The 56,487-nt window shown below is 74.9% G+C and carries 50 protein-coding genes and 1 riboswitch (1 of these 51 only partly in view); of the genes, 27 read left to right on the top strand and 23 right to left on the bottom strand.

Going from position 1 to position 56,487, the window contains the following annotated elements; translation table 11 throughout:
• The 3 genes from ACFVVU_RS25255 to ACFVVU_RS25245 form a co-directional block, all read left to right on the top strand.
• Positions 1–216: the final stretch of a dipeptide ABC transporter ATP-binding protein gene (locus tag ACFVVU_RS25255; RefSeq protein ID WP_387792356.1), read on the top strand. Its footprint begins 1,554 nt before the window's first position; 216 of the gene's 1,770 nt are visible here — the last part of the coding sequence; its start codon lies beyond the left edge, outside the window; the stop codon is at positions 214–216.
• A gap of 117 nt (positions 217–333) precedes the next feature.
• Positions 334–870: a hypothetical protein gene (locus ACFVVU_RS25250; protein WP_387792354.1), complete on the top strand. Its 537-nt coding sequence runs from the start codon at positions 334–336 to the stop codon at positions 868–870.
• Positions 871–1,062: 192 nt separating this feature from the next.
• On the top strand, positions 1,063–1,626 hold the full coding sequence (locus ACFVVU_RS25245) for an EF-hand domain-containing protein (protein WP_380688508.1): 564 nt from the start codon (positions 1,063–1,065) through the stop codon (positions 1,624–1,626).
• A 7-nt stretch (positions 1,627–1,633) separates the two neighbouring features.
• On the opposite strand, the gene ACFVVU_RS25240 is transcribed toward ACFVVU_RS25245, so the two are convergent.
• Positions 1,634–2,968: an MFS transporter gene (locus ACFVVU_RS25240; RefSeq protein ID WP_387792352.1), complete on the bottom strand. Its 1,335-nt coding sequence runs from the start codon at positions 2,966–2,968 to the stop codon at positions 1,634–1,636.
• 328 nt (positions 2,969–3,296) lie between these two features.
• Between ACFVVU_RS25240 and ACFVVU_RS25235 the strand changes: the two genes are divergently transcribed.
• Together ACFVVU_RS25235 and ACFVVU_RS25230 are read left to right on the top strand one after the other, a co-directional pair.
• Positions 3,297–3,929, top strand: coding sequence for an AAA family ATPase (locus ACFVVU_RS25235; protein ID WP_387792435.1), 633 nt, complete (start codon positions 3,297–3,299; stop codon positions 3,927–3,929).
• 17 nt (positions 3,930–3,946) lie between these two features.
• A complete protein-coding gene (locus ACFVVU_RS25230; protein ID WP_380688504.1) occupies positions 3,947–4,504 on the top strand; it encodes an AAA family ATPase in 558 nt (185 codons plus the stop codon).
• A gap of 10 nt (positions 4,505–4,514) precedes the next feature.
• Here the strand turns inward: ACFVVU_RS25230 and ACFVVU_RS25225 are convergent, their stop codons facing one another.
• Positions 4,515–5,090 carry a TetR/AcrR family transcriptional regulator gene (locus ACFVVU_RS25225; protein WP_380689765.1) on the bottom strand — a complete coding sequence of 192 codons (576 nt, stop codon included), beginning with the start codon at positions 5,088–5,090 and terminating at the stop codon, positions 4,515–4,517.
• Between the two features lie 119 nt (positions 5,091–5,209).
• On the opposite strand from ACFVVU_RS25225, the gene ACFVVU_RS25220 reads away from it, so the two are divergent.
• The gene (locus ACFVVU_RS25220) at positions 5,210–5,806 is read left to right on the top strand and encodes a dihydrofolate reductase family protein (protein ID WP_387792351.1); all 597 of its coding nucleotides are present in this window, start codon (positions 5,210–5,212) and stop codon (positions 5,804–5,806) included.
• Here the strand turns inward: ACFVVU_RS25220 and ACFVVU_RS25215 are convergent.
• Positions 5,760–6,749 (bottom strand): EamA family transporter, encoded by a 990-nt coding sequence (locus ACFVVU_RS25215; RefSeq protein WP_380689761.1) that lies wholly within the window; start codon positions 6,747–6,749, stop codon positions 5,760–5,762. The genes ACFVVU_RS25220 and ACFVVU_RS25215 overlap by 47 nt on opposite strands.
• A 131-nt stretch (positions 6,750–6,880) precedes the next feature.
• Between ACFVVU_RS25215 and ACFVVU_RS25210 the strand changes: the two genes are divergently transcribed.
• The gene (locus tag ACFVVU_RS25210; RefSeq protein WP_380689759.1) at positions 6,881–7,306 is read left to right on the top strand and encodes a gamma-glutamylcyclotransferase family protein; all 426 of its coding nucleotides are present in this window, start codon (positions 6,881–6,883) and stop codon (positions 7,304–7,306) included.
• An 83-nt stretch (positions 7,307–7,389) separates the two neighbouring features.
• Here the strand turns inward: ACFVVU_RS25210 and ACFVVU_RS25205 are convergent, their stop codons facing one another.
• A complete protein-coding gene (locus ACFVVU_RS25205) occupies positions 7,390–8,850 on the bottom strand; it encodes a catalase (protein WP_387792348.1) in 1,461 nt (486 codons plus the stop codon).
• Between the two features lie 192 nt (positions 8,851–9,042).
• Between ACFVVU_RS25205 and cbiE the strand changes: the two genes are divergently transcribed.
• Genes cbiE through ACFVVU_RS25185 form a run of 4 tightly spaced genes read left to right on the top strand, consistent with a single transcriptional unit; the run spans position 9,043 to position 12,404 of the window.
• A complete protein-coding gene (cbiE, locus tag ACFVVU_RS25200) occupies positions 9,043–10,302 on the top strand; it encodes a precorrin-6y C5,15-methyltransferase (decarboxylating) subunit CbiE (RefSeq protein WP_380688422.1) in 1,260 nt (419 codons plus the stop codon).
• Complete coding sequence (cobM, locus tag ACFVVU_RS25195; protein ID WP_380688420.1) at positions 10,299–11,060, top strand: precorrin-4 C(11)-methyltransferase; 762 nt, start codon at positions 10,299–10,301, stop codon at positions 11,058–11,060. Before cbiE ends, cobM begins: the two co-directional genes overlap by 4 nt.
• Before the next feature lie 17 nt (positions 11,061–11,077).
• A complete protein-coding gene (locus ACFVVU_RS25190; RefSeq protein ID WP_380688417.1) occupies positions 11,078–11,818 on the top strand; it encodes a cobalt-precorrin-6A reductase in 741 nt (246 codons plus the stop codon).
• Positions 11,819–11,858: 40 nt separating this feature from the next.
• Positions 11,859–12,404: a DinB family protein gene (locus tag ACFVVU_RS25185; RefSeq protein ID WP_387792346.1), complete on the top strand. Its 546-nt coding sequence runs from the start codon at positions 11,859–11,861 to the stop codon at positions 12,402–12,404.
• Positions 12,405–12,629: 225 nt separating this feature from the next.
• Here ACFVVU_RS25185 and ACFVVU_RS25180 read toward each other — a convergent pair whose 3' ends face one another.
• A complete protein-coding gene (locus tag ACFVVU_RS25180; RefSeq protein WP_387792343.1) occupies positions 12,630–14,159 on the bottom strand; it encodes a UDP-N-acetylglucosamine 1-carboxyvinyltransferase in 1,530 nt (509 codons plus the stop codon).
• Between the two features lie 149 nt (positions 14,160–14,308).
• A complete protein-coding gene (locus ACFVVU_RS25175; RefSeq protein WP_387792341.1) occupies positions 14,309–15,475 on the bottom strand; it encodes a cobalt-precorrin-5B (C(1))-methyltransferase in 1,167 nt (388 codons plus the stop codon).
• Positions 15,476–15,618: 143 nt separating this feature from the next.
• Between ACFVVU_RS25175 and ACFVVU_RS25170 the strand changes: the two genes are divergently transcribed.
• Both ACFVVU_RS25170 and ACFVVU_RS25165 read left to right on the top strand, forming a co-directional pair.
• Entirely contained in the window at positions 15,619–16,035 is a 417-nt protein-coding gene (locus ACFVVU_RS25170; RefSeq protein WP_387792339.1) for a prevent-host-death protein, read from the top strand.
• Positions 16,032–16,457, top strand: a complete 426-nt coding sequence (locus ACFVVU_RS25165; protein ID WP_380683222.1) for a cytotoxic translational repressor of toxin-antitoxin stability system — start codon at positions 16,032–16,034, stop codon at positions 16,455–16,457. The genes ACFVVU_RS25170 and ACFVVU_RS25165 overlap by 4 nt, the downstream gene beginning before the upstream one ends.
• A gap of 45 nt (positions 16,458–16,502) precedes the next feature.
• On the opposite strand, the gene ACFVVU_RS25160 is transcribed toward ACFVVU_RS25165, so the two are convergent.
• Genes ACFVVU_RS25160 through ACFVVU_RS25150 form a run of 3 tightly spaced genes read right to left on the bottom strand, consistent with a single transcriptional unit; the run spans position 16,503 to position 19,863 of the window.
• Positions 16,503–18,020, bottom strand: a complete 1,518-nt coding sequence (locus tag ACFVVU_RS25160) for a precorrin-2 C(20)-methyltransferase (RefSeq protein WP_387792338.1) — start codon at positions 18,018–18,020, stop codon at positions 16,503–16,505.
• A complete protein-coding gene (locus ACFVVU_RS25155) occupies positions 18,017–18,643 on the bottom strand; it encodes a precorrin-8X methylmutase (protein ID WP_380683224.1) in 627 nt (208 codons plus the stop codon). Before ACFVVU_RS25155 ends, ACFVVU_RS25160 begins: the two co-directional genes overlap by 4 nt.
• Complete coding sequence (locus ACFVVU_RS25150) at positions 18,640–19,863, bottom strand: cobalamin biosynthesis protein CobG (protein WP_387792336.1); 1,224 nt, start codon at positions 19,861–19,863, stop codon at positions 18,640–18,642. Before ACFVVU_RS25150 ends, ACFVVU_RS25155 begins: the two co-directional genes overlap by 4 nt.
• Positions 19,864–20,029: 166 nt before the next feature.
• Positions 20,030–20,115: riboswitch (cobalamin riboswitch) on the top strand.
• A 161-nt stretch (positions 20,116–20,276) separates the two neighbouring features.
• On the opposite strand from ACFVVU_RS25150, the gene cobN reads away from it, so the two are divergent.
• Positions 20,277–23,891 carry a cobaltochelatase subunit CobN gene (cobN, locus tag ACFVVU_RS25145; protein WP_387792334.1) on the top strand — a complete coding sequence of 1,205 codons (3,615 nt, stop codon included), beginning with the start codon at positions 20,277–20,279 and terminating at the stop codon, positions 23,889–23,891.
• A 76-nt stretch (positions 23,892–23,967) separates the two neighbouring features.
• Complete coding sequence (gene lnt / locus ACFVVU_RS25140) at positions 23,968–25,593, top strand: apolipoprotein N-acyltransferase (protein ID WP_387792332.1); 1,626 nt, start codon at positions 23,968–23,970, stop codon at positions 25,591–25,593.
• On the opposite strand, the gene ACFVVU_RS25135 is transcribed toward lnt, so the two are convergent.
• From ACFVVU_RS25135 to gdhA, 4 genes are all read right to left on the bottom strand, one after another.
• Complete coding sequence (locus ACFVVU_RS25135; RefSeq protein WP_387792330.1) at positions 25,557–26,339, bottom strand: VOC family protein; 783 nt, start codon at positions 26,337–26,339, stop codon at positions 25,557–25,559. The two genes, lnt and ACFVVU_RS25135, sit on opposite strands and share 37 nt — an antisense overlap.
• 11 nt (positions 26,340–26,350) lie before the next feature.
• Positions 26,351–27,259, bottom strand: coding sequence for an NADP-dependent oxidoreductase (locus tag ACFVVU_RS25130; protein WP_387792328.1), 909 nt, complete (start codon positions 27,257–27,259; stop codon positions 26,351–26,353).
• A gap of 68 nt (positions 27,260–27,327) precedes the next feature.
• On the bottom strand, positions 27,328–28,194 hold the full coding sequence (locus tag ACFVVU_RS25125; RefSeq protein ID WP_380683230.1) for a GyrI-like domain-containing protein: 867 nt from the start codon (positions 28,192–28,194) through the stop codon (positions 27,328–27,330).
• A 220-nt stretch (positions 28,195–28,414) separates the two neighbouring features.
• On the bottom strand, positions 28,415–29,794 hold the full coding sequence (gene gdhA / locus ACFVVU_RS25120) for an NADP-specific glutamate dehydrogenase (protein WP_387792326.1): 1,380 nt from the start codon (positions 29,792–29,794) through the stop codon (positions 28,415–28,417).
• 329 nt (positions 29,795–30,123) lie between these two features.
• On the opposite strand from gdhA, the gene ribA reads away from it, so the two are divergent.
• Positions 30,124–30,780, top strand: a complete 657-nt coding sequence (gene ribA / locus ACFVVU_RS25115; RefSeq protein WP_355374748.1) for a GTP cyclohydrolase II — start codon at positions 30,124–30,126, stop codon at positions 30,778–30,780.
• Positions 30,781–30,847: 67 nt separating this feature from the next.
• Here ribA and ACFVVU_RS25110 read toward each other — a convergent pair whose 3' ends face one another.
• Together ACFVVU_RS25110 and ACFVVU_RS25105 are read right to left on the bottom strand one after the other, a co-directional pair.
• Positions 30,848–32,965 (bottom strand): putative bifunctional diguanylate cyclase/phosphodiesterase, encoded by a 2,118-nt coding sequence (locus ACFVVU_RS25110; protein ID WP_380686271.1) that lies wholly within the window; start codon positions 32,963–32,965, stop codon positions 30,848–30,850.
• Complete coding sequence (locus ACFVVU_RS25105; RefSeq protein WP_380686269.1) at positions 32,962–33,768, bottom strand: SAM-dependent methyltransferase; 807 nt, start codon at positions 33,766–33,768, stop codon at positions 32,962–32,964. The genes ACFVVU_RS25110 and ACFVVU_RS25105 overlap by 4 nt, the downstream gene beginning before the upstream one ends.
• A gap of 227 nt (positions 33,769–33,995) precedes the next feature.
• Here ACFVVU_RS25105 and ACFVVU_RS25100 point away from each other — a divergent pair, with 227 nt between their 5' ends.
• The 7 genes from ACFVVU_RS25100 to ACFVVU_RS25070 all read left to right on the top strand — a co-directional run bounded on the left by ACFVVU_RS25100 (position 33,996) and on the right by ACFVVU_RS25070 (position 42,259).
• Positions 33,996–34,460: an SRPBCC family protein gene (locus ACFVVU_RS25100; RefSeq protein WP_387792324.1), complete on the top strand. Its 465-nt coding sequence runs from the start codon at positions 33,996–33,998 to the stop codon at positions 34,458–34,460.
• Between the two features lie 207 nt (positions 34,461–34,667).
• A complete protein-coding gene (gene egtA / locus ACFVVU_RS25095) occupies positions 34,668–36,029 on the top strand; it encodes an ergothioneine biosynthesis glutamate--cysteine ligase EgtA (protein WP_387792322.1) in 1,362 nt (453 codons plus the stop codon).
• Positions 36,026–37,513, top strand: a complete 1,488-nt coding sequence (gene egtB, locus ACFVVU_RS25090; protein WP_387792320.1) for an ergothioneine biosynthesis protein EgtB — start codon at positions 36,026–36,028, stop codon at positions 37,511–37,513. Before egtA ends, egtB begins: the two co-directional genes overlap by 4 nt.
• Complete coding sequence (gene egtC / locus ACFVVU_RS25085; RefSeq protein WP_380686261.1) at positions 37,513–38,250, top strand: ergothioneine biosynthesis protein EgtC; 738 nt, start codon at positions 37,513–37,515, stop codon at positions 38,248–38,250. The genes egtB and egtC overlap by 1 nt, the downstream gene beginning before the upstream one ends.
• 98 nt (positions 38,251–38,348) lie before the next feature.
• On the top strand, positions 38,349–39,323 hold the full coding sequence (gene egtD / locus ACFVVU_RS25080) for an L-histidine N(alpha)-methyltransferase (RefSeq protein ID WP_387792318.1): 975 nt from the start codon (positions 38,349–38,351) through the stop codon (positions 39,321–39,323).
• A 120-nt stretch (positions 39,324–39,443) separates the two neighbouring features.
• Entirely contained in the window at positions 39,444–40,898 is a 1,455-nt protein-coding gene (locus tag ACFVVU_RS25075; protein ID WP_387792317.1) for a sugar porter family MFS transporter, read from the top strand.
• Between the two features lie 116 nt (positions 40,899–41,014).
• Positions 41,015–42,259 carry a nitric oxide synthase oxygenase gene (locus ACFVVU_RS25070; protein ID WP_387792316.1) on the top strand — a complete coding sequence of 415 codons (1,245 nt, stop codon included), beginning with the start codon at positions 41,015–41,017 and terminating at the stop codon, positions 42,257–42,259.
• On the opposite strand, the gene ACFVVU_RS25065 is transcribed toward ACFVVU_RS25070, so the two are convergent.
• Positions 42,202–42,906 (bottom strand): TetR/AcrR family transcriptional regulator C-terminal domain-containing protein, encoded by a 705-nt coding sequence (locus ACFVVU_RS25065; protein ID WP_380683480.1) that lies wholly within the window; start codon positions 42,904–42,906, stop codon positions 42,202–42,204. The two genes, ACFVVU_RS25070 and ACFVVU_RS25065, sit on opposite strands and share 58 nt — an antisense overlap.
• A gap of 125 nt (positions 42,907–43,031) precedes the next feature.
• On the opposite strand from ACFVVU_RS25065, the gene ACFVVU_RS25060 reads away from it, so the two are divergent.
• The 4 genes from ACFVVU_RS25060 (at position 43,032) to ACFVVU_RS25045 (ending at position 47,897) form a co-directional block, all read left to right on the top strand.
• The gene (locus ACFVVU_RS25060) at positions 43,032–44,180 is read left to right on the top strand and encodes an acyl-CoA dehydrogenase family protein (RefSeq protein ID WP_387792314.1); all 1,149 of its coding nucleotides are present in this window, start codon (positions 43,032–43,034) and stop codon (positions 44,178–44,180) included.
• Between the two features lie 36 nt (positions 44,181–44,216).
• Complete coding sequence (locus ACFVVU_RS25055; protein ID WP_380683482.1) at positions 44,217–45,404, top strand: thiolase family protein; 1,188 nt, start codon at positions 44,217–44,219, stop codon at positions 45,402–45,404.
• A gap of 142 nt (positions 45,405–45,546) precedes the next feature.
• Complete coding sequence (gene fabG, locus ACFVVU_RS25050; protein ID WP_387792312.1) at positions 45,547–46,305, top strand: 3-oxoacyl-ACP reductase FabG; 759 nt, start codon at positions 45,547–45,549, stop codon at positions 46,303–46,305.
• A 215-nt stretch (positions 46,306–46,520) separates the two neighbouring features.
• Positions 46,521–47,897: a S8 family serine peptidase gene (locus ACFVVU_RS25045; RefSeq protein WP_380683484.1), complete on the top strand. Its 1,377-nt coding sequence runs from the start codon at positions 46,521–46,523 to the stop codon at positions 47,895–47,897.
• 51 nt (positions 47,898–47,948) lie between these two features.
• Here ACFVVU_RS25045 and ACFVVU_RS25040 read toward each other — a convergent pair whose 3' ends face one another.
• The 7 genes from ACFVVU_RS25040 to ACFVVU_RS25010 form a co-directional block, all read right to left on the bottom strand.
• Positions 47,949–48,131 carry a DUF397 domain-containing protein gene (locus tag ACFVVU_RS25040; protein ID WP_387792310.1) on the bottom strand — a complete coding sequence of 61 codons (183 nt, stop codon included), beginning with the start codon at positions 48,129–48,131 and terminating at the stop codon, positions 47,949–47,951.
• Positions 48,128–49,012: a Scr1 family TA system antitoxin-like transcriptional regulator gene (locus tag ACFVVU_RS25035; RefSeq protein ID WP_387792309.1), complete on the bottom strand. Its 885-nt coding sequence runs from the start codon at positions 49,010–49,012 to the stop codon at positions 48,128–48,130. Before ACFVVU_RS25035 ends, ACFVVU_RS25040 begins: the two co-directional genes overlap by 4 nt.
• Before the next feature lie 418 nt (positions 49,013–49,430).
• Positions 49,431–49,973 (bottom strand): DUF6183 family protein, encoded by a 543-nt coding sequence (locus ACFVVU_RS25030; protein ID WP_387792307.1) that lies wholly within the window; start codon positions 49,971–49,973, stop codon positions 49,431–49,433.
• 27 nt (positions 49,974–50,000) lie between these two features.
• Positions 50,001–50,276 (bottom strand): DUF6183 family protein, encoded by a 276-nt coding sequence (locus ACFVVU_RS25025; protein WP_387792306.1) that lies wholly within the window; start codon positions 50,274–50,276, stop codon positions 50,001–50,003.
• A gap of 53 nt (positions 50,277–50,329) precedes the next feature.
• Positions 50,330–50,818, bottom strand: coding sequence for a hypothetical protein (locus tag ACFVVU_RS25020; RefSeq protein ID WP_387792305.1), 489 nt, complete (start codon positions 50,816–50,818; stop codon positions 50,330–50,332).
• Positions 50,819–50,824: 6 nt separating this feature from the next.
• A complete protein-coding gene (locus ACFVVU_RS25015; RefSeq protein ID WP_387792303.1) occupies positions 50,825–52,807 on the bottom strand; it encodes a hypothetical protein in 1,983 nt (660 codons plus the stop codon).
• Between the two features lie 843 nt (positions 52,808–53,650).
• Positions 53,651–56,487 (bottom strand): BTAD domain-containing putative transcriptional regulator (locus tag ACFVVU_RS25010; RefSeq protein WP_387792302.1); only part of this gene is annotated, 2,837 nt, incomplete at its 5' end.

The raw sequence follows: 56,487 nt of genomic DNA, 5'->3' as shown, positions 1-56,487 counted from the left end.
GTCCAGGCGCAGGTGCTCAACCTGCTGATGGAGCTGCGCGAACGCCTCGGCGTCGCCTTCCTCTTCGTCTCCCACGACCTCGCGGTGGTGCGCCACTTCTGCGACCGCGTCGCCGTGATGCACCGCGGCCGCCTGGTCGAGTCCACCGACCGCGACCGGCTGTTCGCCGCGCCGCACACCGAGTACACCCGGGAGCTGCTCGCCGCCGCCCACTAGGGTCTGCCCGGCGGCCGGTGGTGTCGGTCCCCCTTCCGGGCAGGCGCTCCGCCTACGATCAGTCACCGACCGTGAGCACACGGCCACTCGCCCCCTCCCTGGAAAAGGGGTCCCCCGATGACCACGCTCGTCAGCAGATCCGTCACCCTGGTCGCCCTCGTGGGCCGCCTCAACCCCGCGGCCTGGGACGGACTGATCCCCCACACCTTCGCCCTCGGCGTCGCCGCCGGCGCTCGCCCCGCCGCCCGCGCCGAGGAGAACGGCGGCGATCCGGCCGAGCTGAACCCGCAGCCGCTGCCGCCCGTCGCCACCGCGCTGCGGCTCGCCGTCGCCGGCACGGTCGGCGCCGTGGCCAATGCCGCCATCACCGCCCGCGTCTCCGGCGGCGACGCCCGGCAGATCCTCGCCGAGGTGGGCGACGACTGGTGCGGCACCCCGACCGGCCGGATCCCGTGGCCCCGGCACTGGCCGCTGCCCTGGCCGCCGGCCGGCCCCCTCCCGATCGACCCCGGCTACGCCACCCCAGCCGTCCAGGCCCAGGCCGCGCTCGCCTTCCAGGGCTATGCCGACGGTGTCGCCGAGGAGCAACTGCGGTCCTCCTTCGGCGAGTTGGCCGAGCGACTGGCGGACGCGGCGCTGCGGACCGCGGGCTGACCGGCCGACCGGGGAGCCGGCGGGCCCCGGCGCCGCCGGCCTTCCGCGGCCTTCCGCGGGCCTCCACGGACCCCGCGCCGGCCACTTCGCGGCTTCGGCTGCGCGCCCGGCGCCCGGCGGGTTAGCGTGCTGCGTCCGACCGTTACGCCTGAACTCCGTTGTGATTGCCGGGACCGACCAGCCGGGGGAGACGTGTCCGAGGAACTGCTGCTCGCGAGGATCAACCACGGCTTCGACCACCTCGACGCCGACGGGGACGGCCTGCTGACCGAGCACGACCACGTGCTGATGGGCCATGCGGTGGCCCGGTCGCTGGGCCACGCGGAGGGGTCGCGCGCCGAGCAGCGGATCGTCGCCGCCTACCTCGCCATCTGGCGGGACCTGCACGTCTCCCACCTGCCGATCGGGACCACCGCGATCAGCCGCCGGCAGTTCGTCGCCTCCACCCGCGCGCTCGCCGACGACCCGGTGGCCGCGCGGACGGTCTTCGGGGCACTCGCCGAGGCCTTCCTGGCCATCGCCGACGTGGACGGCAGCGGGACGGTCGACGCGGGCGAGTTCTTCGTCTTCCAGCGCGGCCACTTCTCCGCGCTCTCCCGCGACGACGCGGACGAGGCCTTCCGCCGGCTCGACCTGGACGGCGACGGCACGCTCTCCGCCGAGGAGTTCATCTCCGGCCTGATCGAGTTCTGGACCAGCCGCGCCCCGCAGGCCCCCGGCCACTGGTGGGCCGGCCGCCCGCCCTACCTCGACTGACCGGCCGTCACTCCTCCACGTCGTCCGGGAAGTCGCGCAGCGCGCGCACCTCGCGGGTCAGCAGCAGCGGCAACAGGGAGAGCAGCGCCACCCCGGCGACCACCCAGAGCGCCGGACGCGTACCGACCGCCGACCCGAGCAGACCCCCGGCGGCGGCGCCCAGCGGCAGGGTGCCCCAGATGACGAAGCGCACCGAGGCGTTCATCCGGGCCTGCAGCGCCGCCGGGGTCACCGCCTGCCGCAGGCTCACCTGGGCGATGTTGTAGGCGGTGATGCCGCAGGCCATCAGCCCGGCCGCGGCCGCCAGGGTGGGGACGGCCCGGCCCGGCCCGGCCGTGGCGAGCAGCAGCACGCCGAGGCCGGGCAGGAGGCGGGAGGCCAGCAGCAGCCGGCCCAGGCCCAGCACCCGGACCAGCCGGGCGGTGAACAGCGCGCCGAGCAGGGCGCAGGCGTTGCCGAGCATCAGCGCGAGGCCGAGCCGGCCGGGCGAGAGCCCGAGGTCCCGCAGGGCGAAGGCGGGCAGCAGGGCGCTGAGCGCGCCGCCGAGCCCGGCCAGGTTGGCGACGGCGGTGGCCAGGGCGAGCGAGCGCAGGACGCGGTGGCGCAGCACGAACCGCAGGCCCTCGGCGATCCGGGCGCGCATCCGCTCCGGCGCCGCGGGCGGTCGCGGGTCCGCCCCGGTGCCCGCGCCGGCGGCCGGGGCGGCGCCCGACGCCGGGGGGCGGATCACGCCGAGGAGCAGCGCCGAGACGAGGTAGCTGACCGCGTCGGCGAGCAGGACCAGCGGGGCCGTCACCCACTGGAGCAGCAGGCCGGACAGGCCCGGTCCGGCGAGTTCGGCCGCCGAACGGGAGAACTCCAGGCGGCCGTTGGCGGCCGCGACCTGGCGGCGGCCGACGACCTCGGGCAGGAAGGCCTGGTCGGCGATGTCGAAGAAGACGGTGAACAGGCCGGTGACAAAGGCGACCGCGCAGAGCAGCGGCACGCTCAGCACGCCCAGCGCGTGGCCGAGCGGGACGACGCCGAGCGCGACCGCCCGGCCCGCGTCCGCGGCCACCATCACCCGCCGCCGGTCCCAGCGGTCGAGCAGCGCGCCGGCGGGCAGGCCGACCAGCAGGAAGGGCAGGGTCTCGGCGGCCGAGACCAGGCCGAGCTGGCCGGGGGTCGCGCCGACGGTGGCGAGCGCGAGGACGGGCAGCACGAAGAGGCTCAGCTGGGTGCCGAACTGGCTGACGGTGTGGGCGGACCAGAGGGCGGCGAAGTTCCGCTGCCGCCACAGGGCCGGTGGCGGGGCGGCCGAGGGGCCCGCCCCGGTGGCCGTCGCCGTCCGCGTGCTCGTCATACCGCCGCTCCCCCAGCCCCCGCCCCGGCTCCCCCTCCGGGCCGGGCACCCGACGGATGGTAGTCGAATGATCCGCCCCGGCGTGGGCACCCGGCGGATCCCGGGCCGGGGCCGGCGCGGGAGCGGCGGGTGGCTCGCCGAGGCGGGCGACCCGGGTGGCGCGACGGTCTTCTCCGTCCTCGCCCGCACCCACCGCACCCACCGCACACCGCCGCCGGCGGGCGCCCGGGGCCTGGTGCCGGGCCTGGGCCCGGGCGTCACCCTGAGCACCCTGCTCGCCACCCGGTCCGGCCCCGCGGACCGACGCCGCGCGCGTAGGCTGGCGGTCATGCTCCTGTGGATCAACGGCCCGTTCGGCGGCGGCAAGACGCAGGTCGCGCACGAGCTGCTGCGCCGGCTGCCCGGCAGTGTCGTCTGCGACCCGGAGGAGGTCGGCTTCGGCCTGCACCGGATGACCCCGAAGCCGCTGCGCGGCGACTTCCGGGACCTGCCGGCCTGGCGCCAGGGCGTGTTCGAGGTACTGGAGCGCACGCTCGCCGGCCACCCGGGCACGGTGATCGTCCCGATGACGGTCACCGAGCCCGCCCACTTCGCCGAGACGGTCGGCCGACTACGCGAACGCGGCCACGACGTACGGCACTTCGCGCTGCTCGCGGAGCGCGCGGAGGTGCTGCGGCGGCTGCGCGAGCGCGCCGGTGGCCGGGCCCTGCAGCTGATCGCCGGCAAGGAGGCTCCGCTGCGCCGGGAGTCCTTCGCGGTCACCCGGCTGGACCACTGCCTGGAGCGGCTGAGCGGCCCCGCGTTCGGCGAGCACGTGCGGACCGACGCGCTGACCGTCCCCGAGGTCGCCGAGCGCCTCGCCGCCTCGGCCGGTCTGACGCTCGCCCCCGACACCGACGGCCCGCTGCGCGCCCGGCTGCGGCGCGCCGCCGTCGGCGTGCGCCACATCCGCTTCGTCTGAGAGGACGGCACCCCACCGTGCGACGGTTCATCCTCACCGGCACCCCGGGGTCCGGGAAGACCACGCTCCTGGAGGAGCTGGCGCGGCGCGGCCACGACGTCGTGCCGGAGGCCGCGACCGATGTGATCGCCCGGCGGCAGGCCGCCGGGGAGGCGGCGCCCTGGGAGCGGGTCGGCTTCGTCGACGAGGTGGCGGACGTGCAGCGGGCGCGCGCCGCGGCGGGCCCGCCGGCCGCGCCCGGGGCGGTCCGCTTCCACGACCGCTCCCCGGTCTGCACCGAGGCGCTCAGGATCTTCCTCGGCCGCCCCGCCTCGCCCTCGCTCACCGCGGAGCTGGACCGGATCGAGGCCGAGGCCACCTACCGGCGCGAGGTGTTCTTCGTCCGCGGGCTCGGCTTCGTCGAGCGGACCGCCGCCCGCCGGATCTCGCTCGCGGACGCGCTCGCCTTCGAGCGGCTGCACGAGGAGGTCTACCGGGCGCGCGGCTACCGGCTGATCGAGGTTCCGGCGGCCGCGGTGTCCGCGCGGGCGGACCTGGTCGAGGCGGCGGTGCGGGAGATCGTCCCGGAGGCCTGATCGGGCCTGATCAGGCCTCCGGGACAGTGCGGGCGACCAGGGTGTCGACCAGGGCCGGGAGGGCGTCGGGGCCGAGCACGCCGGGCAGGGTGAGGTGCTCGACGAGCAGGCCGGTCATCGCGAGGTAGAGGACGACGACGGTCTCGCGGTCGCCGGGCAGGCCCTCGTCCAGGTGGTAGGCGATGTTGGCGTCCAGCTGCTCGCGGACGGTGGCGGTGAGCCGGGCGCGCACGTCCGGGCGGCGGGTGGCCTCCAGACGCAGTTCCAGCAGCGCGAGGTAGCCGGAGCGGTCGGCGTCGATGCGCCGCACCAGGTCGTGCATCAGAGCGGTGACCAGGGCCCGGTCGCGGGGCGCGCGCAGCAGCTCGCCGATGATCGCCGGGTCGGGGGTGAGCCGGTGGTGGACGTGCCGGGCGGTCTGGTCGAGCAGGTCGTCGCGGCCGGTGAAGTAGTTGGACGCGGTACCGGCCGGCACGCCCGCCCGCAGGTCCACGGCGCGGAAGGTGAGTCCGCGCGCCCCCTGCTCGGCGAGGACGTCGACGGCCGCGTCGGTGAGCGCGGCACGGCGGGCGGGGTTCTGGGCCATCGCTGAAGCTCCCTCAGGACATCTCTTGCAACCACTACAGACGAAGTACTATAACTGTCGTGGTTGATCGATCCGAGCAGGGTCGGTCCGACCGAAGTCGATCCGAACAAAGGACCTGGATGCGAAAGCTCACGTACTACGTCGGCACCACCGTCGACGGCTTCATCGCCGCCCCGGACGGCGACTACCAATTCCTCATGCCGTACGTCGGCGGGGAATTCCTGTCCCACCTGTGCGCCGAGTACCCGGAGACGGTGCCGACCCCCGGCCGGGCCGCGCTGGGGATCGCCGAGGCGCCCAACCGGCGCTTCGACACCGTGGTCATGGGCCGCGGCACCTACCAGCCGGGGCTGGCCGTGGGCCTCACCAGCCCCTACGCCCACCTGCGGCAGATCGTCTTCTCGCGCGGCCTGGGCGAGAGCCCCGACCCCGCCGTGGAGATCACCGCGGCCGACCCGCTGGACGTGGTGCGGGAGCTCAAGCGGCAGGACGGCCTCGGCATCTGGCTCTGCGGCGGCGGCGAGCTGGCCGGCCGGCTGCTGCCGGAGATCGACGAGCTGATCGTCAAGCAGTCCCCGGTGGCGATCGGCGCCGGGGTGCCGCTGTTCCGCGCGGGCTTCGCCCCGCACACCTTCACCCTCACGGACTCCCGGGTCTTCCCCAACGGGGTCACCGTGCGGACCTTCGGGCGGACGACCGCGCCGACAGCCGGCTGACGCTCACCACCAGGCAGACGCCCGCGACCACGATCGCCCCACCCAGCAGGGTGGGGCCGGTCAGCGGCTCGGCCAGCACCAGCCGGCCCAGCAGCACGGCCACCACCGGGTTCACATAGGCGTAGGTGGCGACCAGGGTCAGCGGGGCGGAGCGCAGCAGCCAGGCGTACGCGGTGAAGGCGACCAGCGAGCCGAACACCACCAGGAAGCCCAGGGCCAGCCAGGAGCGGGTGGAGATGTCACCGGGGTGCAGGCCGTGCTGCTCCCCGCGGGCCAGTCCGATCAGCGCGTTGCCGAGCCCGCCGGCCAGCATCTGGTAGGCGCTGGCGGCGAACACGTTGGCGGGCATCCGGATGTGCTTGGACGCGAAGGAGCCGAACGCCCAGGTGAGGGTGCCGCAGAGGACGGCGATCACCCCGGCGGGCGCGATGTCGCCGCCGAGCGCGGGGGCGGACAGCACGGCCAGACCGACCAGTCCGAGCAGCACCCCGGCCAGCTCGGCCGGCTTCGGCCGGTCCCCGCCCGCCGCCGTCAGCAGCACCATCCACAGCGGCACGGCGGCGACCAGCAGCGCGGCCAGGCCCGAGGGGACCCAGGTCTCGCCGAGCACCACCAGACCGTTGCCGCCGGTCAGCAGCAGGCCGCCGACCAGGGCCGAGGAGCCCAGCCGGCGCAGGTCCACCCGCAGGGCGGACCGGCCGTAGCGGACGGCGACGAACCCGGCGAGCAGCAGTCCGGCGGTCAGGAAGCGCGCGGCGGCGGAGAGGAAGGACGGCATCGTCTCGACCGTGATCCGGATCGCCAGGTACGTCGAACCCCACACCACGTAGACGATGGCCAGCGCCACCCACACGCCCGCCCCGAGCCGCGCCGCGGCGGGAGCGGGGCCTGTGGGCAGGGCGTCCGCGGCCGGGGCCGGTCTGCGCTCGGCGGGAGCTGTCACGGGTGTCCCCCTTGGACGGTGCTGGCAGATGTACCCGCCATGACACCGCACCGGGCCCCCGCGCGCCAGTGGGTATCACCGAACGGGCACCATCGACTTTCCACCGCCCCCCTGTTCGAGGAGAAACCCCCGTGCCCGCCGCACCCGCCGCCCTGCCCTTCTTCGTCTACGGCACCCTGCTCACCGGGGAGCGCAACCACGCCGCCTTCCTCGCCGGCCGGTGCGCCGAGGTGCGGGCGGCGGTGCTGGAGGGCGCGGCGCTGCACGAGGGGCCCGGGTTCCCCTACGCCGTACCGGACCCCGCGCCGGGGCGGCGGATCAGCGGCGAACTGGTCACCGTCCACCCGGCCGCCTACCCTCGGGCGCTCGCGGCGCTGGACCGGCTGGAGGACTGCCGGCCGGACGGCCTCGGCGCGTACGTGCGCGAGCGGCTCGCCGTCCGGACGGCGGACGGCGCGACGGCGGACGCCTGGGTGTACCTGGCCGGACCGGCCGCCGCCGCCCGGCTGCGCGCCCACCCGGCGCTGATCGCCTCCGGCGACTGGCGTCGGCGCTGAGAGAACGCGGCCGGGGGCGCGGGCCCGGTGGACCCACGCCCCCGGCGGTGAAGCGGCAGCGGACGGCTCGGCCCGGCGCCCCGTCAGGCCTTGCCGACGCCCTTGGCGATCCGGTCGCCCAGCGCCTTGTCGACATTGCGCCAGTACTGCACCGCCCGCTCCAGCACCGGCTCGCTCACCCCGCCCTGGAGGTGCCCGACGATGTTGGAGACCAGCCGGTCGCGCTGCGCGTCGTCCAGCACCTTGCGCACCATGGTGCCCGCCTGCCCCCAGTCGTCGTCCTCGGCGTGCAGCGAGTAGGCCTCGCGCACCATGTCGCCCGAGCTGTGCCAGCCGGCCGACGGGTCGTCGAACCGCTTGAGGTTCGCCGCCGGGCCGCCCTTGGAGTTCGGCGCGTACGGCGCCGCCGTCCGGGCCGGGTCGAAGCGCATCGGCCCGTCCTTGGCGTAGGAGTGCACCGGCACGTGCGGACGGTTCGGCGGCAGCTGCGCGTAGTTGGGCCCGATCCGGTACCGGTGGGTGTCGGAGTAGGAGAAGATCCGGCCGAGCAGCATCTTGTCCGGCGAGACGCTGATGCCCGGCACCAGGTTGGCCGGCTCGAAGGCGGCCTGCTCGATGTGGACGAAGTAGTCCTCCGGGTTGCGGTTCAGCGTCATCGTCCCGACCCGGATCAGCGGGTAGTCGCCGTGCGGCCACACCTTGGTCAGGTCGAAGGGGTTGAACCGGTAGCCGGGCGCCTCGTCGAACGGCATGATCTGCACGTACAGCGTCCAGGACGGCGGGTTGCCGCCCTCGATCGCCTCCCAGAGGTCCTGCCGGTGCAGGTCCGGGTCCGAGCCGGCCAGCCGGTCGGCGTCCGCCTGGGTGAGGAAGTCGATGCCCTGGTCGGTCTTGAAGTGGTACTTCACCCAGAACCGCTCGCCGCCCGCGTTGATCCACAGATAGGTGTGCGAGCTGTAGCCGTTCATGTGCCGGTACGACTTCGGGATGCCGCGGTCGCCCATCAGCCAGGTGACCTGGTGGGCGGACTCCGGCGAGAGCGTCCAGAAGTCCCACTGCATGTCGTTGTCGCGCAGGCCGTTGTCCGGGCGGCGCTTCTGCGAGCGGATGAAGTCCTGGAACTTGATGGTGTCGCGGACGAAGAAGACCGGCGTGTTGTTGCCGACCAGGTCGTAGTTGCCGTCCTCGGTGTAGAACTTCAGCGCGAAGCCGCGCGGGTCGCGCCAGGTGTCCGGGCTGCCCTGCTCGCCCGCCACGGTCGAGAAGCGGGCCAGCATCTCGGTCCGCCGGCCCGGCTGGAACAGGGTCGCCTTGGTGAACCGGCTGACGTCCTCCGTCGTCTCGAAGACGCCGTACGCCCCGGCCCCCTTGGCGTGCACCACCCGCTCCGGCACCCGCTCCCGGTTGAACTGGGCCATCTTCTCGATCAGGTAGTGGTCGTGGAGCAGGATCGGGCCGTCCCTGCCCACCGTGAGCGAGTTGTCGTCGCTCGGCACCGGGACGCCGGCGTTGTTGGTGGTGTACGGGACCGCTGACTCGGACATGCTGTCCTCCGTTGCGTGCTGAGGTCCCCCCGGAGGTGTTCCCGGCACGACGCTAACCCGCTGCGACCGGGCCCGCACCCTGGCTCACCGGCCGCCGGATACCGCCAGGTAGGCTGCCCACACCCCGATCGACCAGCCGGCGACGACCCACACCCGCCGACCCACCGCCGACCCGCCCCGAGGAGCCCACCGGTGCCCGAGCAGCCACCCCCGATCACCGTCGTCGGGATCGGGGCCGACGGCTGGCCCGGGCTCGCCGGCACCGCCCGCGCCGCGCTGCGGGCGGCCGGCGCCGTGATCGGCGGCCCCCGGCAGCTCGACCTGCTGCCCGCGGACGAGGTGACCGCCGAACGGGTGCCGTGGCCGTCCCCGCTGCGCCCGGCCGTGGCCGGGCTGCTCGACCGGTACGCCGGACGCCCGCTCGCCGTACTGGCCAGCGGCGACCCGATGTTCTACGGCATCGGCCGCACCCTCGCCGAGACCGCCGGCCCCGAACGGCTGCGCGTGCTGCCGCACCCCTCCTCCGTCGCGTACGCCTGCGCCCGGCTCGGCTGGCCGCTGGAGGCCACCGAGGTGGTCAGCCTGGTCGGCCGCCCGCTCGACACCCTGCGGCTCGCCCTCAACCCCGGGCGCCGGCTGCTCGTGCTCAGCGCCGGCGCCGCCACCCCGGCCGCCGTCGCCGGACTGCTCGCCACCAGCGGCCACGGCGCCGCCCGGCTGCACGTCCTCGAACAGCTCGGCGGCCCCGGCGAACGGCACCTCGACGGCCCCGCCGACGGCTGGCCGCACCCGCCCGGCGACCCGCTCAACGTGATCGCCGTCGAGCTCCCCGCCGACGGCCCGCGCACCCCCGTCGTCCCCGGTCTGCCCGACGACGCCTATCGGAGCGACGGCCAGCTGACCAAGCGGCACGTGCGCGCCGCCACCCTGGCCACCCTGGCGCCCGTCCCCGGCGAACTGCTCTGGGACGTCGGCGGCGGCTCCGGCTCGATCGCGATCGAGTGGCTGCGCGCCCACCGCGACAACCGGGCCGTCACCGTGGAACGCGACCCGGTGCGGGCCGAGCGCATCGCCCGCAACGCCGCCGCGCTCGGGGTGCCCCGGCTGCGGGTGGTCACCGGCGCCGCCCCGCGGGCGCTGGCCGGGCTGGCCGCGCCCGACGCGGTGTTCATCGGTGGCGGACTCACCGCGCCCGGCCTGCTGGACGCCTGCTGGACCGCGCTGGCGCCCGGCGGCCGGCTGGTCGCCAACACGGTGACCCTGGAGTCGGAGGCGCTGCTCACCGACCGGTACCGGCGGCACGGCGGGGAGCTGCTGCGGCTCACCGTGGCGCACGCCGTCCCGGTCGGCGGCTTCACCGGCTGGCGCCAGGCGATGCCGGTCACCCAGTGGTCCGTCGTCAAGCCCGCCACCCCGCCCGCGCCCCCCACCTCCGAGGAGAACGCCCCGTGACCGTCCACTTCATCGGGGCCGGCCCCGGCGCCGCCGACCTCATCACCCTGCGCGGCCAGCGGATCCTCGCCCGCGCCGAGGTCTGCCTGTACGCCGGCAGCCTGGTGCCGCGCGAACTGCTCGCCGAGTGCCCGCCCGGCGCCCGGCTGGTCGACACCGCCAACCTCACCCTCGACGCGATCACCGACGAGCTGGTCCGCGCGCACGCCGCCGGACAGGACGTCGCCCGGCTGCACTCCGGCGACCCGTCGGTGTTCAGCGCCGTCGCCGAGCAGATGCGCCGGCTCGACGCGGCCGGGGTGCCGTACGAGGTGGTGCCCGGCGTGCCGGCCTTCGCCGCCGCGGCGGCCGCGCTCAAGCGGGAACTGACCGTGCCGACGGTGGGCCAGACCGTCATCCTCACCCGGATCGCCAAGCGCGCCACCCCGATGCCGCCGGGCGAGGACCTCGCCACGCTGGGCCGCAGCGGCGCCCTGCTGGTGCTGCACCTGGCCGCCGGGTACGTGGACGACGTGGTCGAGCAGCTGCTGCCGCACTACGGGGCCGACTGCCCGGCCGCCGTGGTCGCGATGGCCAGCCGGCCGGACGAGCTGGTGCTGCGCGGCACCGTCGGCGACATCGCCGGACAGGTGAAGGCGGCGGGCGTGGTCCGCACCGCGGTGATCCTGGTCGGGCGCACGCTCGGCGCCGAGCAGTTCCGCGACAGCCACCTCTACTCCGTGGACCGCGAGCGCCCGCACGAGCCCTGCGGCGCGTGAGCGGGGGGAATCGCCCGATGACGCACGTCCTCCTCCTGGGCGGCACCACCGAGGCCCGCGCCCTCGCCGCCGCGCTGGCGGCCGGGCGGCCCGCCCTGCGGGTCACCAGCTCGCTCGCCGGGCGGGTCGCCGAGCCCCGGCTGCCCGCCGGAGAGGTGCGGATCGGCGGCTTCGGCGGCCCCGACGGCCTCGCCGCCTGGCTGCGCGCCGAACGGGTGGACGCGCTGGTGGACGCCACCCACCCGTTCGCCGCCGCGATGTCCCGCAACGCCGCCGAGGCCGCCGCGGCGACCGGCGTACCGCTGCTCGCCCTGCGCCGCCCCGGCTGGGCGCCGGTGCCGGGCGACCGCTGGTTCCGCGTCCCCTCGCTCGCCGCGGCGGCGCGCCTGCTGCCGTCCCTCGGCCGGCGGGTGCTGCTCACCAGCGGCCGGCAGGGCATCGGCGCCTTCGCCCACCTGGACGGCCTGCACTTCGTCGCCCGCTCGGTCGACCCGCCCGAGCCGCCGCTGCCCGCCTCGCTGGAGGTCCTGCTCGACCGCGGCCCGTTCACCCTGGACGGCGAGCGGGCGGTGCTGCGCGAAAACCGGATCGACGTCGTGGTCACCAAGGACAGCGGCGGCGCGGCCACCGCGCCCAAGCTCACCGCGGCCCGCGAACTCGGCCTGCCCGTGGTGGTCGTGGACCGCCCGGCGGCACCGGCCGGCGTCCCGGTCGCGGAGAGCGTCGAGGCCGCGCTGGACTGGCTGGCGGACCGTTAATTCCGTGCCGGGCCGGCGTCCGCCCTGCCACCATGGCCCGATGACGGATGCCTACGACCCGGATGCCTACGACCTCGCCGACGCCGCCCGCACCGAGACCCCGTCGGCCGGCGACGAACGTGCCACCCTGACCGCCTTCCTGGACTTCCAGCGCGACACCTTCGCGATGAAGTGCGCCGGGCTGACCACCGAACAGCTCCGCGCCCGCCCGCTGTCCTCCTCGACGCTCTCCCTGCTCGGCCTGACCCGCCACCTCGCCGAGGTCGAGCGCAGCTGGTTCCGCAACACCCTCAACGACGAGGCCCGCCCCGGCTTCTGGAAGCACCCGGACGGAAGCTTCGCCGAGTTCGACGCCGACGAGGCCGACCCCGACGAGGCCTTCGGCATCTGGCGCCGCGAGTGCGCCCACGCCCGGGAACTCGTCGCCGCCGCCCCGTCGTTGGACGTCCTCGGGTACCTGCGCCCCGGCGGCGGGCAGAGCTGGTCCCTGCGCTGGATCCTCACCCACATGATCGAGGAGTACGCCCGCCACAACGGCCACGCCGACCTCCTTCGCGAACACCTCGACGACCGCACCGGCGAATAGCCCCCACGGAGGAGAAGACGTCGAGCTGGGCCACGAGGCCGGGCGCGCCGTCGGCCTGGTCCGGGCCGGCCGCTCCCCCCGGGCGCTCAACAACCCGCTGTTCGTCGACTACCTGACCACCGGACTGGACACCGCGTACCTGCTGGCGGGCCTGCACGGCTGAGGCCGCGGCCTCGCGGGTGCGCGGCCGCGGCCTCGGTGCCGTCCGGCGGGGCCGGTCCGGGCTCAGATGTCGCGGAACGTCTCGATCTGGGCGCCGATGGAGTTGAGGCGCTCGGCGAGGTCCTCGTAGCCGCGGTTGATGACGTAGACGTTGCGCAGGACCGAGGTGCCCTTGGCGGCGAGCATCGCGAGGAGGATGACCACGGCGGGGCGCAGGGCCGGCGGGCAGACCATCTCGGCGGCGCGCCAGCGGGTCGGACCCTGGACCAGGACGCGGTGCGGGTCGAGGAGCTTGATGTCCGCGCCGAGCCGGGTGAGTTCGGTGAGGTAGATGGCGCGGTTGTCGTAGACCCAGTCGTGGATCATCGTGGTGCCGTGGGCGGCCGCGGCGATGGCGGCGAAGAACGGCACGTTGTCGATGTTGATGCCGGGGAAGGGCATCGGGTGGATGGTGTCGACCGGCGCGGTGAGCTTGGAGGGGCGCACGGTGAGGTCGACCAGCCGGGTGCGGCCGTTGTGGGCGGCGTACTCCGGGGTGCGGTCGTAGTCCAGGCCCATGCCCTCCAGCACCGCGAGCTCGATCTCCAGGAACTCGATCGGCACCCGGCGGATGGTCAGCTCGGAGGAGGTGACCACGGCGGCGGCGAGCAGGCTCATCGCCTCGACCGGGTCCTCGGCCGGCGTGTAGTCGACGTCGCAGGTGATCTGCGGGACGCCGTGCACGGTGAGGGTGGTGGTGCCGATGCCCTCGATCCGCACGCCCAGCTTCTCCAGGAAGAAGCAGAGGTCCTGGACCATGTAGTTGGGCGAGGCGTTGCGGATGACGCTGACGCCGTCGTGGCGGGCGGCGGCGAGCAGGGCGTTCTCGGTGACGGTGTCCCCGCGCTCGGTCAGCACGATCGGGCGGTCCAGCGGGGTGCCGGGCTGGACGGAGGCGTGGTAGGCGCCGCCGGTGGTGGCGACCTCCAGGCCGAACCGGCGCAGAGCGGTGAGGTGCGGCTGGACGGTGCGGGTGCCGAGGTCGCAGCCGCCGGCGTAGGGGATGGCGAAGCTGTCGGCACGGTGCATCAGCGGGCCGAGGAACATCAGCACGCTGCGGGTGCGGCGGGCGGCCTCGACGTCCATGCCGGCGAGGTCGAGCTCGGCGGGCGGGGTGAGTTCGAGGTCGCGGCCGTCGTTGATCCAGCGGCTCCTGACGCCGATGCTGGTGAGCACCTCCAGGATCCGGTAGACCTCCTCGATGCGGGCCACGCTGCGCAGGGTGGTGCGGCCGGTGGTCAGCAGCGAGGCGCAGAGGATGGCCACGCAGGCGTTCTTGCTGCTGCGGACGTCGATCGCGCCGGAGAGGGTGGTGCCGCCGGCGACCCGCAGGTGCATCGGGCCGGCGTAGCCGAGGGAGACGATCTCGCTGTCGAGCGCTTCGCCGATGCGAGCGATCATCTCAAGGCTGACGTTCTGCTTGCCCTGCTCGATGCGGTTGACCGCGCTCTGGCTGGTGCCGAGGGCCTCGCCGAGCTGGGCCTGGGACCAGCCGCGGTGCTGACGCGCGGTACGGATGAGGGTGCCGATACGGGTGAGGTAGTCGCCTGTCACTCGCCAGACCATATCTCATGGCTGAGATAGCGACAGAACCGACCCCTGGCGTGGCGCGACTTTTGTCCGTTTCTCACCCCGTATGACCGTCAGATCTTCACATCACAGCGAAGTTCCTGGGACGGACCTGAGACAGAAGTACGAAGCGCTCACGGCCCGAGCGGCCCCAGCGGCTCCGCCCGGCCGACGATCGTCCCGGCCCGGTCGATGCAGATGACGTCCACCGCGACCGGCGAACCCACCAGCACCCCGAGCGCGGTGGCCCGCGCCGCCTCCGCCACCAGGTCGCCCAGCGGCACCCCGGCCGCCCGGCAGAGCCGGATCGCCTCCAGCCCGGTGTTGGCCGCCGCGACCGCCGCCGCCAGCTCCTCGTCCGCGCCGCCCGTGCGGGCGAGCGCGGCCAGGTAGCCCTTGTCCACCTGGGAGCGCGCCGAGTGCAGGTCGAGGTGGCCGGCGGCGAGCTTGGAGAGCTTGGCGAAGCCCCCGGCGATGGTCAGCCGCGGCACCGGGTGGCGCTTGAGGTACTTGAGCACCGCGCCGGCGAAGTCGCCCATGTCGAGCAGCGCGTCCTCGGGCAGACCGTGCACGGCGACGGCCGTCCGCTCCGAGGTCGAGCCGGTGCACCCGGCCACATGGGTGCGCCCGGCGGCGCGCGCCACGTCCACCCCGCGCCGGATCGAGTCGATCCACGCGGAGCAGGAGTAGGGGACGACGATCCCGGTGGTGCCGAGGATGGAGAGCCCGCCGAGGATGCCCAGCCGGGGGTTCCAGGTGGAGCGGGCGATCTCCTCGCCGTGGTCGACGGAGATCTCCACCACCACGTCCCCGGTGCCCCCGCACTCGGCCGCCACCTCGGCGACCGCCTCCCGGATCAGCTGCCGGGGCACCGGGTTGACGGCCGGCTCGCCGACCGGCAGCGGCAGCCCGGGCTTGGTGACGGTGCCCACGCCCGGCCCGGCCCGGAACACCACGCCCGCGCCCGGCTCCCCGGCCCACACCGTGGACCGCACCAGCGCGCCGTGCGTCACATCGGGGTCGTCCCCGGCGTCCTTCACCACCCCGGCCATCGCCCGCCGGCCGCCCGCTTCCTCGGTCAGCCCCTCCGCCGCCAGCGCGAACGCCGGCCGCTGCCCCTTCGGCAGGACGATCTCCACCGGGTCCGGGAACTCCCCGGTGAGCAGCGCCCGGTACGCCGCCTTGGTCGCCGCCGTGGCACACGCCCCGGTCGTCCAGCCGTGCCGCAGCCCACTGCTCCTCAGCTGCCCGGCCCGCCCACCGGCCTCGCTCACGACGGTCTCCTCGCATCCCGATCGCATCCGCAAACGTGCTCCATCCTCCCCTGCCGCCCGACCTGCGGCGCGGCCGGGTGCGCGGCCCGCCCCGGCCCGGCGTACCTCAAGTACTTGACGTACGCCCCGTGCATGTGCACGCTGGCCGGAGGACCACCGAGGAGGCAGCCATGTCCGCAGTCCACTTCGACAGCTACACCGAGGCCCGTACGCACCTCAAGGACCTCCTCGACGCCGCGGCCGAGGGCCGGGTGGCGACAGTACGGCGGGAGTCCGGCCGAGCGGCAGTGGTGGACGTCGAACGGCTGCGTCACTACCTCGCGATGGTCTGCCCGTCGAAGGCCGAGGTCGTGGCGGAGGCCGACGGCTGGTCCGTGTTCATCCCCGGCCTGCCGGTGGCAGCCGACGGGGCGAGTTTCGACGAGGCCATAGCGGAAATGGTGCAGGCGTTGCGCGAGTACGCCGAAGACTGGCAGGACCGGCTGCGGACCGCCCCCAACCACCTGGACCACTGGGGGCTGGTGCAGTTGGTCTCGCTGAGCGACGACGAGCAACTCGCCGCCTGGCTGGTGGGGGTCGAGCGGTGACGCACCCGCAGCCCGACCGGGAACGCCACGACCGGTTCTGCCGGACCGAAGGCTGGGACCGGGTCCGCGACGCGCGCGGACGGACCGGCACCCATGACGTCACGTACGAGCTGTCGCTCCGCGACGGCCGGATCCTGCGAACCCGGATCTCCCACCCGGTGGACCGGACGGCCTACGGCCCGTCCATGTGGAGCCACATCCTCCGCGACCAACTCGATGTCACGGAGGACGAGTTCTGGGACTGTGTGCAGCTCGGCCGGATCCCCGGCCGGAGTGCGCCCGAGCCGCCCAAGGAGTCCCTGCCGGCCGACCTCGTCTACCTGCTGCTCCATCGGGTCGGGCTCACCGAGGCGACCGTGGCCGGGCTCTCCCGAGAGGAGGCCCTGGCCAGGTTGCAGCAGTACTGGACCGACGGCAGCTGAGTACGGCCGGCCCGGGCCCGCGTGGAGGCCCGGGCCCGCGCCGGGTCAGGCCTCCGGGTAGCGGCGGGGGGTCCAGGTGACGTCGGGGTGCGGGGGGCGGGGGACGTGCCGGGTCTGGGAGGAGCCGATGAGCAGGATGGTGCGCATGTCCACCTCGGCGGGGTCGAGGTCGGCGAGGCGGACGGTGCGCACCCGCTCGGTGGGGCCGCCGACGTCGCGGGCCAGCACCACCGGGGTCCCGGGCTCCCGGTACTCCAGGAGGAGGTCGCGGGCGAGGCCGACCTGGGTGGTGCGGGACTTCGAGCCGGGGTTGTACAGGGCGAGCACGAGGTCCGCCGCGGCGGCGGCGCGCAGCCGGGCGGCGACGACGTCCCAGGGCTTGAGGCGGTCGGAGAGCGAGACCACCGCGTAGTCGTGGCCGAGCGGGGCGCCGGCCCGGGAGGCGGCCGCGTGGGCGGCCGTCATGCCGGGGACGATCCGCACCGGGACGTCCCGGTAGGCCTCCTCGCAGGCGACCTCCAGGACGGCGGTGGCCATCGCGAACACGCCCGGGTCGCCGGAGGAGACCACCACCACCCGGTGGCCGCGGCGGGCCAGGTCGAGGGCGAACTCGGCGCGCTCGGACTCCACCTTGTTGTCGGAGCCGTGCCGGGCCTGGCCGGGGCGCACCGGCACCCGGTCCAGGTAGGTGGTGTAGCCGACCAGGTCGGTGGCGGCGGACAGCGCGCCGCGCGCCTCGGGGGTGAGCCAGAGCGGGCCGGCCGGGCCGGTGCCGACGACGGTGACGCTGCCGGGTCCGCTCAGGTCGGGCGCCGGGGGCTCCAGCGGGGCGACCCTGCTGGGCAGCACGGCCACCGAGAAGTAGGGCACGCCCTCGGGGTCGACCGAGGCCAGCGGCGCCGTCCGCTCGCCCGCCATGAACGCCCGCTCGACGTACTGGGCGTCGGCCAGCCGGCCGGCCCGCTCCAGGGCGCGGCGCACGGTCGGGAAGGTGCGGCCGAGCTTCATCACGACGGCGGAGTCCGCGGCGGCCAGCCGCGCGGTCAGCTCCTCCTCCGGCAGGGTGCCGGGGATGACGGTGAGCGTCTCCTCGGCCTCGGTGAGCGGCTGGCCGAGCCGGGCGGCGGCGGCGCTGACCGAGGTCACGCCGGGCACCACCTCGGTCGGGTAGCGGTGGGCCAGGCGCTTGTGCATGTGCTGGTAGGAGCCGTAGAAGAACGGGTCCCCCTCGGCGAGCACCACGACGTCGCGGCCGGCGTCCAGGTGGGCGGCCAGCCGGGCGGCGGCCTCCTCGTAGAAGTCGTCCAGCGCGCCCCGGTAGCCGCCGGGGTGGTCGGTGGTCTCGACGGTGATCGGGTAGACCAGCGGCTCCTCTATCTGACCGCCCGTCAGATAGCGTTCGGCGATGGACCGGGCGATGGACCGGCCGTGCCGGGCGCTGTGGTACGCCACCACGTCGGCCCCGCCGATGAGTTCGGCGGCGCGGACGGTGACCAGCGAGGGGTCGCCGGGGCCGAGGCCCACGCCGTAGAGCCGGCCGGTGCTGTGCTGCTGCTGCGTCACTCTTCCTCGCTCGCAATCGCGTTGATCGCGGCGGCGGCCATCGCGCTGCCGCCGCGCCGGCCGCGGACCACCAGGTGCTCCAGGCCGGCCGGGTGGGCGGCCAGCGCCTCCTTGGACTCGGCCGCGCCGATGAAGCCGACCGGTACGCCGATCACCGCGGCCGGGCGCGGGGCGCCGGCCTCGATCAGCTCCAGCAGGCGGAAGAGCGAGGTCGGCGCGTTGCCGACGGCGACCACGGCACCCTCCAGCCGGGGCAGCCACAGCTCCATCGCGGCGGCGCTGCGGGTGTTGCCCATCGCCCGGGCCAGCTCGGGCACCGACGGGTCGGCGAGGGTGCAGATCACCTCGTTGCCGGCCGGCAGCCGCTTGCGGGTGACGCCGCTGGCGACCATGTTGACGTCGCACAGGATCGGCGCACCGGCGCGCAGGGCGGCGCGCGCCGAGGCGACCACGCCCGGCGAGTACACCAGGTCCTCGACCAGGTCGACCATGCCGCAGGCGTGGATCATCCGCACCGCGACCTGGGAGACGTCCGCCGGCAGCGCGGCGAGGTCGGCCTCGGCCCGGATGGTGGCAAAGGACTGGCGGTAGATGGCCGCGCCGTCCTTCTCGTACTCGATCACGTGGTGGTCCTCCGGGCCGCGGCGACCGCCGCGGCCATCTCCTCGTTCGTCACTTCCACGGCGGTGTCCCGCCCCTGCGGCGCGCCGTCCACCGCCACCCGGTACCCGCGCCCGGTCGCCAGCACGTCCACCCGGCGGCCGGCCGGGTGGCCGCAGCGGCGCTCGCAGCCCGACCAGTGCACCGGCAGGCCGCCGACGTCCGCCGGGGCGCCGTCCAGCGCCCGGGCCGCGTCGGCCCGGACGTCGGCCCGCGACTTCGCGCAGCCCGGCAGCCCGGTGCAGGCGCTCGCGCCGTCCCAGGCCGTCCCGGACCGGGTCCGCAGCCCGGCCGCGGCCAGGGCGGCGAGCCGCTCCGCGGGGGCGCCGGGCAGCACCGCGCCGCGCCACGGGGTGAGCCGGATCTCGCCCTCGGCGGCGTGCGCCAGGCTGCGCCACTGCCCGGTGGAGGCCCGGCCGAAACGCAGGCCGACGTGCAGTCCGCCCCCGGGCAGGGCCCCCAGCGGCGGGCGGGTGCCGGGCAGTACGGGCATCGGCAGCGGGCCGGGGGGCAGCAGCTCGGGCACCTCGCGCAGGTGCCAGGCCCGCACGCCGGCGGCGCGCTGGGCGTCCAGGAACCCGCGGGCCGCCTCCAGCGCCGCGCCGACCGCCCGCCCGGCGGGCACCGGCCGCACGGTGGCGGCCCGGCCCAGGCGCAGCAGGGCGGCGCCGTCCGGGCCTGCGATCAATGTCACATCGGCGTCCAGTGCGGCGACGTCGCCGCTGCCGTCGTCCAGGGCGAACAGGAACTTGCCGGACAGGCCGGTCGCCCAGGGGGCCGCGCACAGGGCCAGGTCGAGTTCGCGGGCCCAGGCCCGCACATCGGCCGGGCCGGCGGCGGGGCCGGGCGAGGCGACGATGTTGCGCACCCGCTCGTGGGTGTCGGAGGGCAGCAGTCCGGCGGCGCGCAGCCGCCCGCCGAGTTCGCCGCCGCAGTCCGAAGCCAGGCCTCGCAGCTGGACGTTGCCGCGCGAGGTGACCTCCAACCGGCCGTCGCCGAGCTCCCGCGCCGCGTCGGCCAGCACCAGCGCCTGACCGACCGTCAGCAGGCCGCCGGGCAGCCGGACCCGGGCCAGGGCGCCGTCGTCGGCCGGGTGCAGTCGAAGCGCCCCGGGGCAGGCGTCCGGACGCGCCCGGTCGGGCACGGCGGCGCCCGGCGCGGCGGCGTCGGGTTCGGGAGGCATGGCGGCGAGCATACAGATGCTCCGCCGGGTTGACGCCGTACCGTCGGTCACACGTACGACCCCGCCCGGCGGGCCCGTGACCTGCACTCCCCCGGGCCCGCCGCAACCCCGTACGATGCTCGCGGGCGGTCCCGCGGACCGTCCGCACGCCAGCGACGGCGCAGGGGAGGAAACCGGTGCGAACCCGGTGCGGTCCCGCCACTGTGACCGCGGTTCACCGGGAGTCCGGGGAGTCGCGGGAGCCAGGAACTCCTGCCGTCCTCCACCGGCCCGGGGCGCGGACCCCGAGGAAGGCTTGATGCCATGCGCCGCCGCATGCCCGCGATCCCGCGGTCGCCCATGCCCATGCCTGTCCCCGCACCCGCCCCCGTGCCGGCCCCCATGTCCGCCGGAGAGGCCGGGAGGGCCTTCGCATGATCCTGCTGCTGTCGACGTCCGACACCGACCTGCTGAGCGCCCGCGCCTGCGAGGGGCCGGTGCGCTACCGGCTCGGCAACCCGGCCCGGCTGACGCCCGAGGACCTGCCCGCCCTGCTGGAGGGCACCGACCTGGTCGTGGTCCGGCTGCTCGGCGGCCGCCGCGCCTGGCAGGAGGGCCTGGACGCGCTGCTCGCCGGCCCCCGCCCGGTGGTCGTGCTGACCGGCGAACAGGCCCCCGACGCCCAGCTGATGGAGCTGTCCACCGTCCCGGCCGGCATCGCCGCCGAGGCGCACGCCTACCTGGCGCACGGCGGCGCGGCCAACCTCGCCGAGCTGGCCGCCTTCCTCTCCGACACCGTGCTGCTCACCGGCCACGGCTTCGCCCCGCCGGCCTCCGCCCCGGCCTGGGGCCCGCTGGAGCGCGAGGCCCGCACCACCGAGGGCCCGACCGTCGCGGTGCTCTACTACCGCGCCCACCACATGAGCGGCAACACCGCCTTCGTGGAGACCCTCTGCCGGGCGATCGAGGACCGGGGCGCGCAGGCCCGGGCGTACTACTGCGCCTCGCTGCGCGGCGCCGAGCCGGAGCTGCTGGCCGCCCTCGGCGAGGCCGACGCCCTGGTCACCACCGTGCTCGCGGCCGGCGGCACCCGCCCCGCCGACGCGCAGGCCGGCGGCGACGAGGAGGCCTGGGACGCCGGCGCGCTGGCCGCGCTGGACCGGCCGATCCTCCAGGCGCTCTGCCTGACCTGGTCGCGCGCCCAGTGGGAGGCCAGCGACGACGGCCTGTCCCCGCTGGACACCGCCACCCAGATCGCGGTGCCGGAGTTCGACGGCCGGCTGATCACCGTCCCGTTCTCCTTCAAGGAGCTGGACGAGGACGGCCTGACCGTCTACGCCGCCGACGAGGAGCGCGCCGCCCGGGTCGCCGGGGTCGCCGTCGCGCACGCCCGGCTGCGGCACGTGCCGGCCGCCGAGCGCCGCCTCGCGCTGGTGCTGTCCGCGTACCCGACCAAGCACGCCCGGGTCGGCAACGCCGTCGGCCTGGACACCCCGGCCAGCGCGATCCGGCTGCTGACCGCGCTGCGCGCCGAGGGCATGGACCTCGGCGACGAGCTGCCCGGCCTGGACACGGACACCGACGACGGCCATGAGGGGGACGCCCTCATCCACGCGCTGATCGCGGCCGGCGGCTACGACCAGGACTGGCTCACCGAGGAGCAGCTGGCCCGCAACCCGGTGCGCATCCCGGCCGCCGACTACCGCCGCTGGTACGCCGGTCTGCCCGAGGGCCTGCGCACCCGGGTCGAGGAGCACTGGGGCCCGGCCCCCGGCGAGCTGTACGTCGACCGCTCGCAGAACCCGGACGGCGACATCGTGCTCGCCGCGATCCGCTCCGGGAACCTGCTGGTGCTCATCCAGCCGCCGCGCGGCTTCGGCGAGAACCCGGTCGCGATCTACCACGACCCGGACCTCCCGCCGTCCCACCACTACCTGGCCGCCTACCGCTGGATCGCCGCCGCGCAGGCCGACGGCGGCTTCGGGGCGCACGCCGTGGTGCACCTCGGCAAGCACGGCAACCTGGAGTGGCTGCCCGGCAAGACGGCCGCGCTGTCCGCCGAGTGCGGCCCGGACGCGGTGCTCGGCGACCTGCCGCTGGTCTACCCGTTCCTGGTCAACGACCCCGGCGAGGGCACCCAGGCCAAGCGCCGCGCCCACGCCACCCTGGTCGACCACCTGGTGCCGCCGATGGCCCGCGCCGACTCCTACGGCGACATCGCCCGCCTGGAGCAGCTGCTCGACGAGCACTCCAACATCGCCGCGATGGACCCGTCGAAGCTGCCCGCGATCCGCGCCCAGATCTGGACGCTGATCCAGGCCGCCAGGCTCGACCACGACCTCGGCCTGGACGAGCGCCCCGAGGACGACGGCTTCGACGACTTCCTGCTGCACGTCGACGGCTGGCTCTGCGAGGTCAAGGACGCCCAGATCCGCGACGGGCTGCACGTCCTCGGCCAGGCCCCGGTGGGCACCGACCGGGTCAACATCGTGCTCGCCATCCTGCGCGCCCGGCAGATCTGGGGCGGCGTCAGCGCGCTGCCCGGCCTGCGCGAGGCGCTCGGACTGGACGAGGCCGCGCTCACCCTCGGCGCCACCGACGCGGCCGAGGCCAAGGCCCGCGAGCTGGTCGAGGCGATGGAGGCCGCCGACTGGGCGCCGGAGGCGGTCGGGAAGGTCGCCGCCGGACTCCCGGAGGCCGTCCGCGAGGTGCTGGACTTCGCCGCCGGCCAGGTCGTGCCGAGGCTCGCCGCGACCACCGGCGAGCTGGACTCCGTGCTGCACGCGCTGCGCGGCGGCTTCGTCCCCGCCGGCCCGTCCGGCTCGCCGCTGCGCGGGCTGGTCAACGTGCTGCCGACCGGCCGCAACTTCTACTCCGTCGACCCCAAGGCGGTCCCCAGCAAGCTCGCCTGGGAGACCGGGCAGGCGCTCGCCGCCTCGCTGGTCGAGCGCTACCGGGCCGACAACGACGGCGCCTACCCGCCCTCGGTCGGCCTGTCGCTGTGGGGCACCAGCGCGATGCGCACCGCCGGCGACGACATCGCCGAGGCGTTCGCGCTGCTCGGCGTCCGCCCGGTCTGGGACGACGCCTCACGCCGGGTCACCGGCCTGGAGGCGATCGGGCTCGACGAGCTGGGCCGCCCGCGGATCGACGTCACGCTGCGCATCTCCGGCTTCTTCCGGGACGCCTTCCCGCACGTGGTCGCGCTGCTGGACGACGCCGTCCGGTTGGCGGCCGCCCAGGAGGAGCCCGAGGCGGACAACCACGTGCGCGCCCACGTCCAGGCCGACCTCGCCGTGCACGGCGACGAGCGCAAGGCCACCGTGCGCGTCTTCGGCTCCCGCCCCGGCACCTACGGCGCGGGCCTGCTGCAGCTGATCGACAGCCGCGACTGGCGCACCGACGCCGACCTCGCCGAGGTGTACACGGTCTGGGGCGGCTACGCGTACGGACGCGGGCTGGACGGGCGCCCGGCCCGCGAGGAGATGGAGACCGCGTACAAGCGGATCACCGTCGCCGCGAAGAACACCGACACCCGCGAGCACGACATCGCCGACTCGGACGACTACTTCCAGTACCACGGCGGCATGGTGGCCACCGTGCGCGCGCTCACCGGCAAGGCGCCGACCGCGTACATCGGCGACTCCACCCGCCCGGAGACGGTCCGCACCCGCACCCTGACCGAGGAGGCGGCCCGGGTCTTCCGCGCCCGGGTGGTCAACCCGCGCTGGATCGAGGCGATGCGGCGGCACGGCTACAAGGGCGCGTTCGAGATGGCCGCGACCGTCGACTACCTCTTCGGGTACGACGCCACCACCGGCGTGGTCGCGGACTGGATGTACGAGAAGCTCACCCAGGAGTACGTGCTGGACCCGGTGAACCGGGAGTTCCTGGCGGGCGCCAACCCGTGGGCGCTGCACGGGATCAGCGAGCGGCTGCTGGAGGCGGCGAGCCGGGGGCTGTGGGAGCGGCCGGACCCGGAGCTGATCGAGCAGCTGCAGGCCGCGTTCCTGGAGACCGAGGGCGACCTGGAGGGCGACGGCGAGTAGCCCGTGCCGAAGACGTAGGCCGTTCGAGTGATCACGGGGCTGGTGACGGGGCCGCGCCAAGCGGACAATACGGATCATGCCGCGCCCTCCCCTGCTCACCGGCCCCGACGGCCCCTCCGGTCCGCTCACCCCGACGGCGGCCGGCGCCCGGCGCGCCGCCCGCCCCGGCCGGGCCGCCGCCGCCCGCTACCGGCCCCGGCTGGCGGCGCTCGCCGCCGGGGCGGTGCCGGTGCTCGCCTTCCCCGCACCCGGGGTGGCGGCACTCGCCTGGGTCGCGCTGGTCCCCGGCCTGTTGCTGATGCAGCGGGCCCCGGGGCCGCGCGAGGCGGCGGTGCGCGGCTGGTGGTTCGGCGCCGGGTTCATCCTGACCGGGATGTCCTGGCTGCTGTCCTCGGTCGGGCCGGCCCTGCCGCTGATCGCCGTGGTGTTCGGGTCGCTGCAGGCCGGGGTGGGCCTCGCGGTGTGGCGGCTGCTGCACCCGCCGCTGACGGTGCGCCGGGCGCTGCTCGCGCCGCCGGTGGTCGCCGCGGTCTGGCTGACCACCGAGTACGCGCGCTCCCTGCCGGCGCTGGGCGGGCCGTGGGCGCTGCTCGGCGCCACCCAGTGGCAGCACCCGGCCGTCCTGGCGCTGGCCTCGGCCGGCGGGATCTGGCTGGTCAGCGCCGCCGTGGTGGCGGTCAACACCGCCGTGCTGGTGGTGCTCACCGCCGTCGACCCGCGCCCGCGGGCCGCCGCGGCGCTGCTCGCCGTCGGAACGCTGGTGGCCGGGCCGCTGCTGTTCGCGCTGCGCCCGGCGCCACCGGCCGCCCCGGAAGGGGCCGAGGAGGTGCGGATCGCCCTGGTCCAGCCCGGGATCGTCGGGGAGCCGCAGGCCCGTTTCGAGGCCAGTGCCCGCGCCACCGCCGCCCTGGTCGGGCAGCACCCGGTGGACCTGGTGGTGTGGGGCGAGTCCAGCACCACCGCCGACCTCGACCGCGATCCGGCGGCGCTCGGGCGGCTGCGCGCGCTGTCCGCCGCGACCGGGGCCGAGCTGCTGGCGGGCGAGGACGCGCGCAAGGCGGACGGGCGGATCTCCAAGGACGCGGTGCTGGTGTCACCGCAGGGCGTGGTCGACCGGTACCGCAAGATCCGGCTGGTGCCGTTCGGCGAGTACATCCCGCTGCGACCGGTGCTCGGCTGGGTCGCCGGGGTCAGCCGGGCAGCGGGCGAGAACCGGGCGCCCGGCAGTGACCAGCACCTGCTGCCGACGGTGGACCGGGAGGGGCGGGCGCTGCCGGTCGGGGCGCTGGTCTGCTTCGAGTCGGCGTTCCCCGACATGGCGCGGACGGCGGCGCGCGAGGGCGCCCGGGTGCTGGTCTACCAGTCGTCGACCTCGACGTTCCAGCGGAGCTGGGCGCCCGAGCAGCACGTCTCGCTGGCCGCGATCCGGGCCGCCGAGACCGGCCGGCCGGCCGTGCAGGCCTCGCTCACCGGGGTGTCGGCGGCCTTCGACGCGCAGGGGCGGGAGCTGGCGCGGCTGAGTACGGACGACACCGGCGCCCTGGTCGTGCGGGTGCCGCTGACCGCTCCGGCCACGTCCACCTGGTACCTGCGGGTGGGGGACGTGGTGCCGCTGACGGCCGTCCTGGTGACGGCCGGCGCGGCGGCGGTCGCGCTGCGCCGGCGTCAGCCCCCGGACGCACCCCTGGTCTCCGAGCGGTAGTAGAGGCCGAACGCCGCGCCCAGCGGGTCGCGCAGCACGGCGATCCGCAGGCCGCCGCCCGGTACGTCGACCGGCGCCATCAGCACGCTCGCGCCGAGGCTGCCGGCCCGGGCGGCCGAGACGTCCACGTCGGCGACCGAGAAGTACGGCAGCCAGTGCGGCGGCACCTGCGGCGGGAAGTCCTCGCCCATGGTCAGCATGCCGCCGAAGTCCCCGTCGGCCAGGCCCCACTGGGTGTACTGCGCGGACGGGCCCGCCTTCCAGCCGAACACCGCCGGGTAGAAGGCGCGGGCGGCCTCGGGATCCCGGGTGAGCAGTTCCACCCAGCCGAGCGCGCCGGGCACGTTGAGCACCTCGGCGCCGCGCAGCCGGCCCGCCTGCCAGAGCCCGAACACCGCGCCGGACGGGTCGGCCACGATCGCGAACCGGCCGTAGTCCAGCGCGTCCATCGGCTCGACGACCACGCTGCCGCCCGCCGCGACCACGCTGCGGGCGGTGGCGTCGGCCTCCTCGACCAGGAAGGAGACGCTCCAGGCGGTCGGCTGGCCCTCGCCGTAGAGCGGGGCCACCGACGCGGCCACCGCGCCGTCCAGCCGCATGAACGTGTAGCCACCGGCCTCGGGGCGCTCGTCGGCCTCCGGCCGCCAGCCGAACAGCTCGCCGTAGAACCGCTGGGCGGCCACCGGATCGGCACTGCCGTGCTCGACCCAGCACGGCCCGCCGGTCGTCACCGTCTGCTGCTTCATCGCGGGCCTCCTCAGCCGATGTCCAGGACGACCTTGCCGCGCGCGTGCCCCGACTCGACGAGCGCCACCGCCTCGGCGGCGCGGGACAGCGGGTAGCGGCTGACGATGTGCGGGTCCAGTTCGCCCGCGGCCACGAGTTCGGCCAGCGCGGCCAGCGTCTCCGGGCTGGTGGACCGGGTGATGTAGCGGCCGCCGAGCTCCTGGGCGGTGGTCGGGTCGGAGGTGGAGACCAGCCGGGAGCGGTCGTCCAGGGTGACGGCGGCCGCCCGGGCGTCGTCCCCGCCGACCAGGTCGAGGATGCCGTCCACGCCGTCCGGCGCGGCCGCCCGGATCCGGTCGGCGACGCCGTCGCCGTAGCGCAGCTGCACCGCGCCCAGTGAGGTCACGTACTCCCGGTTGGCGTCGCCCGCGGTGCCGATGACGCGCACGCCGCGGCTGCGGGCGATCTGGGCGGCCATGCTGCCGACGCCGCCGGCGATGCCGAGGATCAGCAGGGTCTGCCGGGCGCCCACGCCGACGTCGCGGACCCCGTCGTCGGCGGTCGCCGCCGCCACCGGCAGGGTGGCGGCCTGGTCGAAGCCGACCTTCGACGGCTTCACCGCGCTCGACGCGGCGGCGAGCAGCGTCTGTTCGGCGAACGCGCCGGCCGCCGCGATCCCGAACACCTCGTCGCCCGGGGTGAACCCGGTGACGCCGGGGCCGACGCGCTCGACCACGCCGGCCGCCTCGGAGCCCATCACGGCGGGCAGTTCGCGCACCTGGCCGAGCCAGCCCCGGCGGACCTTCAAGTCGACCGGGTTCACCCCGGCCGCCCGGACGGTGATCGCCAGCTGCCCCAGCCCGGGCTCCAGCACCGGCCGGTCCAGGAACTCCTGATTCTCCGGCCCGCCGTAGTCGACGAACCCGAACGCCTTGGCCATCCCCGCTCCCACTCTCCGCTCGACGGCCCCCGCCCCAGCATGCGGGCGGGGGCCGCCCGGAGGTGGTTCTACTGGGCCACTCGGACGACCGGGATCCAGAGCTCGGCCTCGGCCCGGTCGCCGTCCGGCCGCACCCGCAGGATCTCGGGGCCGTGCCGGAACTCGTAGGGGTTGGAGGGGAACCACTGGGTGAAGACGTCCCGCCACAGCTCCTGCAGCGCGCGCGGGTACGGCCCGCTGTTCGCGAACACCGCCCAGGTGCCGGCCGGGAGCTCGCGCACGTCGAGGTCCGCCGGCGCCTCGCTCCCTGCCCCGGTCACCACCGCGTGGTAGTAGTCCAGCGGTACGCCCTCCTCCCGGCTGTCCGAGAAGAACTCGGTGACCGCGACGATGCCCTCCGGCTCCTGCTCCGACAGGGCCGCGATCCGGTCGATCTCCGCCCGCCCGAGGCCCTGGACGAACGCGGCGATCGCCGGGTTCACCCCCTCGTGGACCAGGGGGACCCGGGCCCGCCGGCCCACGATCCGCAGGGCCGGCCGCTCGATGACCCGGTACTCCATACTGCTGCTCCCTTCGACGACGAGCCGGAAGGACATCCGGGGCTGGGAGACCAGCACCGCGCCGGAGCGCCGGGCCTCGCCGGGGCCGACCCCGTGCATCGCCCGGAACGCCCGGGCGAAGGCCTCGCCCGAGCCGTAGCCGTGGCGGACCGCGACGTCGAGCAGTGTGCGCTCGCCGGCCAGCACCTCGGCACCGGCCAGGGTGAGCCGGCGCCGGCGCAGGTACTCGGAGAGCGGCATCCCGGCGAGCGCCGAGAACAGCCGCCGGAAGTGGTACTCCGATGTCACCGCGATCCGGGCGAGTTCGGCCGCGTCGACCTCCTGGCCGAGATGCGCCTCGATGTACTCCATGGCCTCGTTGAGCCGGTCCAGCACCGTTCCCCGCCCCCGTCCTTCCCTCTGACGCTCCTCACCGTAGGCGGCGGCCGCCCGCCCGGACCCGACATCCGGTGCCCGCTGCGGTCGGGTGGCACGGCCCGTTCACCGGGATCACCGGGATCACCGGGAAACGCGCCGCCTCCCCGGCCGGCGCCGCGGGGGCCGGTCGGGGAGGCGGGGTGGTCGTGCGGTGGTGCGGCGGCCTCGCGGCCGGGGGTCAGATCAGGCCCTGCGCCAGCATGGCGTCCGCCACCAGCTCGAAGCCGGCGATGTTGGCACCCAGCACGTAGTCACCGGGGCGGCCGTACTTCTCCGCCGTGGTGTGACAGGCGGTGTGGATGTTCCGCATGATCTCGGCCAGCCGCTCCTCGGTCCGCTCGAAGGACCACTCGTCGCGCGAGGCGTTCTGCTGCATCTCCAGCGCGCTGGTGGCGACGCCGCCCGCGTTGGCCGCCTTGCCCGGCCCGAAGGCCACGCCGGCCTCCAGGAACACCCGGACCGCCTCCGGCGTGGTCGGCATGTTGGCGCCCTCGGCGACGGCGCGCACGCCGCCGCGGACCAGCGCCAGCGCGTCCGCCTCGTCCAGCTCGTTCTGGGTCGCGCAGGGCAGCGCCACGTCCACCGGGACGCTCCAGACGCCGGTGCCCTCCTGGTAGCGGACGTGGCCGCCGCGCAGCTGGGCGTACTCGGTGAGCCGGCCGCGCCGGACCTCCTTGATCTCCTTCAGCAGATCGAGGTCGATGCCCTTCTCGTCCACCACGAAGCCGGTGGAGTCGGAGGCCGTCACCACGGTCGCGCCGAGCTGCTGGGCCTTCTCGATCGCGTACAGGGCGACGTTGCCGGAGCCGGAGACGGAGACCCGCAGGCCGTCCAGCTCCTCGCCGCGGGCGCGCAGCATCTCCTGGGTGAAGATCACACAGCCGTAGCCGGTGGCCTCGGTGCGGGCCTGCGAGCCGCCCCAGCCGATGCCCTTGCCGGTCAGCACGCCCGACTCGTAGCGGTTGGTGATCCGCTTGTACTGGCCGAACAGGTAGCCGATCTCCCGGCCGCCGACGCCGATGTCCCCGGCCGGGACGTCGGTGTGCTCGCCCAGGTGGCGGTACAGCTCGGTCATGAAGGACTGGCAGAAGCGCATGACCTCGGCGTCCGAGCGGCCCTTGGGGTCGAAGTCGGAGCCGCCCTTGCCGCCGCCGATGGCGAGGCCGGTCAGGGCGTTCTTGAAGATCTGCTCGAAGCCCAGGAACTTCACGATCCCGAGGTTCACCGAGGGGTGGAAGCGCAGGCCGCCCTTGTAGGGGCCGAGCGCGCTGTTGAACTCCACCCGGAAGCCGCGGTTGACGTGGATCCGGCCCTGGTCATCGGTCCACGGCACGCGGAAGATCACCTGGCGCTCGGGCTCGACGATCCGCTCGACGATCCGGGCGTCCGCCAGCTCGGGGCGGCGCGCCAGGACGGGGCCGAGGGTCTCCACGACCTCGTGCACCGCCTGGTGGAACTCGGGCTCGCCGGGGTTGCGGCGGAGCACCTCGGCGTACAGCGACTCAATGGCGGGGTTCCCGGCGTCGTGGGACGCAGCGGGCACGGGGGTAGCCGACATCTCTGAGGACCTTCCATGGTCTGAATCGACAGACAGGGCGCCTCCCCCGTCGTCCCGGGGGCAAAGGCACCGGCGGTCCCCTCGCCATTGAGGGCGTCACGGCGCAAAAAACACCAGCGCGGCAACTCCTGGACCGCTCGCGCGGGCACAGTCTCTCATTGCAACCCCCTGTTTGTCCGCCCCTGTCCGAGCGGACCTCTCCCCGCAACCCGCTCGTGAGCTGCGCCGACCCCCGATGGACCCCCTTCCGGATGTTGTTCAAATTGGAACTACCTAGTACCGTCGACACCCGAGCCCCACCCGAACCGCCCGTCACGAAAGGCCCGGCCATGCCGCAGCTGCAGCAGAACGATTCCTCCCAGGCCGCCGGCGCCGTGCGGGTGCGGGCCCGGGTGCGGATACCGCTCGCCTTCCCGGACGGGTACCGCACGGAGGCGGAGGTGTTCACCTTCCACGGGCTGGCCGACGGCGCCGAGCACCTGGCGCTGGCGCTCGGCACGGTGCCCGAGGGCGCGACGCCGCTGGTGCGGCTGCACTCGGAATGCCTGACCGGCGACGTCTTCGGCTCCGCCCGGTGCGACTGCGGCCCGCAGCTGCGCGAGGCCGTCGAGCGGATCGCCACCGCCGGCGGGTACCTGCTGTACCTGCGTCAGGAGGGGCGCGGCATCGGCCTGTACAACAAGCTGGACGCCTACGCCCTGCAGGACTCCGGCCTCGACACCTACGACGCCAACACCGCGCTCGGCCTGCCGGAGGACGGGCGCGACTACACCGCCGCCGCCCAGATGCTCGGCGCGCTCGGCGTCGGCGGGGTCGAGCTGCTGAGCAACAACCCCGACAAGGCCGCCCAGCTGGCCGCCCTCGGCGTCACCGTCGAACTCCGGGTGCCGACCGGCGTGCACGTCTCGGAGAGCAACGTCCACTACCTGCGCGCCAAGGCGGAGCGGACCGGGCACTCGATCGAGCTGTCCCGGCTGGTGGGCTGAGCAGCCCCGCGGCCCTGCTGCCCCGCGGCCTTCCTGCCCCGCGGCCGGCGGGCGCCCGTGCGGGCGCTCAGCCGGCGACCGGGCGCCCGCGCGGCTCCTCGGTGATCCGGCGGGCGATCTCGGCCGGGCGCACCGGGCGGCCGAAGTGCCAGCCCTGCGCCCAGTCGCAGCCGATGACGCGCAGCCGCTCGGCGTCCCGGCCGGTCTCCACGCCCTCCGCGGTGACGGTCAGTCCGAGGGCGTGCGCCATCGACACCAGGCCGCTGACGATCCGCCAGCCGGTCTCCTCGTCCTTGGCCGGGTCGTGCAGGTCGCCGACGAAGGAGCCGGCGATCTTCAGGCCGGAGACCGGCAGGTCGCGCAGGTAGGCGAGGTTGGACCAGCCGGTGCCGAAGTCGTCCACCGCGAGCGAGACGCCGAGGCCGACCAGGCCGTGCAGGGTGCGCAGCGCCTCGTCCTCCGGGCCGACCACGGTGGACTCGGTGATCTCCAGCTGGAGCCGGGCCGGGTCGAGGCCGGTGGTGTCCAGGATCCGGCCCAGGTCGCCGACCAGGGCGGCGCTGCGGGCCTGCCGGACCGCCAGGTTGACGTTGAGCTGGGGCGCCGCGTCGCCGAACCGCTTGATCCACTCGGCGGCCTGGCCGCAGGCCTGCTCCAGCACCCAGCGGCCGAGCGGCATGATCAGCCCGGTCTCCTCGGCGGTGGTGACGAACTCGTCCGGGCCGAGCACGCCGAGCTGCGGGTGGCGCCAGCGCACCAGCGCCTCGACGGCGGTGAGCCGGCCGTCGGCGAGCGCGTAGAGCGGCTGGTAGTCGATGAAGAACTCGCCGCGGTCGAGGGCGGCGGGCATCCGCACCGAGACCGCGTAGCGGGAGACCGCGCGGGCGTTCTCCTTGGGGTCGAAGAGGATCCAGCGGCCCCGGCCGGCCTCCTTGGCGCGGTAGAGCGTCAGGTCGGCGGCGCGGACGGCGGCGCCGGGGGTGGTGGTGGAGACCCGGCGCTCCAGGACGCCGACGCTGGCGCCGACGGCCAGCTTGTGGTCGCCGATCAGCACCGGGCCGGAGAGCGCCTTCAGCACGGTCTTGGCGGCGGCGACCGCCTCCTGCTCGCCGCGGCTGTTCTCCAGCAGGACGACGAACTCGTCGCCGCCGAGCCGGGCGACCAGGTGCCCGAGCGGGCCGAGCGCGGCCTTCAGCCGGGCGGCGACGGCGCACAGCAGCTCGTCGCCGGTGTCGTGGCCGAGGCTGTCGTTGACCACCTTGAAGCCGTCGAGGTCGACGTAGCAGAGGCCGAACCGGGCGCCCGGGTCCGGGTCCTCGAAGAGCTTCTCCAGCCGTTCGAAGAACGCCGCCCGGTTGGGCAGACCGGTCAGCGGGTCGTGGGTGGCCTGGTGACGCAGCCGGTCCTGGAGCCGGTAGCGGTCGGTGACGTCCTCCAGCATGGCCACCTGGTACTGCGGCACGCCGTCGTCGTCGCGGATCAGCGAGACCGTCAGATGGGTCCAGATGATCTCGCCGTCCTGGCGGTAGTACGGCTTGTCGAACTGGAAGTAGTCACGCTTGCCGCTGATCAGCTCCTCGTAGGCCTCCCAGACGCCGTCGGTGTCCTCGGGGTGGACGAGGTCGCCGACCCGGCGGCCGATCATGTCCTCGGGGCCGGCCCCGAAGAGGTCCTGGAGGGCCTTGTTGGCGGCCAGGATGTTGCCGTCGGTGTCGCCGATGCCGATGCCGATGGCGGCACTCTCGAACAGCGCGCGGAAGCGGGCCTCGGAGGCGCGCAGCGCCCGCTCGGCCTCCTTGCGGGCGACATCGGCGGCGGTGCGGATGGCCTCCTGCTCGCGCAGGGTGCGCTCGCGCAGCGCGGCCGCCCAGCCGGCCGCGAAGGCGCCGCTCAGCGCGGGGCCGCGGCCGTCGGCGGCGGGGTGGCGCTGGAGCAGCTCGACCGCCCGGGCGAGCACCACCGGGTCGGTGAAGTGGGCGTCGACCAGTTCGGCCCCGGCCGTGGAGGCCAGGTGGGGTTCGAAGGGGTGGTCGAGCTGGGCGCGGTGGAGCAGGCCCGCGGTCCGGGAGACGAGCCGGCCGAGCAGGCCGGGGTGGACCGCCGTCCCGTGGTCACCGGAGAGCAGCCGCGCCCAGTCCTCGTGGAACCGTTCGGCGCTGCTGCTCGGTTCCGGTGCCTCCGTCACGGACGGAGCCCCACGCCCGCCACGCCGGCGATCCGCTCGGGGTGCTCGCCGACCGTCCCGGGCTGCTCCGGGCGCCACTGCGGCAGGTGGACGATGCCGGGCTCGACCAGCTCGAAGCCCTCGAACATCGCGGCGATCTGCTCGTGGGTGCGCATGGTCAGCGGGGTGGGCGTCATCCGGTACAGCCGCTGGTGGTCCTCGGCCTGGTCGGGGCGGCTCTCCAGGGAGGCGTGGGAGAGCACGAGGGCGCTGCCCGGCGGGAGGGCGTCGCGGATCACCGCGATCAGCTTCCACGGGTCCTCGGCGTCCTCGACGAAGTGCATGACGGCGACCAGCAGGACGGCCACCGGCTCGCCGGCGGCGAGCAGGGCGGTCACCTCGGGGCGGGACATCAGGTCCTCGACGTCCCGCAGGTCGGCCTGGACGACGGAGCTGCCCGGGTCGTCCTCCAGCAGCAGGCGGCTGTGCGCGACGGCGACCGGGTCGCGGTCCACGTAGACGACCTGCGCCTCGGGGCGGATGGCGCGGGCGATCTCGTGCACGGAGTTGAAGGTGGGGATCCCGGAGCCGATGTCCAGGAAGCGGCCGATGCCGCGCTCGGCGGCGAACTGGACGGCGCGGCGCAGGAAGGCCCGGTTGGAGCGCATGATCTGCGGCAGTTCCGGCCACAGCGCGATGGCCTTGCGGGCCATCTCCCGGTCGACCTCGAAGTTGTGCGAGCCACCGAGGTAGTAGTCGTAGACGCGTGCGGCGTTCGGTTTGTCCAGGTCCGTGCCCTCCGGTACCCAGTTCGGTCGCCGCATCCTCGGGACTCCTTCGCTCCGGATCCGGTGGATCTGGTGGATCTGGTGGACCAGCCGCCGAATGTGGCAGCTGTGACTGATGAGACTACAAGCACAAAAGATCCTCCTCTGCACGCCGAACGCATGCAAGCGGAGTGACCCACTCCACCCCGGGCCGCGCCGCCGGCTCCCCGGCTCCTCCCGGCGCCGTGCCCAGCGCCCCGGCCCGCGCCGCTACAGTGCGTCCCGTGGACCCCAACCACTACCGGTTCCACGGGGTGTGGCGGCTGGCCGCGCCGCCGCGGGACGTGTTCGAGGCGCTCGCCGACGTCGCCGGGTACCCGGGCTGGTGGCCGGAGATCCGGGCCGTCCGGGAGACCGGGCCGGAGCGCGGCGAGGTGCTGGTGCGCGCGCTGCTCCCCTACCGGCTGGTCATCGGGCTCACCGTCGTCCGGCGGGACCCCGGCGCCAGGGTGCTGGAGGCGGCCATGCACGGCGACCTCACCGGCTGGTCGCGCTGGACGGTCACCGAGGACGGCGCGGGCGGCACCCTGGCCCTGTTCCAGGAGGACACCCGCCCGGCCAAGCCGCTGCTGCGCCGGCTCGCGCTTCCCGCCCGGCCGCTCTTCCGCGCCAACCACGCGGTGATGATGCGACGGGGCCGGCGCGGTCTGGCGGCGCACCTGGCCGCCCGCCGCGCGCCAGGCGACTGAGGCGCGCGCCCGCGTGCACCTGCGCACGCCCGCAGGCCTTCGTGCACCCCGGCGCACCCGGGTTCACCGACTGTTCACCCTTTCGCATCGCCCCGGCCTGCGGCGATGCGCCTTCGCCCGATGTTTGCGCGGCGCCCCCGCATGGTCCGGGGCAGACTGGGCAGGGTAGACCGGGCCGCACCCGTGTCCAGAAGGATGGTGAGTCCGGTGATACCCCTTCGACCGCCCAACCCCACCGACCGGCAGAGCACCGCACCGCGCGCCGACGCGGTGACCCCGCTCACCGAGTCGGCCGCCCGCAGCCACATGTCGGGCGTCTGCTTCAAGATCGGCCCGCCCCGGCTGGTCGGCGTCGAGGCCGAGTGGTTCGTCCACGACGACCGATGTCCCGACCGACCGGTCCCCCCGGAACGGCTGCACGCCGCACTGGAAGCACTGCCCTTAGGCGGCCCCGACGGGACCTCGCTCCCCTCCGGATCCCGCCTCACCCTCGAACCCGGCGGTCAGGTCGAGCTCAGCTCCCCGCCCGCCGACAGCCTCACCACCTGCGTCGCCGACACCCGGCGCGATCTCGGAGCCCTGCGGGCCGCCTTCGCCGCCCAGGGCCTTCGCCTCACCGGCACCGGCACCGACCCGCTCGACCGCCCCCGCACCATGGTGCTGGACCATCCGCGCTACCTCGCGATGGAGCGCCACTTCGACGCGGCGGGCCCTTGGGGCCGGATCATGATGACGGGCACCGCCTCCCTCCAGGTCTGTCTGGACTCCGGGACGGAGGACGGCCCGCAGGCCTACCGGCGCCGCTGGCTGCTCGCCCACCGGCTCGGCCCGGTCCTGGTCGCCGCCTTCGCCAACTCGCCGCTGCTGGACGGCCGCCCCACCGGGCACCGCTCCACCCGGCAGACCGTCTGGTCCCGGATGGACCCCACCCGCACCCTCGCCCCGGCGCCCGACCACGGCGACCCGCGCGAGTCCTGGGCCGGGTACGTGCTGGACGCCGAGGTGCTCTGCGTACGCCGCCAGGACGACCGGCCGTGGACCGCGCCCGCCGGAATGACCTTCCGCGACTGGCTGCGCGGCGCCGGCGAGCACCCGCCCACCCTGGACGACCTCGACTACCACCGCACCACGCTCTTCCCGCCGGTGCGCCCCCGCGGCCACCTGGAACTGCGGATGATCGACGCCCAGCCCGGCGACGGCTGGATCGTGCCGACCGCCCTGGTCACCGCGCTGCTGGACGACCCGCTCGCCGCGGACGCCGCGCTCGCCGCCCTGGAACCGCTGCAGCCGCCGAACGGCGCGGACGACCCGCGCCCGCCGCGCAGCGACCTGTGGTGCCGGGCCGCCGTGCTGGCCACCGCCGACCCCGCGCTGCGCCGGGCCGCCCTCGCCTGCTTCGCCGCCGCCGACACCGCGCTGGGCCGGCTGCCCGGCGCCGAACGGCTGCGCGCCACCGTCGCCGCCTTCGCCGAGCGCTACCCCGCGCGCGGCCGCTGCCCGGCCGACGACCAGCTGGACGCCCTGCGCTCCGGCACCCGACGCACTCCCCCGGAGGAGGCCGCACCATGATCGACGACGCCCGCGAGGCCGGGACCGCCCACGACGCCGGGGGCGCGCCCCCGCCGGAGACCGTGCCGCCGGGGACCGTGTCGCCCGACAGCGTGTCGCCCGAGGTGCTGCGCGAGACCATCGCCGTCGAACTGCTGGCCGCCCGCGCCCGTACCGCCGCGCTCACCGACTGCGTCGAGGACCACGACCTCACCGCCCAGCACTCCCCGCTGATGTCCCCGCTGGTCTGGGACCTCGCGCACATCGGCAACCAGGAGGAGCTCTGGCTGCTGCGCAACGTCGGCGGCCGGGACCCGATGCACCCGGAGATCGACCCGCTCTACGACGCCTTCCAGCACCCGCGCGCCGAACGGCCGGCCCTCCCGCTGCTGCCGCCCGCCGAGGCCCGGGCATACGCGGGCGAGGTCCGCGGCCGGGTGCTCGACCTGCTCGCCGCCAGCCCGCTGGAGGGCGCCCCACTGCTGGACGCCGGCTTCGCCTTCGGCATGATCGCCCAGCACGAGCAGCAGCACGACGAAACCATGCTGATCACCCATCAGCTCCGCAGGGGCGAGCCCGCACTCGCCGCTCCCCCGCCGCCGCCCGCCCCGGCGGACGCCGCCACGCTGCCCGCCGAGGTGCTGATCCCGGCCGGCCCGTTCACCATGGGCACCGACACCGAGCCGTGGGCACTGGACAACGAACGCCCCGCCCACCGCGTCGACCTGCCCGCCTACCGGCTGGACACCACCCCCGTCACCAACGCCGCCTATCTGCGGTTCCTCGCCGACGGGGGCTACGACGAGCCGCACTGGTGGACGCCCGAGGGCTGGGCGCACCGGCGGAGCGCCCGGCTGAGCGCACCGCTGTTCTGGCAGTACGAGGACGGCCAGTGGCTGCGCCGCCGCTTCGGCGTGCTGGAGCCCGTACCGCTCGACGAGCCGGTGCTGCACGTCAGCTGGTACGAGGCGGACGCCTACGCCCGCTGGGCCGGGCGCCGGCTGCCGACCGAGGCCGAGTGGGAGAAGGCCGCCCGGCACGACCCGGCCACCGGCCGCTCCCGGCGCTACCCGTGGGGCGACGGCGCCCCCGGCCCCGAGCACGCCAACCTGGGGCAGCGGCACCTGCGCCCGGCCCCGGCCGGCAGCTACCCCGACGGCCGGTCGCCGTACGGGGTACGGCAGTTGATGGGCGACGTGTGGGAGTGGACGGCCAGCGACCTGCGGCCCTACCCGGGCTTCCGGGCCTGGCCGTACCGGGAGTACTCGGAGGTCTTCTTCGGGCCGGAGTACAAGGTGCTGCGCGGCGGCTGCTTCGCGGTGGCGCCGGTCGCCTGCCGGGGCACCTTCCGCAACTGGGACTATCCGGTGCGCCGGCAGATCTTCGCCGGGTTCCGCACCGCCGCCGACGTCGACGCCGGTGACGGCGGGCGGCCCGGTGCGGGTGGCGCGGGCGGCCGCTCCGCCGGCTCCGCCGGCGACCGGTCCGGCGCGGGGGCCGGCTGATGTGCCGCCACCTCGCCTACCTGGGCGAGCCGGTGGCGCCCCGGACCCTGCTGGTGGAACCGCCGTCCGGGCTCTACCGGCAGTCCTGGGCGCCGCGCCTGCAGCAGTACGGCACGGTCAACGCGGACGGCTTCGGCCTGGGCTGGTACGCGGACGGCGACGAGGTGCCGGCCCGCTACCGCCGGGCCGGGCCGGTCTGGGCGGACGAGTCGTTCGCCGACCTCGCCCGGGTCCTGCGCACCCGGGCACTGCTGGCGGCGGTCCGCTCGGCCACCGAGGGCTGCGCGGCGGGCGAGGAGGCGGCCGCGCCGTTCGCCGCCGGGCGCTGGCTGTTCAGCCACAACGGGGCGCTGGCCGGCTGGCCGGAGCGGACCGGCGCGCTCGCCGCGCTGCTGCCGCCGCAGGAACTGCTCGGCCTGGTGGCCCGCACCGACTCGGCGCTGCTGTGGGCGCTCGCGCTGCACCGGCTGCGCGCGGGCGCCGGGCTCGGCGACGCGCTGGCCGACACCGTCGCCCAGACCGTCGCGCACACCACCGGGCGGATCAACCTGCTGCTCACCGACGGCCGGGAGATCGCCGCCACCGCCTGGGGCGACACCCTGCACCACCGGACGGTGCCCGGGCTCGGCGTGCTGGTCGCCTCCGAGCCCTCCGACGACCACCCCGACTGGACGGCCGTGCCGGACCGGTCGCTGCTGCTGGCCGGGCCGGACGGGGTGACCGTCAAGCCGCTCTGAGCGCGGCGGCCCGGAGCCGGCGCCCGGTTCACCTCACCTCACCTCACCTCACCTCACGTCTTCACTTCTTCACTTCCTGAACAGAGGATCAACCTGCCATGAGCACCTTCGATCTCACCCGGCTGCTGCCCGCCGACCACTTCAGCACGGCGCTGCGGCACGACGTCCGGACCGGCCTCACCGCCGAACCCAAGACGCTGCCGCCCAAGTGGTTCTACGACGCGCGCGGCAGCGAGCTGTTCGAGGAGATCACCCGGCTGCCCGAGTACTACCCGACCCGGGCCGAGCGCGCCATCCTCACCGCCCGGGCCGGCGAGATCGCCGCCGCCACCCGGGCCCGCACCCTGGTGGAGCTGGGCTCCGGCTCCTCCGAGAAGACCCGGCTGCTGCTGGACGCGCTGCGCGACCTCGGCACGCTGGAGGCGTACGTGCCGGTGGACGTCAGCGAGAGCGCGCTGACCGCGGCCGGCGAGGCGCTGGCCACCGAGTACCCGGACCTGGCGGTGCACGGCGTCCTGGCCGACTTCACCGCCCGGCTCGGCCTGCCGGTGGCCGGCGGCCCCCGGCTGGTCGCCTTCCTCGGCGGCACCCTCGGCAACCTGCTGCCGGCCGAGCGCGCCGCCTTCCTGCGCGGGCTGCGCGCCGCGCTCGACCCCGGCGACTTCCTGCTGCTCGGCACCGACCTGGTGAAGGACCCGGCGGTGCTGGTCGCCGCCTACGACGACGCGGCCGGGGTGACCGCGGAGTTCAACCGCAACGTGCTCGCCGTGCTGAACCGGGAGCTGGGCGCCGACTTCGAGCCGGAGACCTTCGCGCACGTGGCGCACTGGGACGCCGAGCGGGAGTGGATCGAGATGCGGCTGCGCTCGCTGGTCTCGCAGACCGTGAAGATCCCGGCGCTGGACCTGCCGGTGCACTTCGCCGAGGGCGAGGAGCTGCGCACCGAGGTGTCGGCGAAGTTCCGCCGGGAGCGGGTCGCCGAGGAGCTGTCGGCGGCCGGGCTGGAGCTCGCGGCCTGGTGGACGGACGAGCAGGGGCGGTTCGGACTGTCGCTGGCCCGGCCGGCTATTTGATCGTTCACTTTACTAATAACAGAAGGGTCTTGATCGCCATCTGATGTACAAGACTTGAACGTTGACGGGTTACGATCTCTCGGCTACCGCACTCAGCGTTGAGTACCAGGAGTCAAGATCGTGAGCGTCACCCAGCAGTCCGCGGGGCCCTCGGGCCCCGCGGAGCCTTCGGAGGCGGAGACCGGGCCGGCCCCGTCCGGCCGGCTCGGCTTCGTCGTCTTCATCACCGCCGCCGCGGCCCTCGGCGGTTTCCTGTTCGGCTACGACAGCTCCGTCATCAACGGCGCGGTCTCCGGCATCCAGGACAAGTTCGGTGTCGGCGACGGCGTGACCGGTCTGATCGTCTCCTCCGCGCTGCTGGGCTCGGCGGTCGGCGCGGCGCTGGCCGGCCGGTTCGCCGACCGCTACGGCCGGACCACCGTGATGAAGGCCGGCGCGCTGCTCTTCGCGGTGAGCGCGGTCGGCTCGATGCTGCCCTTCTCCGCCTGGGACCTCGCCCTGTGGCGGGTGCTCGGCGGAGCGGCCATCGGCATCGCCTCCGTGATCGCCCCGACCTACATCGCCGAGGTGGCGCCGGCCCAGTACCGCGGCCGGCTGGCCTCCTTCCAGCAGGCCGCCATCGTGCTCGGCATCGCGATCTCGCAGCTGGTCAACTGGCTGCTGGCGAACGCCGCCGGCGGCGAGACCCGCGGCCACCTGCTCGGCCTGGAGGCCTGGCAGTGGATGCTCGGCATCTGCGTGGTGCCGGCCGCCGTCTACTTCGCGCTCGCCTCGACCATCCCCGAGTCGCCGCGCTTCCTGGTCGCGGCCGGCCGTCTGGACGAGGCCCGCGCCGTCCTCGCCGACGTCGAGGGCGAGCACACCGACGCCGACGCCCGGATCGAGGAGATCCGCGGCCTGATCGACTCCGACCACCGCCCGCGCCTGCGCGACCTGCTCGGCGGGCGCTTCGGGCTGCTGCCGATCGTCTGGGCCGGCATCGGCCTGTCGGTCTTCCAGCAGCTGGTCGGCATCAATGTGATCTTCTACTACTCGTCGATCCTCTGGCAGTCGGTGGGCATCGACCAGTCGAACTCGCTGCTGATCAGCTTCGTCGGCTCGGTCATCAACATCCTCGGCGCCGTGATCGCGATCCTGCTGGTCGACCGGATCGGCCGCAAGCCGCTCGCCCTGATCGGCTCGGCCGGCATGGCCGTCGCCCTCGGCGCCTGCGCCTGGGCGTTCTCCTCCGCCACCGGCAGCGGCGACGACGTCGTGCTGCCCGACCTCCAGGGCACCGTGGCGCTGATCGCCGCCAACGCCTTCGTGCTGTTCTTCGCGCTCTCCTGGGGCGTGGTGGTCTGGGTGATGCTCGGCGAGATGTTCCCCAACCGGATCCGCGCCGCCGCGCTCTCGCTGGCCGCCTCCGCGCAGTGGCTCGCCAACTGGGCGATCACCGTGTCGTTCCCGGCCCTCTCGCGCTGGAACCTCGCCGCCACCTACCTCGCGTACGCGGTGTTCGCGGCGCTGTCCATCGTCTTCGTGGCGCGCTTCCTCAAGGAGACCAAGGGCGTGCGCCTGGAGGACATGGGATAGGCCGGGCGTGCCTGTCGGCCCCCGCACCCTAGCGCGAGAACGCCGGGGGCGGGGGCCGAATCGTTCACTCCCTGCGGTGCCCCGGACACCTCCGGTATCCCTGTCCGGCAGGAGGGATGTCCTTGATCTTCGACCGGCTTCGCACCCGCAGCACGCGCCGATCCGCCGCCACCGCGCCCGGCGGCGCCTGCCCCTACTCGCACGCCCACGTCCACGGCCACCTGGTGCCCGACGAGCCCCCCGGAACACCCGCTCCGCCGGCGGAACCCGACCAGCCGCTCACCGACCCCCGGCAGGCCGCCGACTTCATCCGGCAGTTCCACACCGAACAGCCCGCCGCCGGCGACCCGGAGGCACGGATACGCGCCGTCCTCGACGAGATCGACCGCACCGGCACCTACGAGCACACCCCCGACGAGCTCGCCCACGGCGCCAGGCTCGCCTGGCGCAACGCCGCCCGCTGCATCGGCCGGCTCTACTGGCGCAGCCTGGTGGTGCGCGACCTGCGCCACCTGTCCGCCGCCGACGACATCGCCACCGAGTGCTTCGCCCACCTGCGCACCGCCACCAACGGCGGCCGGATCCGCCCGGTGGTCTCGGTGTTCGCCCCCGACCGGCCCGGCCGTCCGGCCGCCCGGATCCTCAACCAGCAGCTCGTCCGCTACGCCGGCCACCCCGCACCGGACGGCCGGTGGATCGGCGACCCGGCCGGCGGGCAGCTCACCGCCCGGGCCCGGGACCTCGGCTGGAAGGGCGGCGAGGAGCGGTTCGAGGTGCTGCCGCTGCTCGTCCAGGAGCGGCCCGGCGAGCGGCCCGCGTGGTACGAGCTGCCCGAGGACACCACGCTGGAGGTCCGGCTCTCCCACCCCGAGCACCCGTGGTTCGCCGAGCTGGGCCTGCGCTGGTACGCGGTCCCGGCGATCAGCGACCTGACGCTGGAGATCGGCGGCGTGCGCTACCCCACCGCGCCGTTCAACGGCTGGTACATGGGCACCGAGATCGGCGCCCGCAACCTGGCCGATGCCGACCGCTACGACATGCTGGCCACCGTCGCCGGACGGCTCGGCCTGGACACCTCCAGCGATCGCACGCTCTGGCGGGACCGCGCTCTGGTGGAGCTGAACGTCGCGGTGCTGCACTCCTTCCAGCGGGCCGGGGTGACCATGGCCGACCACCACGGCGAGTCCGAGCGGTTCCTGCGGCACGTGGCGCGCGAGAAGCGGGCCGGCCGGCCGACACCCGCCGACTGGAGCTGGATCGTGCCACCGGTCTCCGGCGGGCTGACCCCCGTCTACCACCGGTACTACGACCCGGTGGACCCCGCGCTGCGGCCGGCGTTCGTGGCCCGCGAGCCCTGGTGATCCTGCTCCGTCCTCCGCTTCAGCCGTTCGAAGCGCAGCTCCAGCCCGTCGAGCAGCGCCTCCAGGCCCGTCTCGAAGGCGCCCTCGTCGACGGCCGCCCGGTGCTCGGCCAGCCGGTGCGCCTCGCCGAGGTGCGGGTAGTCGGCCGCGTCGTACACCCCGGCGTCCTCCGGGAAGCCGGCCGCGAAGGAGGCCAGCGCCGAGCCGGTGACGAAGTAGCGCATCAGCGCGCCGATCCTGGTCGCCTGCCCGCGCGGCCAGCCGGCCTCGACCAGGTGGCCGAAGACGGCGTCGGCCAGCCGCAGCGCGTTCGGCCGGCGCCCGGGGCCCTGGGCGAGCACCGGGACGATGTGGGGGTGGGCGGCGAGCGCGGCGCGGTAGGAGCGGGCCCAGTCGCGCAGCGCCCGCGGCCAGGGCGCACCGGGGGCGAACATCGACAGGTCGACCTCGCCCATCACGCCGTCCACCACCGCGTCCAGCAGCTCGTCCTTGGTCGCGAAGTGGTTGTAGAGGGAGGGTCCGCTCACCGAGAGCTCGCCGGCCAGCCGGCGGGTGGAGAGCGCGGCCAGCCCCTCCTCGTCGACCAGCCGCAGGGCGGCGGCGACGATGCGCTCGCGGCTGAGCAGGGGGGTGCGCGGGCGGGCCATCGGCTCGGTTCCTCCGGTCGGGTGGGGGTGGACCGATTCTGGCAGGTGCCCCTTCCCAGCGCGGCCGGTCGGGGCTACAGTCCCCTCATAAAACTTGCAGCGCTAGTTTAACTGGGGGCGCCCCGATGGACCTGGAACTCTCCGGGGAACAGGCCGCCGTCCGCGCACTCGCGGCCTCCTTCACCGACCGGGAGATCGTGCCGCACGCCGCCGCCTGGGACCGCGCCGAGTCGGTCGACCGCGCGATCGTCGGCAGGCTGGGCGAGGTCGGCTTCCTCGGCCTGACCGTCCCCGCGGAGTACGGCGGCAGCGGCGGCGACCACCTCGCCTACTGCCTGGTCCTGGAGGAACTGGGGCGGGGCGACTCCGCCGTGCGCGGCATCGTCTCGGTCTCGCTCGGCCTGGTCGCCAAGTCCGTCAACGCCTTCGGCACCGAGGAGCAGAAGCGGCACTGGCTGCCCCGGCTCACCTCCGGCGAGGCGCTCGGCTGCTTCGCCCTCACCGAGCCCGGCACCGGCTCCGACGCCGCCGGCCTCACCACCCGGGCCGTGCGCGAGGGTGACGGGTGGCTGCTCAGCGGCACCAAGACCTTCATCACCAACGGCACCTGGGCCGACGTCGCCCTCGTCTTCGCCCGCACCGGCGGGCCCGGCCACCGCGGCATCACCGCCTTCCTGGTCCCCACCGACCTGCCCGGCTTCAGCCGCACCGAGATCCACGGCAAGCTCGGCCTGCGCGGCCAGGCGACCGCCGAGCTCGCCTTCGACGGCGTCCGCGTCCCCGACGACGCCCGGCTCGGCGAGCTCGGCAAGGGCTTCACCGTCGCCATGGCGGCGCTCGCCAAGGGCCGGATGTCGGTCGCGGCCGGCTGCGTCGGCATCGCCCGGGCCTGCCTGGACGCCGCCGTCCGGTACGCGGGCGAGCGCGAGCAGTTCGGCGCGCCGATCGCCTCGCGCCAGTTGGTGCAGCAACTGCTCGCCGGGATCGCGGTGGACGTCGAGGCCGCACGGCTGCTCACCTGGAAGGTCGCCGACCACATCGAACGCGGCCTGCCCTTCGCCACCGAGTCCTCGGTGGCCAAGCTGTTCGCCTCCGAGGCCGCGGTGCGGGCCGCCAACAACGCCCTCCAGGTGTTCGGCGGCTACGGCTTCATCGACGAGTACCCCGTCGGCAAGTACCTGCGCGACGCCCGGGTGATGACCCTCTACGAGGGCACCAGCCAGATCCACCAGCTGCTCATCGGACGCGCGCTCACCGGCGTCAACGCCTTCTGACCCACCGTCCCCCTTCTCGACTAGGAGCCCGACGTCGTGCGTCCTGTCTACTTCGCCGCCGCCCGCCGCACACCCATCGGCCGGCTGCGCGGAGCGCTCGCCACGGTCCGCCCGGACGACCTCTCGGCCACCGTGCTGCGCGCCCTGCTCGCCGACCTGCCCGCCCTCGACCCGGCCCGGATCGACGACGTCTACTGGGGCGCCGCCAACCAGGCCGGCGAGGACAACCGCAACGCCGCCCGGATGGCCGTCCTGCTCGCCGGCCTGCCCGACAGCGTCCCCGGCGCCACCGTCAACCGGCTCTGCGCCTCCGGCCTGGAGGCGGTCACCATGGCCGCCCGGGCGATCGGCTCGGGCGAGGCGGACGTCGTGCTCGCCGGCGGCTGCGAGTCGATGACCCGCGCCCCCTTTGTCCTCCCCCGGCCCGACGAGGCGCTGCCGCACCGGATCGAGACCCACGACACCCGGCTCGGCTGGCGGCTCACCAACCCGCGGATGGCCGAGCTGCACGGTGTGCTCTCGATGGGCGAGACCGCCGAGGAGGTGGCCGGCCGGTACGGCATCACCCGGGAGCGCCAGGACGCCTTCGCGCTGCGCAGTCACCAGCGGGCCGCCGCCGCCCGCAAGGACGGCCGCTTCGACGCCGAGCTGATCGCGGTCGAGCGGGCCGACGGGGTGACCGTCACCGAGGACGAGTCGATCCGCGAGGACACCAGCCTGGAGAAGCTGGCCCGCCTCAAGCCCGCCTTCCGCCCCGGCGGCACGGTGACGGCGGGCAACGCCTCGCCGATGAACGACGGTGCGGCCGGGCTCGTCCTGGTCAGCGAGGAGGCTCTGCACGAGTTCGACCTGGAGCCGCTCGGCCGGTACGTGGCCGGCGCCTCGGCGGGCGTGCACCCGGACGTGATGGGCATCGGGCCGGTGCCGGCCACCCGCAAGGCGCTCGCCCGGGCCGGCTGGGCGCTGGACGCGGTCGAGGAGGCCGAGCTGAACGAGGCCTTCGCGGCCCAGGTGCTGGCCTCCGTCGACCAGTTGGGGATCGACCCGGAGCTGGTCAACCCGACCGGCGGCGCGATCGCGCTCGGCCATCCGCTCGGCGGCTCCGGCGCCCGGATCCTCACCACCCTGCTGCACCGGATGCGCCGCACCGGCGGGCGCCGGGGCCTGGCCACCATGTGCGTGGGCGTCGGCCAGGGCACGGCGGTGCTGGTGGAGTCCGCCTGACGGCGGGCGACCGGCTTTCGACGACTGACAACTGACGACTGACAGATTTCAGCTGACAGATGACAGCGAACAGATGACAGATTTCAGATAACAGATTCTGTCAGCTGTCAGCCGGACCGCCACTCCCCGAGGAGCACGCAGCATGACTCGTTTCGCAGGCAAGGTCGCCGTCGTCACCGGCGGGGCGCAGGGCATCGGCGCGGCCACCGCGCACCGGCTGGCCGAGGAGGGCGCGACGGTGGCCGTCGTCGACCTCTCGGCCGAGCGGGCCGCCGGGACGGCCCAGGAGATCGTCGCCAAGGGCGGCGCGGCCCGGGCGTACGGCTGCGACGTGGCCGACTACGACGCCGTGGAGGAGGTGTTCGCCCGGATCGCCGAGGACCTCGGCGGCCTGCACATCCTGGTCAACAACGCCGGGATCACCCGGGACAACCTGTTCTTCAAGATGCCCAAGGCCGACTGGGACGCGGTGCTGACGGTCAACCTGACCAGCGCCTACAACTGCAGCCACGTGGCGCAGAAGTACATGGTGGCGCAGAAGTGGGGCAAGATCGTCTCGCTCAGCTCGCGTTCGGCGCTCGGCAACCGCGGCCAGGCGAACTACGCCGCCGCCAAGGCCGGCATCCAGGGCCTGACCGCGACCCTCGCCATCGAGCTGGGCCCGTTCAACATCAACGTGAACGCGGTGGCCCCCGGCTACATCGCCACCCCGATGACCGCCGCGACCGCCGCCCGGGTCGGCGCCTCGGCCGAGGACCACCAGACCGAGGTGGCCGCCCGCACGCCGCTGCGGCGGGTCGGACAGCCCGAGGAGATCGCCTCGGTGGTCGCCTTCCTGGCGAGCGAGGACGCCTCGTACGTCAGCGGCCAGACCCTGTACGTCAACGGCGGGGCCCGCTGACCGGGCGCTGACACGACGAACTCCTCTGACGGTCAGTCAGCAGGCCGTCCCCGGTGTTGGGTTACCTTCACCTGGGACGGCCTTGACCTTTTCCGGTGGCCGAAGACGACCATGCCGACAGCATGAAATGACTATGGCATGATCATGCGGCTCTCGATGGGATGGCCGGACCACCCCGACCGATCCCGGTCGGGCCCAGCGTCCCGAGGAGTCCCATGGGCAGCTCCCACTCCCTCCGCCGCGCCCTGGCCGTGCTCGCCGTCGGGGCCACCGCCCTGGCGGCCGGCACCGTCTCCGCCGGCACCACCACGTCCGCCGGAGCGAGCGCACCGGTCACCCACCGCGCCGCGGGCGTCCACGTCCGCCCCGCCTCGGCCGGCCATGTGAACGCCGCCGGCCGCACGGCGCCGCTGACCACCTCGCAGTGCGTCAGCGAACTCGGCATCCACTGCTACTCCCCGCTCCAGTACCGCGAGGCCTACAACCTGAACACCCTCTACCGGGAGGGCGTCACCGGCAAGGGTCGCACCATCGTCATCGTCGACTCCTTCGGCTCGCCCACCATCCAGCACGACCTGGAGGTCTTCGACAAGCAGTGGGGCCTGCCGGACACCCAGGTCGAGGTGGTCAAGTGGGGCAACGTCCCGCCGTTCGACCCCACCAACCCCGACCACACCGGCTGGGCCGGCGAGGCCACCCTCGACGTCGAGTACGCGCACGCCGTCGCCCCGGACGCCCACATCATCCTGGTCGAGACCGGGGTCGCCGAGACCGAGGGGACCACCGGCCTGCCCGAGATGATGGACGCCGAACAGGCCCTCATCCGCTCCGGCCGGGCCGATGTCATCTCGCAGAGCTTCGGCGCCACCGAGAACACCTTCCCCGGCTTCGACAAGGGCGACTTCCGCTCGCTGACCGACCTGCGCTACGCCTTCAAGGAGGCCGCCGCCCACGACGTCACCGTGCTCGCCTCCTCCGGCGACAACGGTGCCACCGACGCCAAGGAGAACGGCACCGACCTCTACCCCTACCGGGTCAACTCCTGGCCCTCCTCCGACCCGCTGGTCACCTCCATCGGCGGCACCCAGCTCACCCTGGACGACACCGGCAGGCGCACCGCGCCCGACAAGGTCTGGCACGACGCGTACGGCGCGGGCGGCGGCGGGGTCTCCGGCGTGTTCGAGCGGCCGCTGTACCAGGCGGGCGTGGCCAGGGTCACCGGCAACCACCGCGGCACCCCCGACATCAGCATGAGCGCGGCCGTCGACGGCGGCGCCTGGACGTACGAGTCCTACGACCCCACCCGAACCGGCTGGCACCTCACCGGCGGCACCAGCGAGGCGGCACCGATCTTCTCCGGCGTGGTCGCCCTCGCCGACCAGCTCGCCGGCCGCCGCCTCGGTCAGCTCAACTGGCGCCTCTACGGCCTCGACCTGCTCCCCTCGCAGCGCAGCGGCCTGGTCGACGTGACCACCGGCGACAACTCCTGGGACAGCGTCACCGGCTACCAGGCCACCAAGGGCTACGACCTCGCCAGCGGCCTCGGCACCATCGACGCCGCCCGCTTCGTCCACGCCCTCGCGGGACGGTAGAGCACGAAGCGGCCGTCCCCGCCGTGGGGACGGCCGCCTTCGGCGCGGTCGTCAGATCGTCTGCGCGAACTCGACGAAGGACTGCCAAGCGGCCGGGGAGAAGGCGAGCTGAGGACCGGACTTGTCCTTGGAATCACGCACCAGGACGGACTCGGCAGCCTCGGCGACCTCAACGCAAGCGCCGCCCTCGCCACCGCTGTAGCTGCTCTTGAACCACACCAGATCGCCGCTCATCGCTCTCCCAGCATCTTCTCGATCAAGGACAGGGAATCCTGCGGAGAGTGCGCCTGCGCCCTTAGGGTGCCGTACCGCACGTTCAGGAGGCGGACCTCCTCCGCATCCGTGATGAGCCTACCGTTCATCTGGACTTCCATATAGCCGGTCTGCGGGCGTCCCTTGGGCGTGATCAGGATGAACGAACCGTCCATACCAGCGTTCTCGGCGCGGTCCATCGGCATGATCTGAAGCGTCATGCCGCGGGTGTCCCCGATCTCCAGGAACCGTTCGAGCTGCCTCCGGTGTACCTCCGGACCACCGAGCCTCCGGTGCAGAACACCCTCGTCGATCACCCAGCTGAAGACCGCACGGGGCCACCGGGCAAGGATCTCCTGTCGCGCCATCCGGGCCGCCACCCGGATCTCGACCAACTCCTCCGCCAGCAGCGGCTGCCGCATCTGGAACACCGCCCGGGCGTAGTCCTCCGTCTGGAGCAGTCCCGGCGCCAGGTAGGCACTCCAGTCATGGTGTTCGAGGGCCGACGCCTCCAGGCTGGCGTAGTTCCGGAACCACTCGGGGTGCCGCACGCGCGCCCTGGCCTTCGCCCGCTCGATGTCGCCCGCCATGGCGATCAGCAGCCCTCTCGCGTCCAACACCCGCTCCGACGCCTCCAGCAGCTCGCGCTGCGGCGTCCGCTTCCCCTGCTCCACCGCGCCGATCAGGCTCTCGGTGTAGCCGACCTCCTTGGCGAATTCCTTCTGCGTCATCCCCGCCAGCTCACGCAGCAGCTTGATCTGCCGACCGACCGCCCGCAGGAAGTCCGACAACCCCGAAAGGTCCTCGTCCAACTGCGGACGCGTCACGTCGCTGCTCTCGCCGCCACCCTGAACCTCATCCATTTCGGCCTCCCCTGATCTCCACTACGCCGCACCGTCCGCACACGTGCAAGCACGCACCGTGCCCACCGAATGCACCGTCAGCGTAATCCGGGAGAAAGCCCGTTCCCCCAGGATCCGCAGTCCCCCTCGGCACCCCCGGGGCCGCCCTCCACCTCCGAGAGCCGCCTCCGACCCCCGCCCCGCCGAACCACAGGCGACCGTCCCGGTGCTCAACTCACCTGCACCGGAGGCGCTTCCACCCGCACTGGGTCACACTCGCGGAGCCGGCCGCCAACGGCACACACCGGGGCGCGGGTTCGCGTCGCACCTCGCGCTCACCTCCACGCGCCGGGCGTGCACCACCGCGCTCCGCACCTGCTCGCGACCGTTGGCGGACACGCCCGGAGTGGGAAGTCGGACCGGCCGACTTCCCACTCCGTCAGTCGGTCGCCGTCGCGGCGAGAAAGGCCAGCCTGCGGCGGTCCGGGCCGACGGCCAGCACCCCCAGGTCCCACACCACCCGGTGGAACCACGGGGTGTCCGCACCGAACCGGTACCAGGCACAGCGGCGGACGTGCTCCTCGACCTCGCCCGGCGACGCGTCCGCCCGTGCCCCGGCGAGCCCGGCCAGCGCGCGCCAGGCGTGAAGCCGGCCGTACGCGCCGTAGCAGCCTGACTCGTACGGGCCGCCGGTGGACGCCGCGGCGAACAGCACCCGCCAGACCTCGGCGGGCTCGACGGCGACCACACCGAACGCGGTGGCCTTCCCCGGCGGTGGCAGTTGCCCCAAGTCGGCCAGGCAGTCCGGACTCAGCCCGACGAGGGCGTACGGCACCGCTCCCGGTTCCAAGGGCTCCGAGAACGCGAAGGTCCGCGCCTCGACGCGGGCCTCCGACTGCTCACCCTCGTCCACCCAGTTGGCCACCGGTGCCGCCAGGGCCTCGGCGATCGCGGCGGTTGTCGTCTCCACCGCCGCCGGCACGCGGCCAGCACCGAGGCCAGGTAGCGGTCACGCTCCGGATCCTCCGGCCCGGCCGCGGCGAGCATCCGCAGCAGCTGCCCGACGTGCCCGGCGCCCGGGCGTCACCGCGAGCAGCCGCACCAGCCGGTCGAAGAGCCTGTCGAACTCCGCCGCCGAGCGATGGTGCCGCGCCAGCCCGATGCCGAGGTCCGCCACGAAGGTCGCCCCGCCGTGCTTGAGGCCACGGCCCGCCAGCCTCTCCATCTTCCGAGCGTTCCGGCTGGTCAGCGGCTTCGTGAGGATCTTCGACAGCGCATCGTCCACGGCGGTGAGCACAGGCGGCCGCCGGGGTGCGGTCGCCCGGGTTTCCCGGTCGCTCAGTCTTCCGGTGCCCGGTCCCGGGCCATCGCCCGGGCCTCCCAGGGTTCGAGCCCGCCCCGGAGAACCCGGGAATCCCGCCAGGTCCCCTCCCCGGCCAGCGGGACGCCCACCAACAGGTGGCGGCCCGACTGGGTCACCTCGACCTCACCGGCGATGACGGCCCGAAGGAAGTCGAGCGCGAGGCAGGTCGGCACCCAGTCGAAGACGTAGTCGTCGAACACGATCCGGCAGGAGTCGCTGCCGTCCACCAGCATGACGATGAAGAAGTGGTCCTCCCAGGCCCCCAGACGGAGGTCGAAGGATCGCGGCGGAGCGACCGGCACCACCTCCACCTCCTCGAACAGGCCCGACGCCTCGACCTCCGCGACGAACTCCGCCACGTCCACCGACGGCCAGGGCTCGCCGGTCCGCAGGGAGCGTTCGGCGTGGCGGCGGTTCTCCTGCCACCGGGCCAAGGCGTTCGTGATCGCCGACAGGGCGCCCATCCCGGATCAGGCGGAGCCGGGATGGGCGGCGGCGAGGGTCGCGAGGTGGCGTTCGGCGGCACGGAGCTTGCGGCCGTCGGGGCCCGGGAGGTGGGCGCGCAGTTCGATGATCTCCGGGGCGATCCGGAGCGCCTCCGCGCGGTCCGGGATCGCCCGCCAGCAGGCCTCGGCGTTGGTCGCGGCGTGCTGGGTCTCCGGGTGCTCGACCCCGTGGCTGCGGAGCATGGAGAGGGCGACCTCGCGGTAGATGTCGGCTGCCTCGGCGGGCCGCCCCGCGAGGCGGGAGACGTGCGCGCGGACCTGACGGACCTGCAGCACCGGGGCGGAGTCCGGACCGTGCTCGGCCATCGCCTCCAGTTCGAGGGCGAAGGCCAGGTCGGTGGCGGTCGCGTGGTCGCCGGCGTCAGCGCTGTGGACGATCCGGCCGATCACCTCGCGGTAGTCGGCGCGGGGCTGGGAGAGGTCCGCCTCGGGGGCGGGCTCGGCCTCGGGGGCGGACTCCTCGGTCGCCACCGCCACGGCCACCGCCACCGGCTCGGGCTCGGGCGCAGCCTCGACCTCGGGCTCGTCGGCGCGCTCGTCGGCGGGCGCGGGAGCGGGCTCGTCGACCGGCACCGGCACCGGCTCGGCCTCGGGTTCGGGCTCAGGGGCCGGCAGCTGCCAGGCGCCGGGCTTCACGAGGTCGACCGGCTGCGGCGGGAGCGGCGGTGTGGGCGGCACGCCGGGCTTGAGCAGGTTCACCGGCCCCTCGGGCAACGGCCCCTCGGACAGCGGTCGATCGGGCAGCGGTCGATCGGGCACCGGGGCGGCCACGACGACGGCCGGCTTGTCCAGGACGACGGCCGGACGCGGCACCGCGTCGCGCGGCGCTTCGCCCCACGGCCGCTCGTCCGGCCACGCCGCCTCCTCGTGGGCGGCGGCCGGGCGGGGCAGCACGGCGGCCGGGCTCGGTCCCTCGTACGGGACGGCGTCGGCGAACGGTCCCTCGCCGCGCCGGGCGGTGTTGCGGAAGAACGGGCGGTCCGGCGCGTGCGTGCTGAACACGACCACGTCCGGGCGCAGCACCGAGTACACCTGCTGGCGCAGCTGTTCGGGCGCCAGGACGGCTTCGGCGCCCGGACGGCCGCCGTGCAGGGCCTCGATCAGCGCGCGGGTGAACGTGCCGATCTGCTCCGGGTCGGGGCTGACCACCGCCCACAGCGGCAGGCCCTCGCCGAGCGAGGAGACGGTGCCCTGGAGCAGCGGCCAGGCGTTCGGATCGGCGCTCAGGTCGGCGATGACCAGGGTCTGCCACTCCGCCGGGCGGTGCCGCAGCTCACCGGCGACCGCCTGCCAGGCGAGGCCGTCCTGACGGATGCTGCCGGGCTTGGAGTCCCGCAGGGTGAGGTGGAGTTGGCCGCCGCGCTTGTCGGCGAGCAGGTGGCCGCCGAGGTGGACGAGCAGCGGTCCGGGGTGGCGGGCGGCCGCGCGCAGGTGGGCGAGGACGGTGTGCGGGTCGCTCGCGCCGGGCAGGTGGACGGCGTCGACGGCGTCGGCGGCGAGCAGGACCTGCGGGGAGACGGCGGCGAGCATCGCGGACAGCACCGGCGCCTGGGCCGGTCCGCCGCGCCCCCAGGTGCGGCGGCCGGAGGCGCCGTAACCGCCCTCGACGACCAGGATCCGGCCGCGCGGCCCGCCGCCCAGGCCGCCGGGACCGGGCAGGCCGTGCGCAGGGGTGGCACCGGGAGCGTTGTACGGCGGCGGGACGGCCGTTCCACCGGGGGCACCGCCCATGGCGGGCATGCCGGTGACGGTCCATCCGGTGGACGGCGCGGGCGGTCCGGGCACCGGGCCGGGCGCGGGCAGCGGGGCGGGGGGCTCGTACAGAGCGGCCGGGCCGGGCGGGTGCTCCTCGTAGGCGTTGCGCGCGGGCGGCGGCGGTACGGCGTCCCGGGGACCCGCGTCCGGTACGGGCTCCGGACCTCCGGGGACCGCCTTCGTCTCCGCCATCTCCAGGTCACCGCCCCGCCCCGCCGCCCAGCGGCGTTCTGCTGCCTCGTACCCCGCGTGGCGCTGGTCACCACACCCGTGTGCGCCACCCTACGAGATCCCGCCACACACGATCCAGGCCGGGTCGACCTTCCGCCCGCCCCTCCCCCCGGAGTGGGAAGTCGGCCACGCCGACTTCCCACTCCCAGGTCCTGAACACCAAGCACACCGTCAAGCAGCCACCCGCAGAAAGGTTTCACCCCCCGGCCACCAGAACGAAAAGTCGACCACCCCGACTTCCCACCCCCGAAGCCGGCGCGGAGCAAGCAGAAAGGTTTCACCACCCCGCCGACCTCCCACCCCCAGGCCCACCCCCAACAGTCACGACATCAGAGCGGCCCCCGAACCCTCAGCGGGCGAACAGGACCCGTCGGGCGGAGTGGAAAGTCGGCCCCATCGACTTTCCACTCCGCGGGCCAACCTGACAGCCAGCACACCAAGCAGGGAAACCACCCGGGCAGCGGAACAGGAAGTCGACCCCGCCGACTTTCCCATCCCAGCGCGCCCAGCAAGGCGAGGCACCAGGGCAGCCGAGAAGCAGGCAGAAAGGTTTCGCCCCCCCGGGCGGCGGAACAGGAAGTCGACCCCGCCGACTTCCCCATCCCAGCAGACCCCGGCACGCCGGGCAGCAGGGTGGGCGCAAGAGCGGCAGAAAGGTTTCGCCTCTCGGTGACGGTGGAGTGGGAAGTCGATGACACCGACTTCCCAGTCCCTCAGCCAGCCCTGCAGCCAGCCCATCAAACAGGGGAAGCGGCCGGGCGGCGGAGTAGGAAGTCGGCTACACCGACTTCCTACTCCGGGGGGTCAGGAGCCGGCGAGGAGGTCGCGGAGGAGGGCCACGGTGTCGGCGTCCAGGTCGCGGCCGGTGCGGCGGCTGAGGGCGTCGAGGCGGTTGACGGCGCGCAGGAGCTGGTCGCGGGCGCCGGCGGAGGCGTAGGCGTAGAACAGGTCGCGGTGCAGCAGTTCGACGTCCGGGGCGACGGCGAGGCCGCGGAAGACGGCGGCCTCGGCGCTGCGGTGGTCGCCGTACTGCAGGCGGCGGGCGGCGAGTTCGTGAGCGGTGTCGACGATCGCGGCGATCATGTCCTGCCGCTCGCTCTCGGCCCAGCCGTAGGCGGCCGGCGGGGCCTCGGCGAACGGGGCGCCGCGGACCAGGGCGAGGGCGTGGGCGAGGGCCGCGTCGGCGGTGGCGCTGGTGCTGCGCATGCCGCGCCGGTAGAGGCTGCGGAACTCGTCCCAGTCGCAGGTGACGGCCGGCGCGAAGGTGTAGCCCTCGACCGAGTCGGTGGCCAGGAACGGCCGGCCGTCCGGGGCGGTGCCCAGCCAGGCGGCCAGGTCGGCGAGCTTGACGGGCAACGGGCTTCCGCCGTCGGCCGCGGTGGGGTGCGGGTCGAGGTGGGCCGCGCCGGGGTGCAGGTCGTGGTCGAGGGCGTTGTGGTCGGCGCCGGGGCGCAGGGCCAGGTAGGCCGCGAGTTCGGTGAGCCGGACGAGCGCGCCGGGTTCGGCGCTGCCGCCGGTGCCCGCGACGTCGACCGGGCCGAGCAGGCGGATCCGGGGGGTGGCCCGGGTGGCGTGCGCCTCCGGGGAGCGGAGGATGGCGAGCAGGTCGTCGCTGTCGCTACGGCCGGAGGTGGTGCGGGCGACCGGGGCGGACGCGGCCGGACCGGGCTCGGGGCGGGCGGGCACGCGCGGGTCGGCGGCCGTGGGGGCCGGGGCCGGGTCGTGGGTCGGCACCGGCTCGGGGATCCGCTCGGGCGCCGGGACCGGGGCGGGCGCGGGGATCGCCGCCGGGACGGGCGCGGCGTCGAGCGCGGGCGCCGGGGCCACCGGGGCCACCGCCTGAACGGGCGCAACAGGCGCAACCGGCTCAGCGGGAGGAACAGCGGGGACAGCGGGAGCAGCGGAACCAACGGGCGCGACGGGCGCGACGGCCTCGGGCAGGCCGAGGTTCTGCGTGGTCTCGTCCCCGTCGAAGCCGCCCGATCCGTCCGGATCCTCCGTCGCCGGTTCCACGACCGGCTCCACCACCGGCTCCACGACCGGCACCGCGGGCACCGGCGCGACCGGGAACGTGACCGGGAAGGCGGCCGCCGGTCCGGTCGGCACCGCGGCGGCGCCGGCCTGGCGGCCGAGCCCGTTGATCAGGTGGCGCGGGGCGGGCAGCGCGGCCGGTCCGGCGCCCGCGAACGGGCTGGCGCCGGTGCCGATCACCCGGGCCAGCAGCCGCGGCCCGGCCGCCCCGGGACCGCCGTCGGCGTCCGCGTCCTGGTCGTCCCCGTCGTCCGGGCCACCCAGGGCGGCGTCCAGCGCGGCGAGCGAGAAGCCGCCCGCCGGGCCGTCCGCGCCCGGGCCCGCGGCGGCGCCGACGCCGGCGAGCACCGGGACGGGCACCGGCAGGTCGGCGGGCTCCAGCTCCTCGCCGTCCAGGGTCCAGGCGGGGGCGGGGTGCTGGGTGGTGTCGTCAGCGCTCCGGAGCAGCTCGGTGACCTGCTCGTACTGGCCGGTGGTCAGGCGCTGCAGCTCCAGGGAGACGTTCAGGCCGGGGATGACGGCCTGGCCGGTGGCCGGGAGGGTCCAGCGGGCGACCGGGCCGGTGCCGCGCTCGGGTGCCCGGGTGACCACGGCGACGCAGGTGCGGGGGCGGGCGTCGAGCAGCCGGCCCAGCTCGGCCGGGACCTCCCCGCCGGGCTGGTGGGCACAGAGCACGATCTCGGGGACCCAGGACTCGTCGGCCAGGCCGCGGCTGCGGGCGTCCCGGGGGCTGGCGGCCTCGGCGGCCACCAGCGTCGCGCGGGCCTTGGCGGTGCGCGGGCCGAGGGCGGCGAGCGCGGCCTCCAGGGTGGTGTGGCGGTGGATCCGCTCGGCGGCGGGACCGCTGATCGGCACCTCCTCGGCGAGGTCGACCAGGTGCAGGTGGAGACGGTCGGCGAGCGGGCTGTGGGCGAGTTCCAGCGCGAGGGTGCGCAGCACGTCACGGGCGTCGTCCGGGTGGCCGGAGAGGTGCAGCAGCCGGACGGTCTCCAGGTCGGCGAGGACCACCGAGCCGTCGGCGGCCGAGCCGAGGGTGACCAGCGCCGGGTAGGGGGCGGCGGTCTTGCGGGCCTGGCCGGGCGAGAGCAGGCCGTCGGAGTCGGCGGCGCACCACCAGATGTTGGGCGCGTGGGCGGCGCGGAACGGCGCGATGGGGGCGGCGGCCCCGGAGAGGTGGAGTTCGACCGTGCGGCCGGGGGTGATCCGCGCGGCGACGATCGCGGGCAGCCGCTTGCCGCCGCGCACGGTGTTGCGGGCCATGCTGCGCAGGGCGCGGTCGAGCAGGTCGAGGCCGGCGTCGTCCTGGCGGGCCTTCAGCTCCGCCTCGAAGGCGGCGGCGGGGGCGGTGGGAAGGGCGATGCGGTGCCGGGGGCGGCGGCCGCGCAGCTGGCCGCCGCGCTTGCGGGCGACGGTGCCGACCATGATCGCGGCGAGCAGCACGCCGACGGTCGAGGCGGCGAGGGCCACGGTGTAGTCGTCGTCGGGGGCCTGCTCGGCGTGGGCGGCGGGCGCCTGGGCGTCGGCGTGCGCGGCGGGCGCGGACGGCTGACCGGGCGCCGGGGTCTGCGCGGGCGCGGGGGCCTGGGCGGCGGGCGCGGGGGCCTCGGCGG

Source organism: Kitasatospora sp. NPDC057965 (assembly GCF_042887135.1).
GTDB lineage: Bacteria > Actinomycetota > Actinomycetes > Streptomycetales > Streptomycetaceae > Kitasatospora.
This window is presented reverse-complemented; position numbering and strand designations above follow the sequence as displayed.

Bases quoted from the DNA above. Each gene is read 5' to 3' on its own strand.
- ACFVVU_RS25250 (WP_387792354.1), top strand. From the start codon at position 334: ATGACCACGCTCGTCAGCAGATCCGTCACCCTGGTCGCCCTCGTGGGC.
- ACFVVU_RS25240 (WP_387792352.1), bottom strand. From the start codon at position 2,968: ATGACGAGCACGCGGACGGCGACGGCCACCGGGGCGGGCCCCTCGGCC.
- ACFVVU_RS25235 (WP_387792435.1), top strand. From the start codon at position 3,297: ATGCTCCTGTGGATCAACGGCCCGTTCGGCGGCGGCAAGACGCAGGTC.
- ACFVVU_RS25225 (WP_380689765.1), bottom strand. From the start codon at position 5,090: ATGGCCCAGAACCCCGCCCGCCGTGCCGCGCTCACCGACGCGGCCGTC.
- ACFVVU_RS25220 (WP_387792351.1), top strand. From the start codon at position 5,210: ATGCGAAAGCTCACGTACTACGTCGGCACCACCGTCGACGGCTTCATC.
- ACFVVU_RS25205 (WP_387792348.1), bottom strand. From the start codon at position 8,850: ATGTCCGAGTCAGCGGTCCCGTACACCACCAACAACGCCGGCGTCCCG.
- ACFVVU_RS25190 (WP_380688417.1), top strand. From the start codon at position 11,078: ATGACGCACGTCCTCCTCCTGGGCGGCACCACCGAGGCCCGCGCCCTC.
- ACFVVU_RS25185 (WP_387792346.1), top strand. From the start codon at position 11,859: ATGACGGATGCCTACGACCCGGATGCCTACGACCTCGCCGACGCCGCC.
- ACFVVU_RS25175 (WP_387792341.1), bottom strand. From the start codon at position 15,475: ATGCGATCGGGATGCGAGGAGACCGTCGTGAGCGAGGCCGGTGGGCGG.
- ACFVVU_RS25170 (WP_387792339.1), top strand. From the start codon at position 15,619: ATGTCCGCAGTCCACTTCGACAGCTACACCGAGGCCCGTACGCACCTC.
- ACFVVU_RS25150 (WP_387792336.1), bottom strand. From the start codon at position 19,863: ATGCCTCCCGAACCCGACGCCGCCGCGCCGGGCGCCGCCGTGCCCGAC.
- cobN (WP_387792334.1), top strand. From the start codon at position 20,277: ATGATCCTGCTGCTGTCGACGTCCGACACCGACCTGCTGAGCGCCCGC.
- lnt (WP_387792332.1), top strand. From the start codon at position 23,968: ATGCCGCGCCCTCCCCTGCTCACCGGCCCCGACGGCCCCTCCGGTCCG.
- ACFVVU_RS25135 (WP_387792330.1), bottom strand. From the start codon at position 26,339: ATGAAGCAGCAGACGGTGACGACCGGCGGGCCGTGCTGGGTCGAGCAC.
- ACFVVU_RS25130 (WP_387792328.1), bottom strand. From the start codon at position 27,259: ATGGCCAAGGCGTTCGGGTTCGTCGACTACGGCGGGCCGGAGAATCAG.
- gdhA (WP_387792326.1), bottom strand. From the start codon at position 29,794: ATGTCGGCTACCCCCGTGCCCGCTGCGTCCCACGACGCCGGGAACCCC.
- ribA (WP_355374748.1), top strand. From the start codon at position 30,124: ATGCCGCAGCTGCAGCAGAACGATTCCTCCCAGGCCGCCGGCGCCGTG.
- ACFVVU_RS25105 (WP_380686269.1), bottom strand. From the start codon at position 33,768: ATGCGGCGACCGAACTGGGTACCGGAGGGCACGGACCTGGACAAACCG.
- egtB (WP_387792320.1), top strand. From the start codon at position 36,026: ATGATCGACGACGCCCGCGAGGCCGGGACCGCCCACGACGCCGGGGGC.
- egtC (WP_380686261.1), top strand. From the start codon at position 37,513: ATGTGCCGCCACCTCGCCTACCTGGGCGAGCCGGTGGCGCCCCGGACC.
- egtD (WP_387792318.1), top strand. From the start codon at position 38,349: ATGAGCACCTTCGATCTCACCCGGCTGCTGCCCGCCGACCACTTCAGC.
- ACFVVU_RS25070 (WP_387792316.1), top strand. From the start codon at position 41,015: ATGTCCTTGATCTTCGACCGGCTTCGCACCCGCAGCACGCGCCGATCC.
- ACFVVU_RS25065 (WP_380683480.1), bottom strand. From the start codon at position 42,906: ATGGCCCGCCCGCGCACCCCCCTGCTCAGCCGCGAGCGCATCGTCGCC.
- ACFVVU_RS25060 (WP_387792314.1), top strand. From the start codon at position 43,032: ATGGACCTGGAACTCTCCGGGGAACAGGCCGCCGTCCGCGCACTCGCG.
- fabG (WP_387792312.1), top strand. From the start codon at position 45,547: ATGACTCGTTTCGCAGGCAAGGTCGCCGTCGTCACCGGCGGGGCGCAG.
- ACFVVU_RS25045 (WP_380683484.1), top strand. From the start codon at position 46,521: ATGGGCAGCTCCCACTCCCTCCGCCGCGCCCTGGCCGTGCTCGCCGTC.
- ACFVVU_RS25040 (WP_387792310.1), bottom strand. From the start codon at position 48,131: ATGAGCGGCGATCTGGTGTGGTTCAAGAGCAGCTACAGCGGTGGCGAG.
- ACFVVU_RS25035 (WP_387792309.1), bottom strand. From the start codon at position 49,012: ATGGATGAGGTTCAGGGTGGCGGCGAGAGCAGCGACGTGACGCGTCCG.
- ACFVVU_RS25020 (WP_387792305.1), bottom strand. From the start codon at position 50,818: ATGGGCGCCCTGTCGGCGATCACGAACGCCTTGGCCCGGTGGCAGGAG.
- ACFVVU_RS25015 (WP_387792303.1), bottom strand. From the start codon at position 52,807: ATGGCGGAGACGAAGGCGGTCCCCGGAGGTCCGGAGCCCGTACCGGAC.